This window comes from Polyangium sp. 6x1 (genome assembly GCF_029946515.1).
Lineage (GTDB): Bacteria > Myxococcota_A > Polyangia > Polyangiales > Polyangiaceae > Polyangium.
The window spans coordinates 1-41,460 of record NZ_JARZHH010000087.1 but is presented as its reverse complement, the minus strand read 5'-3'; the positions used below and the strand labels follow the sequence as shown (position 1 = coordinate 41,460).

The window sequence follows — 41,460 nt, the reverse complement described above, 5'->3', positions numbered from 1 at the left end:
GACTGCGCGAAGCGCAGTCGATGCGGGGAAAGTTTTGAAAGCTGTCCGCCCCCTCTTTAGCAGGGCCAGCCCTGGACCATTTGGGGACGAACTGCGCGATGCGCAGTTCGTCCCACAGGCCGGTAGGACCGCGTTGCCGGTTGAGCCGTCAGCGCTGCCGTCTTGGCTGGCAGCGTCGCTCGAGGTCTCGCCCCGGTCAACCCAGGATCGCGGCTCCCATTCCCACACCCCTCGCCTCATTGAGGGCGGATCGTGGGTTTTCCCGCGACGAACCAATCCATCTATTTATGAATTGCCTTTCGCCGCAATTCATGAGACAAAACAAGCGACGCCAGCCGGCGCAATCACCACCGACCGGCGTCTGACCCACAACCCCGCAGAACCGGAGTCATGAGCTAATGACAACGATACTCGTCCATCCTCCGCCGGCAAACTTTTCGGCGTCGCACGCCTTGCTCGGCCGTCTTTACCTGGAACACCGTGATTTCCTGCGGCGCGTCTTGCTCACGCAGGCCATCCCCTCTCGTGATGTGGAGGATCTTGTCCAGGAGGTCTTCCTCACGGCGTGGCGCCGGCTCGAATCTCTCGTCACGCCGGAGCAGGCCCGTCCGTGGCTCCTGGTGATCGGGCTCAACCGTGCGAGCAATTATCGGAAGCTCTTGCGTCACGAGCGAGAGGTCTTCGCGGGGCTCGCGGACGATTATGCCGAGCAGGAAGAATCCGCGTCGACGGATACGCTCCTCCACGCGACGTACGGCCTGTTCCGGCTCAAGCGGTTCCTGGCGAAGATCCGACCCCGCATCCGTGCCGCGGTGATTCCGTACCTGGAGGGGTGGTCGATTCCGGAGATTGCAGCCTCGCTCGGCATCCATGTGAAGGCCGTCTACAGCCGCCTGCATCTCGCCCGGAAGCATTTGAAAATGCTCCCGCTCGCGTAAGTGCCGCTCCCGCTCCCGCTGCGTCCAGCGCCCGCGCGAGCGCCGCCTCAACTGGATCCGCTCAAGGGTCCGGTGAGCGCTCGACGCAGCGGGGGGTTCCCTTGATCGTGTGGCAGGTGTTGCTCTTACAGTTGTCATGATCGCCGCAGACCCCGCCGATCTCCATCGAGCGCGGAGGCTGGCATCGGCCGCCGTAGAACCCCTCGTTGCAGATCTCTCCGTCGTCACAATCCCGGAGGTAACAGCGGCCCCGGCGCTCCTGCAAGTCGCTCCCGGGAGCGGGCTTCCCGCCACCGCACGCGGCGAGAATGACGGCGACGACGAAGAAAGAGAGGCCTAGCGCAAGATTCACAGTATGCGAGACTACATCCCAAAGCGGATCGATGCAACAGACGTTGCAGGAATGGGTAGAGATCCTTGGTGAGCTGCTTTCCCCGCGCGGAACCCTTCCTCGACAGCGGTACACAATCAGATCCCACTTGCCGCTCCCGCGAGCGGCGGGGCCAGGCGCTCACGCCCCGTCGCTCGTGCCCGCTGAACGGTGCCGCAGCGCGTCGGGCATTCCATCGTGAGGACCGAGCTCGCGCTGCGGTGCATCGCGCCAATGGCCTTCCCCGACCTCCGCGTTTCTTGCCGGATGGAGGGGGTACACGATGCGGTTCCAGCGCTTGTTGGCCTCGCCCACGACCAGAAGCCGCGCCGCCTCCTGGGTGTTGTTGATGAATGTGTGGGCGATTCCCGTGCCTGCGGGAAATCCTACGGCATCCCCGGGCTCGAGAGGGAACAGGTGCCCATCGAGCCAGACGTCGGGCCGACCCTCGATGACATAGACGAACTCCTCCTCGTCGCTCTCTGCGTGCGGCCACGACGTGCGTCGCCCCGGCGGCAGCTCCTCGTGATGGATGCCGATGCGCGAAAGCCCCACCGCGCGCCCCAGAGGGGATCCGATGCTGAGGAGCTCATCGCTGCCCCGGTAGTGCGCATCGTCGGGGCTGCGAATCTCGCGTTGGTGCTTGATGAAGGCGGGGCGCTGCCCGGGCTCGATCGAACGCTCCCCGGCGGAGGGGGCGCGGTCCCCGTCCTGATCGAGCGCCTTCTCCATCCACACCGAGCTGATGCGTCGCTCGCGCTTGATTGCATACTCGTCGAATACGCCGATGGTGCGGAAGCCCAGCCGATGGTGAAGGGCGATGGAGGCCGGGTTTGGCAGAGCGATCCCGGCGACCGCGCGGTGCAGCTCTTCGGTGCGCAGTGCTGCGAAGAGCGCCTCGTAGAGCGCGCGCCCCACGCCATGGCTACGCGCGTCGGGGGCGATGTACACGCTCGTCTCGACGGTCTCGCGGAAGGCCGGGTGCTCGCGGTAGCGGCTGCTGTAGGCGCAGCCGAGGACCCGGCCTGCGGCATCCTCGGCGACGAGGAGCCGATAAGGGCCCGTCTCGCGGAACGTCTCGAACCAGGCTCGCCGCTCCTCGACCTGGTACGGCCGTTCGTCGAACGTGGCGAAGGATTCGCGGATGTAGTGGTTGAAGATCTCCACGAGCGGCGGGAGATCCGCGGGGCGTGCGGGTCGGACTGGGGCCATCGACATGGCCTGCGTAGGTAACATGCAGCCCCGCGAGGGGCGAGGATGTAAGCGGTACACAATCGGTTTCCGCTTGCCGCTCCCGCACCCGGCCCAACCCGCCGCCTCCGCGCGTGCCCCTGACCTTGGCGCTACGGCGGATTCACGGCGTGCCGGCCTCGGGATTCGACGCGCCAGCGTCGGCCTGCGCGGGTTCGACGAAGAACGGTTCGAAGGCACAGTCGCAACGCGACGACGCGCTGCTCGGGCAGATGGCGAGAACGTACTTGCCGTCCGGCGTGGCGTCGAAGGGCGCGAGGGCGATGCTCATGAACCCCGAGTCCATCCACGACTTGTCGTGCGTTCCGGCGGAAGCGGGGGAGAAGACGGTGAAGACGCCCGGCTCGAATGCCGCAATGACGATCGTGCGATCGTCCACGGAATCGCCCTGTCCGAGATCGCCCGGAACACAGCTCGCCCTTCGATCGCTCAGGTTCCCTGGCGCGCCGTCCCGGAAGCCTCCGTCTTCGTACCCGGGAGCCACGACGGCGAAGAAGTACTCGCCCACGGACGCAAACGGAAAATTCCCATAGTCGAGGCCCACGTACGAAATGTCGTCGCGTGGGCATTCGCCCGCCCGGCAGAGCCACCAGTACTCCGCGGTACGTCCGACGATCCCTGCATCCTTCACCGAGCCAAGCGCTGGATCCTGGCACAGCCTCGAGACGCCGCGGGATATCGCACCGCATGCCGGCGCGTTCGCACGCCTCGGACGACCGATATGGACGGCCTCCGTGCCGTCCATCGACGCCGGCGGCGAGCGTCCCAGATCGCTCGAGCATCCCGCGACGAGCAGCGCGCTCGCCAGGATGGGATACGCAAAAACACGGAGCTCGGCGGCGATCGCGTCGGTGGCGTCGTTTCCGAAAAGCCTGCACGAAGACATGATGGCTCCCTCTGCTCACGACTTCAGATCACGAAGCGTCCATGTGCGTTCACGTGGCGTTCTCTGCTCCTCCGTATGAAAAAATGCGAATCAGCACCCAATGTGCCACGGATCGTCCTCCGCATTCCGCCCCCGCGGCAAGACCCGTCCCCAAGTACATTGGAAGGGGAAACCACCTTCTCTCTGTGCCTCCTGTCCCCGCCCTTCCCGTCAAAACACCTTCACACCTCCCCTTCCCTCCACCGTCCCTTTCTGGAAACCATCTTTGACCTCTGCCTCCCTCCACCGTCCTCTTTTGTAAACCATCTTTCACCTCTGCTTCCCTCCACCGTCCCCCTCTCAGATCCCAATCTGATCGAGCCTTCCCTTCCCCGACCCCTTGTGCCCCCAACGAACATCCATGTACAGTCCCCCACACTGCACCCCCACATCCAACCGGAGCCACCTCATGGCCGACCCTGATCTCCAGAAAGCCTTCGAAAAATACCTCCTTGCGGCGAAAGCCTTGCCCGCCGCCGACATCCTCCCGTATCGCCTCGACCCCGATCTCGCCCTCGTGAACGTCACGACCGGCATGAAGGTCGTTCACGACCACCAGGCCGTGATCGCCGCCCACTTGCCCAAGATCGACCTCGCGTCCCTGCTCGCCCTCCCCGAGCTCGCCCTGGCCACGAAATACGCCGCCCTCGCTGCCGAGCAGGAAGCGCCGAGCGAATCGCTCGTCCAGGCGAAGCTATCGATTGCGCGCGATCTGCGTGGAAAGCTCCTGTCCGTCGCCAAGGGCCTCGCCGAGAATGGGATCGTCCCCCAGGCCGAGGTCGACACCATCGCCGCCGGGCGCGGGCTCCGCGATCGCGCCGAGGATTGCGTGTCGCTCGCCTCCCTCTTCCGGAAGCACGCCGCGGCCGTCAGTGGCAAGCACCCCCTCACCACGGCGCAAATCGACGACGCCGCCGAGGTCGGCTCCTGGCTCGTCGCGAACCTTCGGCCGGCAGACGCCCCGCCCAAACCCTCGACGGGCCCGACGCACGCCGTGGAGATTCGAAACCGATTCGCGACCTTGCTCGCCCGGGCCCACGCACGCCTTCAGGTCGTCGCCCATTACTTCCACGAGGACGATTGGGAGGAGCGCGTGCCTGCCCTCGGCTCCAGGCGGGTCAAGCGACAAGGCGGCGACGAGCGAGAGGGCACCGCCACCTGAGCATGGGTCTCATCTCGAAGGCGCTGCGCTGGGGCGTTGCCCCAGGCCCCACCCGGGGCTGTCCGCCCCGGGACCCGGACCAGCGCCCGCGCTGGACCGAGGTTCGATGAACTGCGCTCCGCGCAGTTCATCGAACGGGCCGAGTGAAGACCCAAGACAGCAGCGCTGACGGTTCAGCGGGCAACGCGGTACCACCGGCCTGTGGGAAGAACTGCGCATCGCGCAGTTCTTCCCCAAAGGGTCCAGGGCTGGCCCTGGCGCGGGTCGAGGGGCGCGTAGCCCCCGCGGGGCCCGGGGCAGCGCCCCGGCGCGGCGGCTCCAAGAAGAGACCCATGCTCAGGCCACGGGTAGGTTCGGGCATGCGGGTGCGGACGGAATCAGGTTCGCGCCGATATGCGGTTCGCGCGTACGCCGTGCTCGCTTATCATGGGACGCGCCCCGTTCGCCGCGTCGCACTCTCCAGGACTGAACCCTCGCCAAGGAGCCCCATGGCACGCTTGAACCTCTTCGACCCCGAGTACCGCAAGAACCCGTATCCGTACTTCGCCGAGCTGCGCCGGTCTTCGCCGGTGACGCAGGTCGATCCCGGCGGGATGTGGGCGGTGAGCCGCTACGACGACATCGTGGAGGTCTTCAAGCAACCTACGCGCTTCTCGTCCTATGGCCAGCGCGCCGCGGCCATTCAGCCATGGATCGAGCGCAACCCGCTGGCCGACTCGATCGCCATGATGGACCCTCCGCAGCACGGCAAATACCGCGCGTTCGCCACCGACGCGTTCAAGGTACGCGTCCTCCCTCGCATCGAGCCGCTGGTCCGCGCCGTTGCCCGTGATTTCGTCGTCCGTGCCCGCGAGGGCGGCGAGATCGACGTGTGCGACGACATCGCCTCGGCGATGCCCATGGGCGTCATCGCCAACCTCCTCGGCCTCGAGAGCGCGCACCGAAAGCTCATCCGCGCATGGAATGACGATATCATCGCCATCAATCCGGGTACGCCACCCGAGGCCCAGCCGCGCATCCGCGCTTCCATCGCGGAGCAGGAGCGCTACCTGCTCGGGGTGATCGAGGAGCGGCGGCGCGCGCGGCGCGATGATCTGGTGAGCGACCTGCTCGACGCCCAGATCGAGGGGCACCGCCTCACCGACGACGAGATCATGAGCTTCCTCTTCGTCATCATGGTCGCGGGCTACGAGACCTCGTCCCACATGCTCACCTACGCGCTGCGCATCCTCGCCACGCACCCCTCGCTGCTCGACCGCCTGCGCGCCCATCCCACCGAGATCCCGAACTTCATCGAAGAGCTTTTGCGCTTCGAGTCGCCGGTGCAAATGGCGGTGCGCCTCTCGGTCGCGGAGGAGGAAATCGCCGGGGTACGCGTCCCCGCGGGCGCGATTTTGCTGCTCCTCGTGGCCTCGGCCTGCCGCGATGAGCGCTACTTCGAGGACCCGGACCGCTTCGACATGGACCGCAAGCAGCGCGCGAGCATCTCCTTCGGGCACGGCATCCACTTCTGCCTAGGAGCCGCGCTGGCGCGGGCCGAGGCGCGCTTCGCGCTCGAGGAGATCCTGCCGCACATCCGCGGCGCGCACATCACGCGCGAGCCCACCTGGAACATGTCGCTGACCGCGCGCGGACCGCTCACTTGCTGGATGAAGTTCGATCCGGCCCATGATGCACAATCGAGGTCGCTCGTTCCCGGGTACGCCGCACCGTAACCGGAGAGGGACACGTGCGCCGCGTCCAGGAAGATCGCGCTCGTCAGCTAGCGGTATACAAACAGATTCCGCTTGCTGCTCCCGCTCCCGCTCCCGCCCCCGCTTCCGCCTCCGCTTCCGCCTCCGCTTCCGCTCCCGCTTCCGCTTCCGCTCCCGCTTCCGCTCCCGCTCCCGCTCCCGCTCCCGCCCCCGCTCCCATCCCCTTTGCCCGGCCCCCTCGGTCCCCTGCCGGATCCCGAGTCTGACGGAACGCCCTGCCCGCATGCAACGGAGGACGCGGCAATGATCGTCGAGCGGAACGACGATGGAACGAAGCCCGCGACCCGATCACAAGCAAAGCGGAAACCATCTTCTCTCTTTGCTTCCGGTCCCCGTCCCTCCGGTCAAATCACCTTCCCACCTCCCCTTCCCTCCACTGTCCCCTTTTGTAAACCATCTTTCATCCATCCCTCCCTCCACCGTCCTCTTTTGTAAACCATCTTTCATCCATCCCTCCCTCCACCGTCCCCCTCCTCAGATCCCGTTCTGTTCGCACCTTCCCTCCCCCGAACCCTTGTGCCCCCAACGAACCTCCATGTACAGTCCCCCACACTTTCCCCCCACATCCAGCCGGTGCCCCCCTCATGGCCGACCCTGATCTCCAGAAAGCCTTCGAAAAATACCTCCTTGCGGCGAAAGCCTTGCCCGCCACCGACATCCTCCCGTATCGCCTCGACCCCGATCTCGCCCTCGTGAACGTCACGACCGGCATGAAGGTCGTTCACGACCATCAGGCCGTGATCGCTACCCACTTGCCCAAGATCGACCTCGCGTCCCTGCTCGCCCTCCCCGAGCTCGCCCTGGCCACGAAATACGCCGCCCTCGCTGCCGAGCAAGAAGCGCCGAGCGAATCGCTCGTCCAGGCGAAGCTATCGATTGCGCGCGATCTGCGTGGAAAGCTCCTGTCCGTCGCCAAGGGCCTCGCCGAGAATGGGATCGTCCCCCAGGCCGAGGTCGACACCATCGCCGCCGGGCGCGGGCTCCGCGATCGCGCCGAGGATTGCGTGTCGCTCGCCTCCCTCTTCCGGAAGCACGCCGCGGCCGTCAGTGGCAAGCACCCCCTCACCACGGCGCAAATCGACGACGCCGCCGAGGTCGGCTCCTGGCTCGTCGCGAACCTTCGGCCGGCAGACGCCCCGCCCAAACCCTCGACGGGCCCGACGCACGCCGTGGAGATTCGGAACCGATTCGCGACCTTGCTCGTCCGAGCCCACGCACGCCTTCAGGTCGTCGCCCATTACTTCCACGAGGACGATTGGGAGGAGCGCGTGCCTGCCCTCGGCTCCAGGCGGGTCAAGCGACAAGGCGGCGACGTGCGAGAGAGCACCCCCGCGCCGGAAGCGGGCTGACGCCGCCCGTAGGGGGATTCGCTCCTCGATGAGGAGCGTCCGTGCGCGAGGCCCAAGACCTCGGGCCGCGGCCCCGAGGTCGGCCGGGCGCGTCACGGAGCTTTTCGACCTTTTCCGCCGTGCACTTCCCCCGTTGCGAGCGCTTCCCAGCGCCGATCCGCCAGCACGTCTCTCTCGCGTGCAAGCTGTCGAAGAGCTTTTTCCAGTCGCTCCTCGCTCATGTCCGGCTCCCACCTGCAACCGGCCGGCGACCGCCGCCGGTCGGCCCTGCGTTGGCCGGAGGTGACGGAGGATGGAGATTTTTTTGCGACAGGTTGCCGAGGTCGGTGTCCATGAGCGCGAGAGGCATCGGCCGGCGAGCGCGGGCTACGCGCCGCCGCGTCAAAGGCATCTTTGAGCTCATCCCCGTAGCGTGACTCGAGACATTCCATCTCGGGGGACGCTCGCCGTTCGCCGCACACGGGAACTGCCCGCGGCGCGCGTTCGGCCACGAAAGCAACCGCTCGACTCACCGACAGAGGCAATCATCATGGGATTCAGCATCAGCAGACGCTTCACGGAGACCACGCCCGCAACCAACACGCGCGGGGCGGATCCGTCGAACGCCGCCATCATGGAGCTTTCGCTTTGGGCCGCGATCGCCGACGGCGAGCTATCCAACGACGACATCAACGACCTGCTCGTCGGGGCGCAGCAGATCCCCGGCTTCGAGCGCTTCACGGCGAACGATCTGGCTACCCTGATCGAGCGGAACTCGAAGGAGTGCGCGACCGGGGACGCCGTCGAGGCGCGCGTCAAGTCGCTCACGCATTCGATCACGAACCCGCAGGTTCAGCGTCTCACCTATCAGATCATGATCACCTTCGCGGCGAAGGACGGCGAGCTGAGCGAGCAGGAGGACGGCCTTCTCTCCTTCGTACAGCAGAGCTGGGGCATCTCCGACGACGAGGCTCAAAGGCTCGCGGACGCGGTCCTCGGGGCATAACCCCCGGCGAGATAACGCGCGACATGCTGTCCGCGGCAGTCGCGCGCTGCTCGCACGCTCGCCCTCTGCATCACCGCCTGGCGCGCCCGCGCGCGTCACGACGCCGAGGATGGTCGCGCCCACGCACGCAGCCCGTCGACGAACATCCCGACGAGCCGCCGAACGCGGCGCGTGTCGCCTTCGCCTTGCGCCGCTCGTGTGCAGCACGAGATCCTCCAGGAACGACGCGAACGCCTCCGCCGGGGAGGCCTCGGTACAGCGCTCGGTGCGCGCCGCGAGCTCGACGAGCCGCGCGTCGCACGCCGCCGCGAGCAGCGCCGTACGCGACGCGTCGAGCGCCTCTTCCAAACGTCCTGAGGACGAACGCGCGCAGGCAGGATCAGAATGCGCCTGCCACGCCGAACACCGTTTGGCCCGGACGAACATCGATCACCGGCACGAGCGAATCGAGCGTGCTCGTCGGCCTTCGGGCCGTGAGGGGCGCGGGGGGCTCGTACGTCGAGAGGACCGCGGCGTCGATCGTCACGCCGATCAGCGCGCCCAGGTAGCTCATGCCGATCGTGTATTCGAGGTAGAGCCCGTCGCATTTCTCGAACATGCACGCGACCGGCAGGGAGAGGCCGACGGCCGTCCCCGTGATCCCGACGTTCATCCCGAGCACGGCAAACCCCCGGCCGACCCGCCCGTGTTTCCAGTGCATGATGGGCCCGCCGAACACCATTCCGCTGAGCGAGAGCGGCCAGACATAGGGGTGCACGCCGAAGAACACCGCCGGAACGGTCCCCACGCCGAGGGATACGCCGGCGATGGTCAGCGTTTGCCACCCATACCAGACCTTGCGCGGCCCCTCGGGGGGCGGCAGCTCGGAGGCCTTCGGCGGATCCGGTTCTGCGGCGGAGGCCGACGCGGTCGCGGCGAGGGTCGTCAGAATGGATGCGAGGACAGGTCCCTGGATTCGCATGTCACCTCACGAACGAGCGTCTCCGCTTGGAGCGCGGGTGTCAACGTCGCTCGTGGTTGCGATGCGATCCGTGATCGGCCGGCGGGGGAGCGGGCGGCTTGATTCGGACCTTCCGGACGTGCCGCGGCGTGGCCTCGACGACCTCGATCTCCGTCCCGTCCGGCGCCGTGAGCCGCGCCCCAGGCACGGGAATGGCGCGCGCGAGATCGAGCACGAGCCCCGCGACGGTCGAAAACCTCTCGCCGATCGGCAAATCGAGCTCGAGCTCGCGGTTCACGTCGTGCACGGGGGCGCTGCCGAGCACGAGGAACGTCCCGTCGGGCTCGCGACGCACGAGCTCCGGCGCAGGCGCTTCATGTTCGCTGAACACGTCGCCCACGAGCTCCTCGACGAGATCCTCCAGCGTGACGATGCCGCTCGTCGTGCCGAGCTCGTCGACCACGATGGCGAGCTGCGTGCGGCGATTCTTCATCGCGTCGAGCAGCGAGACCGCGCGCATGCTCTCCCCGACGAAATACGGGGGCCGGAGGACGTCCTTCACGGTGAACGACGTCTCGCCCGAAGCGCGCGTGAAAACGTCTTTCACGTTCGCGTAGCCGATGACGTGGTCCAGATCCCCTTCGTAAACCGGCATTCGCGTGTGCCCATGCGCGGCGACGACGCGGCGCACGTCGTCGGTCGTCGCATCACGCGGCAGGGCCACGATGCGCGTGCGCGGGACCATGACCTGCGCCGCGGACAGCTCGGGCAAATCGAGCGCGCGTGCCGCAATCTCGCCCGCGCTCGGATCGAGCGACCCGGCCTTCGCCGCCTCCCCGACGAGCTGCTGCAATTCGTCCGGCGACAAGCGCGCCTCGGTGAACGTGGTCTTGTCCCCGAAAAGCCGAAGCACGACGTTGGAGCTCGCGGTCAAAAACCAGACGAGCGGGCGCGCGAGCCAGGAGAGGCCGAGGAGCGGCTTGCCGATGAGCAGCGCATACGTCTCCGCGTAGCGCAGCGCGATCGACTTGGGCACGAGCTCGCCGAGGACGAGCGAGAGATACGAAATCAATGCGACGACGAGGCCGAGCGCGATTGCGTCCGCATGGCCCGAGAGAATCGGGACGCGCCGGATCAGGGGCGCGAATTCCTCCGCGAACGTAGCGCCGCCGAACGCGCCGGCGAGCGCGCCGACGACGGTGATGCCGATCTGCACGGTGGCGAGGAACCGCTCGGGATCGTCCCGAAGAGCTTTTACAGCGCGAGCGCGCGTGCTCTTTTCCGCGACGAGCTGATCGAGCCGGGAGGCCCGCAGCGCCACGACGGAAATCTCGGCGCCGGCGAGGATGCCGTTCACCAGCACGAGCGCGAGGATGACGAGGAGCTCGGTGACGATGGTGGCTCCCTCCTACGAGGAAGCCGATCCATCCCACATCTGGGCGCCCGGCGCCCGAAGCGGAGCTCGCTCGCGCGTCGATTCGGCGCGTCGATCCTCCAGATGATGGTCGACCTCGATATCGATGTGCCTGGCCTCCGGGATCACGGCGCGGACGGCCACCTCGATATCGTCGATTTCATCACTGATGGCGCGGAGAGCGCCATCCGCCACCGTCCGAAGCGTCGCTTCGCGTTCCGCCCCCGAGAGCGCGCCGGGCTGCTCCGCAAGCGCCCGATCGAGCCGGGCCGCGAGGAAGGCCGGATCGAACGTGACCTCGGCCTTGAGCTTGTAGACCTCCGGCGTGATTCGCCGGCTCTTCACATCCCGCACCCCGCGGACGCTCGGCCGCTCGCGGAGCACGCGGACGAACGCCTCCTCCACGCCGTCGGGGACGGCCATCCCGATGAGCAAATCCCGATTCTGGGTGACGAGGTGGATCGCGACGTACCCGAGGAGCAAGCCGACGAGGATCGACGCAATCGAGTCCCAGACAGGGCTGCCCGTCGAATACGAGGCCAGGATGCCGATCGCGGCCAGGAGCAGGCCCAGCACAGCAGCGCCGTCCTCGAGCAGGATGGCCACCGAGGCCGGATCCGCTTTCTCGCGCACATACCGGAAAAAAGGCATGCTCCTGCGTTGCGCGGCGATGCTTCGAATGGCGAAGAGCAGCGCGCTCCCCTCGATGAGGAACGAGAGGCCGAGGACCACGAACGTGACCACGTTGACCGAGGTCGCGTGCGGATGACGGAGCCCCTCGATGCCATGGTACACGGTGACGCCGCAACCGATGAAGAAGATGCCGGCAGCCGAGAGCAAGCCGAACACGAATCGCTCGCCGCCATACCCATAGGGGAATTCTTCGTCGCCTTGCCGCGAGCCGCGCTTCAGCCCGACGAAGAGCAAGAGCTGGTTGCCCGTGTCCGCAGCGCTATGGATGGCCTCGGAGAGCATCGCGCCCGAGCCAGAGAGGAAAAAGGCCACGAACTTGAGGAGCGTCACCAGCGCGTTCGCGGCGAGCGCCGCGATCACGGCAGGCAGGGAGGAGGGTGTCGCCATCGGAGGTCCCCCACATCCCAGCGCGAGACGGTCTCCAGGTCAAGACGCGCGCAAGCCGACAGGAGGAAAATGCTGTACGCAGGGCGCCCCATTTGACATAGAAAGGCTCGATGAGCCCTCCTCTCGAATGGATGTGCGGGCAACAACGCTTATGGATGGAGGGGCCGGATCTCCTCTGCATGGAGCTCCACGGCACCTTCGACGCAGCGGGCGCCGAGGCGTACCTGCGCCTCGTCTTCGAGCTCGGCGACCGCCACGGCACGTTCGCGCTGCTCGCGGACATGCGCGACCTCCAAAGCATCCCTCCCCATGCGCGGTCGAGGCTCTCCCGCGTCGATCGTACGTACCCATACCGTGCCGTCGCACTCCACGGCGCGAGCTTCACGCTCGGGATCGTGGCAACGATGGTCGTCAAAGCAGGGCGCACGCTCGCCCCTTCCGCATTCCCATTCGAGCTCGCCTTTTTCCAGACCGAGGCGCAGGCGCGCGCGTTCCTCGCGCCGTTTCGCGATCGACCGCCCCAGGGGAGACGGGAATGATGCCTCCTCGAAGCGCCTCGCTGGGGCTTTGCCCCAGGCCCCACCGGGGCTGTCCGCCCCTGGACCAGGGGCCTGCGCAAGCGCTGGACTCGGGGTCGATGAACTGCGCAATGCGCAGTTCATCGAACGGGCCGAGGCAAGACCAGCGACGACCCCGCCAGCCCAGTCAGCAGCGCTGACGGTTCAACCGGCAACGCGCTCCCAACGGCCTGTTGGAAGAACTGCGCGCAGCGCAGTTCTTCCACGAAAGGTCCAGGGCTGGCCCTGCAAAGGGGGCGGACAGCCTAAAAATTTTCCCCGCATCGACTGCGCTTCGCGCAGTCGATGCCCTGAGGTCCAGGGCTGGCCCTGGTCCGGGTCGAGGGGCGGATAGCCCCCGCGGGGCCCGGGGCAGCGCCCCGGCGCAGCGCCCCCAAGCAATTCACTCGGGCGTGCCCATCGCTGGATCCGTGACCGACGGCTCGCCATTTTCGATGCGCCCTGCGACGCGACGGTGGAAGGGGGCCTCCTCCTCCACGGCCACGGCGAAATCGTACCAGCGGCCGCTTGCGGAGACGTCGAACCACGCCTCCGCTGTGCCTTCCGGACCCACGTCGAGCGTCTCGGGCTCCTTCGTGTACGCGCGCGGCGTCACGATGAAGCGGCGCATGGTTTCGCCTGCGTTCTTGCAGCGAATTCCGAGCCGTGAACCCTCGACGTCGTACATCGTCTCGATTTCGATTCCGCCTTGCGACCCGGCGTCCACGACGTCGCGATGGAAGCCGTTTGGCCCGAGCACGAAGAGCGAATACTGGTTTCCTGCTGCGGGCCACCGCCCCTCGAGGGATTTGCCCGCCTCCACGGCGTAGCGCCGCGGGATCTCCGTGAGCGCGAGACGGTCGTACACGTGGAAGACGGCCCCTGCTTTGCCGGTGTTCGTGAAGGTCAGCACGGCTTCGTCGGCCTCGATCACGCACCGGACGTCGAGCTCGTACGGCAGTGCGCGGGATGGCCGTGTGCCCGTCTCCTGCTGCGGGAGCGAGCCGCCCTCCCCCGTCGGCACTGTCACCTGCGCGAGTTGCTCCTGCTCCTCGCGGAGGGAATCGGCCTCTTCTTGCGTGAGGCTCGGCAATGCGGGTAGGTCCTCTTCGTTCGGGGTCACGAAATCGAATGCTGAGGTCAGGTCGCCGCACATTGCGCGCCGATACGCGCTGATGTTCGTCTCTTTCACGCCGAATCGGGCTTCGAGGAAGCGCAGGATCGACGTGTGGTCGAAGGTCTCGGAGCAGACGAATCCCCCGCGGCTCCACGGCGAGACCACCCACATGGGCACGCGCACGCCGGGCCCGTGTGGGTGACCTCCGAGCGGATCGGCGAGCGTCTCGTCATAACGTTCTCCTGTGTCGTCCACGGTGCTCGCGCCCATGAGCACGCCGTCGTCGCGCCGCGAGGGAGCGCAGGGCGGCGGCAGGTGATCGAAAAAGCCGTCATTCTCATCGAACGTGACGAAAAGAACCGTCCGCGCGAAGACCTCGGGATTCTCGATCAGCGCTTCGAGGACCTGCTGCACGTACCACGCGCCTTGCACGGGGCTCGATGGGCCCGGGTGCTCGGAGTAGTCCGCCGGCCCGATGATCCAGGAGACGCTCGGGAGGCGCCCGGCGAGCACGTCTTCCCGGAACCCGTCGAGGTTCTTGTTCGAAAGCCTCGACTCGATGCCCTTCTTGAAGAGCGGCGATTCCTGGTCCTCGAAAAATGCCTTTCGGAACGACCGGAAGCCGATGAGCGGGTTGTCGGAGAAGTTGTCGGTGTAGTCCTGATAGACGAGCCACGAGATCCCCGCTTCTTCGAGCCGCTCCGCGTACGTCTTCCAGGTGTATCCGCTCTCGATGGCGCCCAGGAAATCGTGCGAGTTGTCGAGGGCGGGGCCGCCGTTCTGGCCGAGGCTGTCGATCGTGCCGGTGAATGCGTAGAGGCGGTTCGGGTTCGTGCTCGTGTGGGCGCCGCTGAAGTACGCGTCGCAGACCGTGAACGCCTCGGCGAGCGCGAACTGGAACTCGAGCTCGGCCCGCTTGTAATAGCCCATCGATTGCGGCTGCTTCCACTCGGGCCATTTGCCGTACCGGCCGTGATCCCAGGCCTCGTGCGCGTCGACGAAGCTGTGCGGCGTGCCGTCCACGCGCTGGGCGTTGCCGGCCGTCGAATCGAGGTGATAAGGCAGGATCACGTCGGCGCCGCTGCGCTGCCGGAAGATGCTCGGCTCGTCCGCGAGGGGAATGGTGAACCGGTCCCCGAAGCCACGCACGCCGCGCATCGTGCCGAAATAATGGTCGAACGAGCGGTTCTCCTGGATGAGGATCACCACGTGCTCGACGTCCATGATCGAGCGCGTCTTCGTGTGGGCCGGGATCTCGACCGCCTTCTCGATGCAGCCCGGGAACACCCAACCGCCCGCGGCAATGCCGCTCATTCGAAGAAAAGAACGCCTGCTCAGCTTCGACACGGGAGACCTCCAGCCCAAGACATCCCGCGAGACTATCCCGGCCGGCGGCTCTGTCAAAGGCCGAAGCGGCCCAAGCGCCGCGCGTTCGCGAACATGTCACCGTCCGGCCCACGACGCGTCGCGGGCCGGACGTCGACGCTGCTTTTCGAGCTCAGGGGCACTCGCCCGCCGTCGCGGCGGCCGTGCCGGCCATGTTGGCCGTGCACGCGTTCGAATGCGTCTGGCCGTCGCATCCGCACACCGGGTCGTAGTTCTGGTCGCAGTTCTCGGGGATGGGCTTGCAGGTCCCGAGCGCATCGATGGTCGCCCCGCACATCGTGTCGATCGGGAAGTCGCAGAAGAAGCCCTCCGCGCACGGCATGCCGGCTTCCTCGCTGCACGGCTCGCCGCCGTCGACCCCACAATCGGCGTCGCCCGTCACGCAGAAGTCGTCACACACGCCGTCGTCGTACCAGCCTTCGAGGGCGCAGACGTCGGCGCCATCCTTCGTGACGCCCTGCATCGCGCGGGCCTCGTCCTTCGTGAAGCTCGTCTGCTCGCCGCCCCCCTCGCCGCCCCCCTCGACGGAGCTGCCGCAGGCGGGCAATGCGAGAAACGCGAGCGTGAGGAGCGCGAACGTATTCGATCGAATCATGGTGAATTCTCCTTTTTCCGTGGTGAATCGTTTCGTGTTCAGGGAATGACGAAGAGCGTGAGGGGGCGGCGATCTCGAACGGCGCCGGTCGTCTCGAGGAAGAGCACGTCGACACGCTCGTTGGCCTGGGCGGAGGCGTCGACCGTGACCGTCGTTTCGCCTCCCGGCGCGAGGAGGAACGGCTCCGTCGGCAGGAAGCCGAATGCGGCGGCACCGCGGCGCAGGCGAGGCGCGAGGAACGAGAGCTCGTCCGCGCATTCGTTGCGGACGACGATGTTTTTCGTGTCGCCCGCCCCGTCGAACGAGACCGAGAGCGCCGGATCGAGCAGGAGGCAATCAGCGAGGGGCCGCGGGCCCGGCTCGAATGCGGTGGCGGCGGCATTCAGGACGAGATCGACGGGCTTCGAGCGGCCTCCACCCGGACCCACGATCTCGACACGAAACTCGTGCGTCGCCGCGCCGGGGACGGTGATGTCGAAGCTTCCATCCGCGGCGACGGGCAGCACGGTGGGCAGCTCCGTCGTGTCGAGGTCCGTGACCACGACGTCACCTTCCGGCGGCGTGACCGCGCCGGGCTCGCCGACGAATCGCACGGTCTCGGACATGTCCATCGGCCCACCGGGCGAGATGAGATCCGCGAGCAGCGTGGGTTCTCCGGGGGGCGTCGGCTGGGGGCTCACGATGCACGCCCCGAGAGCGAGCGACGCGGCGAGCAAACGAAGAAGCACGCGACCGGACATCATGCGCCGGCCCTTAGCAGGGGGCGTACCAAGGGCACGCCGCCTCGAAGAACACGCGAATTTCCGAGGAGGAACGCGAAGTTCGCCGCCCGCGAGTGTCTCATTGATACAGTGAGTCACTTGTGAGACATTCTGCGGGCTTGGTCGTCCCCGGAGAGACCCTCGCCCACCGCTATCGGATCGTCGCGACGCTCGGCGAGGGCGGGCTCGCGCGCACGTTCCTCGCGAAAGATCTCGTCCTCGAGGCCGATGTCGCGCTGAAGGTGCTGCGGCGCGCGGAAGACGAATGGGCCCTCCGCGCCGAGCTCGGATACCTGGCCGGCCTCGTCCACCCGCACCTCGTCCGCGTGCTCGATTTCGGATCCCTGCCGCGCGACGGCGAGAGCGCGGCGCTGCATTACCTCGCGACCGAGGTCGTCGAAGGGCGCGAGCTCGATCGAGCGGCGCACGCGTTCGAGGCGCTGCGCGCGCCGCTCGTCGACGCTCTGTCCGCGCTCGCGTTCCTGCATCGCCTCGGGCTCCGGCACGGGGATTTCAAGCCCGCCAACGTGATCGTCGACGAGCGCGGCCGCGGCGTGCTGCTCGATCTGTCGTGCGCCGGACGGCTCGGGAGGGCCGCGGCGCCGAGCGGGACGCCGCGCTTCATCGCACCCGAGGTTCTTCGTGGAGATCGCGCTGATGCGCGCAGCGATCTCTATGCCGTCGGCGTCACGCTGCGGGATCTCGCGCGTGGGCACGCGTTGCCGCCGCAGGTGGAGCGGCTCGCGCGAAGGCTCGCCGATCCGGATCCCGCCGCGCGTCCCGCCTCCGCGGAGGAGGTCATCGAAGCGCTCGGCGGGCACGCGTCGTGGACGCGTGTTCCGCCGCGAGATGCGCCGCGGCTCGTGGGCCGCGAGGCCGAGCTCGGTCGGCTCGTCGCGATGCTCGACCGTCTCGAAGCGGGGATCGCCGGACCGCGGGTGGCCGTCCTCCACGGCCCGGAAGGCGCAGGGAGGAGCCGGCTCTTGCGCGAGCTCAAGTGGATCGCGCAGACGCGCGTCGCGACCGTGGAAGCCCTCGCCACGACGCGAAGGCCGTTCGGATCCCTCGTGGAGCGCGCCGTGGGCGAGCCTCTCGCCGAAGGAGGTTTCCGTGCTGCGCTCGAAGCGCGGGATCGGCTGGTTCGTCGTGGCACACCGGTGGCGCTGCTCGTGGACGACGTCCACCTCCTGCCCGACGACGACCGCGAGGCGCTCCGGGCCCTCGTTCGGTCGCTCGATCCAGCCGATCCAGTGCTCGTCGTCGTCACCACGATCGACCCCGCGAAGGGCGTGTTCCTCGACGGCGAGCCCGCCTTCACCGAGGCAATCGGGCTCGGGCCGCTCCCAGCGCACGCGGTGAAGCAATGGATGCTCGATGTCGGCCTCTCCGGCGCCGAGGCCGAGCTCTGCGCGGCCACGGGCGGGCACGCCGCGGCGATCGCCGACGTCGTCGCGGAGATGCAAGCCGGCAGCGCCGCGGAGGGCGAGCTCGATCGCGCCGTCACGAAGGGGCGATCCGCACGAAAGAAGCCCCGCGCCGCGGTTACGAGCGCGCTTCCCCCGGCCGAGGAGCGCGCGCTCGCCATGCTCGTCGCGCTCGCCGGCCGCGCGCGGCTCACGCTGCTCGGAAGCCTCGGAATCGGGGAAGCCGAGGTCTCCGCGCTCGTCGGCCGTGGCCTCGCGCGCCGCGATGCCGATGCCCTGCGGATCACGAGGCGGGAGGCCGCCGCGCTCGTGGGGAGCGAGGAGGCGATCTGCGAGGCCCACGCGGCGATCGCCGCGGCGTTCGACGCGCGTGGGGCCGATGTCGCGGCGTCCGCCGACGAACGCGTGGAGGCAGCTGGGCAGGCCGTGCGGCACTGGGCGCTCGCGGGACGCGCGACGGAGGCCGCGCATAGGCTCGCCGAATGCGGGGCCGATGCGGTGAGGCACCCGCGCGCATTCCGAAGCGCAGCCGAGGCGATGCTCGACGCCGAACACCCCGACGACGCGGCGTGGCTGCTCGCCGTGCGCGTCATCGAGCTCGCGGGCAATCCGGCGCGCGCGCGCGAGGCAATCGAACGAAGGCTCTCGCGCCTCGCGAGCGGCGCGCGACGCGGCGGCGCGCTCCTCACGCTCGCGAGCTGCCTCGCGCAGCAGGGAGAGGCGCAGCGAGCGCTCGGGGTGCTCGCCGAGGCCAGCCGCGAGCCGCTCGACGAGGTGGGCCGGGCGCGGCGCGCGGATCTCGAAGCGCGCGCGCTCACGCGGCTCGGGCGCCACGCGGAGGCGCGCGTGGTCGCGGAGGCCGCGCTCGAAGCTGCGCCCGCGCTCGCGGACGACGACGTGCGCGCCGACCTCATGGAGGATCTCGTCGTCGCCGCGACGCACCTCGGCGATCTGCGCGCGGCGCGCCATTTCCTGGAGCTCTCGGCCGTCGCGACCGAGCGCTCGCCGCGGCGCCTGCTCCGCGCGCGGAGCTACCGCGCCATTCACGACTACCGCGCGGGCGACGTCCGCGCGGCGCTCGCCGGCCACCGCGAGGCGCTCTGGGTCGCGGAGGAGCACGGCCTCAGCGACGCCATCGCGCGGACATGCTTGAACCTCGGCACCGCGTGCCACCAGCTCGGCAGGTTCGCCGAGGCCCTCGACGCCTACGAGCGCGGCGCGCGCGTCAGCCGCGCCCTCGGCCAGCGAGACGTCGGCCTCCTGTTCGCCTCGAACCTCGCGAAGCTCTGGGCCGACGTCGGCGCCTTCGAACGTGGCCTCCGCACCGCGACGCGCACCGAGGCGGACGCGACGGCCGCCGGGCTCGCGGCCATCGCCGCGTCGGCCGCATCGGCCGCGGGGGAAAACGCGTTTGGCCTCGGGGATCTCGTCTTCGCCCGCGACGCCGCCGAGCGGGCTCACGCCGCCTTCGTCCGGCTCGGCATGGCACGCGAAGCCGCCGAAGTCGCACTCGAACGCGCCGACATCGAGCTCGCGGCCGGCGACCTTGCGGCCGGCGCTCGCGCCCTCGATGCGGTGGCCGGCGAGGCGCGCGAGGCGCCCGACGTCGCGGCGCGCGAAGCGCTCGGGCGCGCGGAGCTCGACCGCCTGCGAGGTTTGTCCGCGGACGCGATGCGTCGGCTCGAAGAAGCGCTCTCCTTCGCCGAACGCGCGGGGCAGCCCGATCTCGTCGCGGTCTGCGCGAGCCGGCTCGCCGCAGCGCTCGAGCACGCGGGCGAGCGGGCGCGCGCCTTCCCGCTGCGCGCCCGCGCGGACGCGCTCTGCGAGCAAGCCGTCTCGGGCCTCGCCCCCGAGCTCCGGAGCGCGTTCTTCGCCCATCCACGACGCCGCGTGCGCGCGCCCGTCCCTCCGCGCGTCGCGGACGTATCCCAGGGGCGCGCGGACAAACTCGCGCGCTTGCTCGATCTCTACCGCAAGCTCAATGGCACCGACGAGGCGAGCGGCATCCTCGTGATGGCGCTCGACGCCGCGATCGAGCTCACGGGCGCCGAACGAGGGTTTCTCGTGCTCGAAGACCCGCGCTCGGGGGCTTTGCACGTGCCGGCCGCGCGGAACGTCGATCGCGAGCAGATCGGCAAGGTCCACCTCAAGTTCAGCCGCTCGATCGCCGAACAGGCGATGCGCACGGCCCAGCCCGTCTGCACTGCCGACGCGCGCGAGGACGAACGTTTCCGAGGCAATGCCTCCGTGCACGCGATGCGCCTCCGCTCCGTCATTGCCGTCCCGATTCGCTCCCCCGACGGCGTGATCGGCGCGCTTTACCTCGACAATCGATTCACCGAGGCGCGCTTTCGCGAGGCCGACATCGACCTGCTCCTCGGGTTCGCCGATCACGTCGCGCTGGTCCTCCGGCGCGCGCGCCTCATCGACGACCTCCGGCGCCGCACCGAGGAGCTCGAAGCCGAGCGCAGCAAGGTCGAGGAGCTCGCGCGGCTCCAGGCGGCCGAGATCGTGCGCCTCGGCGACGAGGTCCGCGCGAAGCAGGAGGCGCTCGATCATCGCCACGACGATCGGGGAATGGTCGGCAGGAGCCCTGCCCTCCGCCGTGTGCTCGCGACGCTCGACCGCGTCGTCGCGTCGCCGCTCCCGGTGCTCGTCCTCGGGGAGAGCGGCACGGGCAAGGAGCTCGTCGCGCGCGCCGTCCACGACGCGAGCGGGCGCCGGGCGGGCCCTTTCGTGGGGATCAACTGCGCTGCATTGCCGGCGAGTCTGCTCGAAGCGGAGCTCTTCGGCCACAAGCGAGGCGCCTTCACCGGCGCGGATCGCGACCGCGCGGGCCTCATGGTGGCGGCGTCGGGCGGGACGCTCTTCCTCGACGAGCTCGGCGAAATGCCGCTCGAAGTGCAGGCCAAATTGCTCCGCGTCCTGCAGGAGCGCGTCGTGCGCCCGCTCGGGAGCGACACCACGGTCCCCGTCGATTTCCGGCTGGTCTGCGCCACGAACCGGACCCTCCGTGCCGAGGTCCGCTTCGGCCGTTTCCGAGAAGATCTTTATTATCGCGTCGGCGTCGTGGAGGTCACGCTGCCGCCCCTCCGCGATCGGCTCGAAGATCTGCCCGAGCTCGCGGCGCACCTCATCACGCGCGCGGCCCGTGAGCTCGGCAGGAAGGCGCCGCGCATCACGCCGTCGGCCATGCGCGTGCTGCTCGCCCATTCCTGGCCCGGCAACGTGCGCGAGCTCGAAAACGTGCTCATGAAGGCGATCGTGCTCGCCGAGGGCGACGAGATCCGGGCTCAAGATCTCGGCCTCAGCGGCGCGCGGCCGCTGCCGTCGCGGCGTATCGAGCGGCCTCGCGGGGACGCCGAGCGCGAGGCCATCCTCCGCGCGCTCGCCGACAATGACTGGAACGCCGCGCAAGCCGCGCGCTCGCTCGCGATTCCACGAGCGACCTTCTATCGCAGGCTGGATCGTTATGGCATTGCGCGACCGAGGTGAAGCCATCGAGCGGCAGCCCGACGCGTCGGGGCAGCTCGTATTTCCCGTTGACAGGTTGCCTTACCTGGCTCCTCATGCGGGCGAGATCGGCGCGCGCCTCGGTTCGAAGGCCCGGGGCTCGGCAACATCCTGCGAGGAAACTGGCATGTTCACGGTTCGGCGAGCGTCCTCTCCCCTCGGGTCCCTGGTTCGATCGCGGCCGCGCGCGACGCGTACGGCCTTGGGCTTGGTCCTGATGAGCGCCTCGCTCGGGTGTACGAACGAGCGGGGGCCCGAGGACGGCGCGCAGGCGACGAACGCGTCTCCGAGCCACGCGCCGGCACCGGCGCCCGCGGCAGGGCAGCTCGGCCTCGGTGATGTCATGCGACGCGTCCACTTCGCGTTTCGCCGCGACGGTGATTCGTTCCACGGGGGCCACACGACGTACGCCGTGCGCGCGAATGCGCGGTCGTTCGAGGTCGCGCCCTACCAACCCGCCGGGGAGGCGCCCGGGCGCGATGCGGTGAAAGGGGCCGCCTTCGTCGCGACCCTGACGTCGATCGAGCGCGGCGGCGCCTCCGTGCAGGGCGCGCCCGGCGCGCGCGCGGACCTCGATCCAAACGCGCGCGTCGCCATCACGCACGGCGACGTCGTCGAGCACCTCGAAAACACCGAGCAGGGCGTCGAGCAGAGTTTTTCCTTTGCGTCGAAGCCCGAGGGCCGTGGGGATCTCGAAGTCCGGATCGCGGTCTCGGGAGAGACATTTTCGAAGGAAACCGAGACGGGGCTTCATTTCGTGGATCCGGCGACGGGCCTCGGCGTCCGTTACGGGGTCGCGACGTGGATCGACGCGCGTGGCCAGAAAACTTCGGTGCCCGTCGATTTCGAGGCGGGGCACATCGTACTGCGTGTCCCGGAACGCGCGCTCGACGAGAGCGTTTTCCCGGCCGTACTCGACCCGGTGATCGGACCCGAATTCGGGATCGACCAGGAAATCCAGTCCCCGGCGCCCGGGAATCAAACGGAGGCGGCCGTTGCGTTCGGAAATGGGAAATACCTCGTCGTCTGGCGGGACGGACGCACGGGCACGGATGACCTTTATGGCGTCCGTGTCACGAGCGCAGGGACGATCCTCGATACCTCCGGCATCCTGATCTCCGGCGCTGCGGGTGTGCAGCAAAAGCCCGACGTCGCGTACGACGGGACGAACTGGATGGTCACGTGGACCGACATGCGGCAAGACGCCCAGGGTGACATCTACGCCGCCCGCGTGAGCGACGGCGGCGCCGTGCTCGATTCCAGCGGGATCCCCGTTGCCACGGCGAGCGCAATGGGGGGAGAGGGACCGGCGGCCGTCGCGTTCGGCACGACGCACCATCTCGTCGCCTACAGGCGCAGTTACGGACTCTATGGCCGTTTGATCGCGCCCGATGGGACGATGAACCCGGAGTTCACGATCGCGACGAGCAACATCTACCTCGACGACATCAGCATCGCGTTCAACGGGGCGAACTATCTGGTGGTGTTCGACAACCTCGACGCGAGCTTCAACTACGTCCACGGCCGCCGCGTCTCGCCCGCGGGCGCGCTGCTCGACGCCTCGAACCTCACGATCTGCTCCTATTGCAACACGAGCGACCTCGACGTCGCCTCCGACGGCACGAACTGGTTCGCCGCATGGCGGGACAGCGGCATCTACGGCCAGCGCATCACGAATGCGGGCGCGGTGCTCGACACGAGCTCGGGCAAATACCTCGCGGCGAACGGCGCCGGCATCTCGGTGGTCTTCGCGGGCAGCGGGTACGGCGTCTTCTCGGAGACCACGAGCGAGATCTACGGCATGATGGTCGATTCGCTCGGCAACGTGACGATCCCGAAGACGGCTCTCGTCGCGGAGCCGGGGTCGAGCACGCTCGCGGCTGCGGCGCACGACGGGACGAATTTTTTCGTCGCGTTCCGGGACACGCGGAACACGAGCTCCACCAACCCGGCCGACGTCTTCGGGCTTCGGGTCTCGAACACGTTCGCCAAGGTCGACGCCACGAGCCAGATCCTCTCCCGCGCGGCGAACACGGAGCTGCGTCCCGCGGTGGCCTTCAATGGGACGGATTACCTCGCGGTCTGGGAGGATCGGCGCCCGGGCACGACGACGGACATTTACGGGGCCCGCTTGACGACGAGCGGGACGGTGCTCGATCCGAGCGGGCTCGCGATTTCGCAGGCCGTGGGGAGCGAATCCTATCCATCGGTCGCCGCGCTCGGCGCCGATTGGCTCGTCGCCTGGACCGATGGCCGCGCCGGTAGCGACGACGTCTACGCCGCGCGCGTCAGCGGCGCCGGCAGCGTGCAGGATCCGTCAGGGCTGCCGATCGCGAACGCCAGCGGAAGCCAAAGCACCCCCGCGGTGTCGTCCGACGGGACGAACTGGCTCGTGACCTGGCAAGACGCCACGAACGCCGAGATCTGGGCGCGCCGCGTCACCCCGGCCGCGACGCTGCTCGATGGCTCGGGAATTCAAGTTTCGACGGGCGGCGGCACCACGTCCGCGGTGGCCTACAATGGGACGAACTACCTCATCGCGTGGTCGAGGCCCGGGGCGATGGGGTACGACATCGCCGCGGCGCGCCTGACGAAAGCCGGCGCCGTGCTCGACACGGGCAACTTTGCCATCAACGTCGCGGCCACCTCCGCGAGCGAGAACAACGCCTCCGTCACGTCGAATGGTGTCGACTGGCTGGTCACGTGGGACAATAATGCCGACGTTCGTGGCGCGCGCGTCAATGACAGCGGCGCCGTACTCGACGCGATGGGGATCGGCATCTCGACGGCGACGAACACCCAGCGCGCGGCGCGAGCGGTCTGGGACGGCACGCAATACTGGGTCGTCTGGCAAGACGACCGCGCGGTGGGCGGCCGCCAGGATCTTTATGGCACGCGCCTCACGCCCGGCGGCGTCGTGACGGACACGACGGGCATCGTGCTCGCGAATGATCCGGCGCAAAATGAGCTCGCCCCTGCGATCGCCGCAGGTCCCTCCAAGGAGGCGCTCCTCGTCTACCAGCGCTTCGAGACCGCGCAGCCCTACGGCGGCGATCGGGTCTGGGCCCGCCTCGTCACGGATCCGACGCTCGGCGTGAATGGTGTGTCCTGCCAGACCGGCGCCCAGTGCGCGAGCGGCTCGTGCGTCGACGGCGTCTGCTGCAACACGGCGTGCAATGGCGCCTGCGTGGCTTGCACGGCGGCGAAGAAAGGCGCCGGCGTCGACGGCGAATGTGGTCCCATCGCGACGGGCGCGGATCCGGACGACGAGTGCGCGAATCAAGCAGCGAGCACCTGCGGCACGACGGGGAGCTGCAATGGCGCGGGCGCCTGCCAGCTTCACGCGCAGGGCACGGCGTGCGGAGCGGTCTGTGTGGGCGGCGCCGCGCAATCGAATGCGTGTGACGGCATGGGCACGTGCACCGCAGCCGGCGCCGCCACGGGCTGCGCGCCGTATGCCTGCGTGGCGGGGGCGTGCAACACGACCTGCGCGGCGGACGCCGATTGCGCGGCGGGCAACGTGTGCGTCGGCGGCGTCTGCGGCAAGCTCAGCGCCAATGGTGCAGCGTGCGCGAGCGACGTCTGGTGCCAATCGGGGGCCTGTGTCGACGGGGTCTGCTGCAACACGGCGTGCACCGGCCTCTGCGAGGCTTGCTCCGCGGCGAAAAAGGGCGCGGGCGCGGACGGCGTGTGCGGGCCCATCGCGAGCGGCACGGATCCCGAGAACGAATGCGCGCTCGAAGCCGCCGGGAGCTGCGGGCAGAACGGCCAGTGCAATGGCGCGGGCGCCTGCCAGCTCCATCCGCAGGGGACCTCCTGCGGGGCCTCGGCTTGTCAGGGCAACGTCGTCAAAGGGCAGATCTGCGATGGCATGGGCCAGTGCGTGAGCGATCCGGCGGGCAAGGATTGCGCGCCCTACGTTTGCTCGACGGGAGCGTGCAAGAATCCGTGCACGAACGACAACGAGTGCCTGTCCGGCAACCTTTGCCTCGGCGGGGCCTGCAAGCCGCCGGGGATGCCCGGTGTGCCCTGCGCGGCCGGCTCCGCGTGCGCCTCGGGCTTCTGTGTCGACGGCGTCTGCTGCGATGCGGCCTGCGCGGGATCCTGCGAGGCCTGCACGGCCGCCAAGAAAGGCCAGGGGGCCGACGGGCAATGCGGACCGATCAAGACCGGCTCGGATCCCGACGACGAGTGCGCGGCGCAGCCGCCTTCGACGTGCGGCTTCGACGGTCAATGCGATGGGTCCGGCGCTTGCTCGGTGTATGCGGCGGGCACGCCGTGCGCGGCCGGCGCCTGCGCCGGCACCACGCAGACGAACCCCTCACAATGCGACGGGAGCGGAACGTGCGCCCCGGGGACGCAAGTGAGCTGCGTGGAAGGATATGCGTGCGTCGGAGGCAAATGCGCCACGAGCTGCACGGACGATACGGCGTGCGCCCCGGACTACGTGTGCAATGTCGCGATGAAGTGGTGTGAGCCCGTGGGCCAGAGCGGCTCGGGCGGCGGATCCGGCTCCGGCGGCGGTGCGAGCAGCAGCTCCGGCTCCGGCGGGTCCCATCCCGGCGCGGGCGGCATGGGGGGCGACGGCGGGTCGAATCCCGGCGCCGGCGGCATGGGGGGCGACGGCGGCGCGGCATCCGGCTCCGGCGGGCGTGATTCCACGAGCGACGAGGGGTGCGGATGCAAGGTCGCGGGCGCCCCGCGCGCGGCGTCGCTCGCGCCGGGCGCGCTCATCGCATGGGCCCTCGGGATCGCCTTGCGCAGGCGCTCCCGCAAGCACGGAAACAGGAACACGAATGGCATCGGCTCCCGCGACGATCAACCGAGGTGACCTCTTCTGGATCGAGCCGGAGGAATCGCGCGGGTCGATCCCCGGCTATCCACACCCTCATGTGGTGGTCCAGGACGATGTCTTCAATCACGCACGCGTCCACACCGTGGTCGTGTGCGCATTGACGTCGAACCTGAACCGAGCCAGCGAGCCGGGGAACGTGCTGCTCGACGAGGGCGAAGGGGACCTGCCGAAGCGCAGCGTCGTGATCGTATCGCAGATCTCTTCGGTGGAGAAAACGCGGCTCGGCGCGCGCATCGGGGCGCTGTCCGACGCGCGCGTGGAGCAGATCCTGGACGGCCTACGATTTCAGCAGCGGTCGTTCTTCCGGTGACGCCGGGGCGCCGTCGTCAGCCGCCGTGGGCGCGGATGAAATCGCGCACCTGCGGATAGATGCTCTCCCGCCACTTCCGGCCCGAGAAAATGCCGTAATGACCGGCGCCCTTGGCCACGTGGTGCTTGTGCTTCTCGGCCGGGACGCCCGTGCAAAGCCCGTGCGCCGCCTCCGTCTGTCCGAGGCCGGAGATGTCGTCCTTTTCGCCCTCGATCGTGAAGATCGCCGTCTCCTTGATCGCCGCCGGCTGCACGCGCACGCCGCGCACGTCCCAGGTCCCTCGCGCGAGGGCGAACTCCTGGAACACGACCCGCACGGTCTCGAGGTAATACGCGGCGTCCATGTCGAGGACCGCGTTGTACTCGTCGTAGAAACGCTCGTGCATCTCGCGCGCGGCGGCGCCGGATTCACCCTTGTGCGCGTCGATCCAGTACCGGAAGCTCGCCTTCCAGTGGTTCTTCGGGTTCATCATGACGAACGCCGTGAGCTGGAGGAACCCGGGATAGACCCGCCGTCCCTTGCCCGCGTAGGGGCCGGGGACCTTGTGGATCATGTTCTTCTCGAACCACGAATACGGGTGCCTCGTCGAGAGCAGGTTCACCTCCGTCGGGCTCTTGCGCGCGTCGATGGGCCCGCCCATGAGCGTGAGCGAGCGCGGCGTCGCCTCGCCCGCCTGCGCGAGCAACGAAACGGCGCCGAGGACGGGAACCGTCGGCTGACAAACGGACACGACGTGCAGCGACCCGGCCCCGAGCAAACGCAAGAAGCGCATGACGGTGTGCACGTAATCGTCGAGGTGGAAAATTCCCTCCGTGAGGGGCACGTCGCGCGCGTCGAGCCAGTCGGTGACGTAGACGTCGTGGTCCTGGAGCAGCGTGCGAATCGTGTCGCGGAGCAGCGTCGAATGGTGCCCGGAGAGCGGCGCGCAGACGAAGACCTTGGGATCACTCGCGAGGCGCCGCGCGACCTCGGGATCCTCGGAGCGGCGCACGAAATGGATGAGCTTGCAGAAAGGCTCGGCGACGACGACCTCCTCGGCGACGGAGACGTTGACGCCGCGGACGTCGACCTCGTCAATCCCCCAGGGCTGCTTGGGGTACCGCTTGCCGAGGCGGTGGAAGAGGGCCTGGCTCGCGCCGAGCGCGCGCACGTGCGGCCACTTCGACAGGGGATTCCTCGGGTGCCGCAGCGCCTCGGCCGAGACCCCGGCCAGGTGCGCGAGCGGCTCGATCAGCGCCCGCTGCAGCTCGTAGAGGTGGTACATCTTCGGCGGCCTGAGGTACTGCGCGGCGGAGGAGAGGAGCGGAGGGCGCACGACTTGTTGCACCGCAACATAGCCAAACGGTCATGAAGATCAAGGACTTTTGGTCTTCGGCTTTGTTTGTGTTGCGGCGCAGCAGGACAGGGCGCCCGTGAGGACGGGGGCACGCGGCCGTGGGCCGCGTCGGCGAAAAAGTCCGCAAAAAACGCTCTCTGTTTTCGTCCGTGGGTCATGAGCAACGTTCGAGCATTCGTTCTTGGAAGTTTCGTGCTGGGGATGTCGCTTGGCGCGTGGGGCTGCGCGGCCGGGAACGGCGGCAGCGGCGGAGACGGAGGCGGGCAAGAACCGTCGAGCTCCGCGACGGGCGGCGGCGGAGGCAACGGAGGCGCTGGGGGCTCGGGCGAGGTCGCGGGCGGCGCAGGGGGCGATGGCGGTGGAGCGGGGGCAGGCGGCGGCGCCGTCTGCGGCGACGGCATCCTCGCCGGCAGTGAGGAGTGCGACGACGCGAACGCCGATCCGACCGACCGCTGCGATGGCTGCGCGGTGAAATGCCTGGAGGGCGAGCAGAAGTGGTCCGGGAACAACCACTGTTATGCCGAGTTCACTGCGCAGAAGACGAATTTCGCCAATGCACTCCAGGCCTGCGCCACGAGCGGAGGCTACATGGTCACGGTGACCAGCCAGGCCGAGCAAGATTTCCTGTTCGGCACGGTGATCGACAAGGCCATCCTCCTCCCCCGCTGGCTCGGGCTGACCGACATCGACACGGAAGGCACGTTCGTGTGGGGGAACGGCGAGCCCCTCGCGTACACCCATTGGCAGCAAAATCAACCGGACGACTACAACGCCTCCGAGGATTGCGTCGAGATGTACCACGTGACCGGCGAGTGGAACGACGACAACTGCACGTACGAATACCATTACGTGTGCGAATACGCGCCGCCCGGGCTGTAGCGCGCGGAGCCTCGTTCAGGCGCCGCTCCTCGAGGTTGCCCTCGATCGCATCCAGGAACCGCTCGCCGGCCTCCGTCCGCGTCGGCTCGCAGCGGCTTCGATGGCCGAAATGCCCCTTCCCGTCCCCGCTCCGCGGCGTCATGATGTCCCCATGATCCGCGTGACGCCGGCCCTCCTCCTGCTCGCCGTCGCCCTGGGCGCCTCCGGCTGCGCTTATCGTGTCCCGCCCACGCACATCCCCCCTTCCCTCGCGTTTTCGGCGGCCGATCTCGACGTCGACGAAATCAGGATCGTGGACCACGACCCGACCCGCGACGACACCGACACGCCCGCCGACATCTGGCAGGACACGGTGCAAATCCTCAGCAAGGCCGCCCGCGCTCGGCCTGGGGCCTCGGAGGGGGCGCGCGTGCGCGTGCGTATCGATCTGGAGCAGAGGTCCTCCATCTACGACGCCATGCGAGACGATGGAATCGCGGCCATGGGGATGCTCTTCGGGCTCTTCGGCCTGGTCATCGACAACGAAAAACTCTCGGTCGACGTGACCGTGGAGCGCGCCGGGCGCACCTTCACGGGCCACGGCTCGGCCCAGAAGCTCGGCAGCTTTTATGCGCCCGCGCGCAGGCGCGCCCTCGCCGTGGCCCTCGATCGCGCCCTCGCGGACGCGTCGACGAAAAGCCCTTGATCGCCCCCTGACATCTCTATTCCGGACGGGAAAATCCGTGTAGAGTCCCCGATGGGAGCGGGCCGACCGGCCTGGGGGAGCACATGGGCATTCTCGTCTTTCTGGTCTTCGTGTTTGGCGTGTACACGTTCGTCGCGCGCCTGAGACGCAAGGAAATCCCCGAGGAGACGCGGCAGATCGGGGCGCGGCTCGGGCGCTCGGCGCACGGGGCGATCCCGCTGCCGGGCTTGATGGGGCAGGCGCCCGCCGATTTCATGCCGGCCGAGCCCTGGCGCGAGACGGTCGGCCCGCCCGACGACCACACGCTCGTGCTCGACGCCGCGGGGCGCCCCGTGGCGAACGAGCCCCTGCCCGACCCGGGTGATCTCGGCCCGTACCGGGATCCTTCGGTGGCGCTGATTTCGACCGCCGAACCCAGGCCGAGGCGCCGAAAGAAAAAGCAAAAACGCCCCCCGACGGAGGCCTGAAGCGGAGAAACCCCATGACCATCCTCCTTTACGATCTCGTCGCCGAGGGCGATCGACGCCCGAGCCCCTTCTGCATTCGAACCAAGCTCGCCCTCGCGCACAAGCGCCTCGCGTTCGAGACGGTGCCCGTGGCGATGACCGACATCCCCGCCCTCCACGGTGGCGCGTTCAAGACCGTGCCGATCCTGAAGGACGGCGACCACGTCGTGGGGGATTCGTGGGCCATCGCCGATTACCTCGATCAGGCCTACCCCGATCGCCCGCCGCTCTTTCATTCGCCGGAGGAGCGCGGCCTCTGCCGATTCTTCGAGGCCTGGTTGTTCTCCAGCGTGCTCCAGCAGGTCGTGCGGTTCTACGTGAAGGACATTCACGACCTCGTCCTCGAAAAGGACCGCGGCCATTTCCGCGCGACCCGCGAGGCGAGGCTCGGGTGCACGCTGGAGGAAGCCGCGGCCGGCCGCGAGGCGCGGCTCGACGCGATGCGCGCGGGCTTCGACCCGGTCCGGCTGACGCTCACCCACCAGGGCCAGCCGTTCCTCTCGGGACCAGACCCGGGGTATGCCGATTTCATGCTGGTCGGCGTCCTCTCGTGGATCGAGGCGATCGGCACCGTGCCGCTCGTCGTGGACGGTGATCCCCTGGTCGCCTACCTCGAACGCGTCCGTGCGTCGTCGAAGTGTTGAAAATTCGTCAATCGGCCCCCTTCGGGCCGCGCCTGACCTGGTGTAAGGCGTCCCCCCGAAACCGTCAGAAACTTGCCTGCAAGCGTAAGAACGGACCTGCGTAACATCTGGACCTTTACAAATCTGGAACACCGGGATAAGGTGGACCTTCCTTTTTATTCACTCATCGCCTGCTCGCGATGAGCGACTCCATTTCGTGCACGGAGGTCCCATGCCGTTCATGCGCCCCCCGGCGGCGATCCGGCCATTTCGCCGCCCGATCCTCTCCATTCTCGCTGTCGCGCCGCTCCTCGCGGGCCTCTCGGCGAGCACAGAGGCGTCCGCGGATACGCCCTACACGCTCTTCGAGAGCGGGCAAGTCCGCCCCGTCGCCCTGTCGCCCAACAAGAAGTTCCTGTTCGCCGTCAATACCCCGGACAATCGCCTCGAGATCTTCCGCGTCGAGCCCTCTGGCCTGTCCCACCGCGGCTCCGTTCCGGTGGGGCTCGAGCCGGTCGCGGTCGCCGCGCGCTCGGATGACGAGGTCTGGGTCGTCAATCACCTCTCCGACAGCGTCAGCGTCGTGAAGATCGGACCGCTCGGCTACCAGGGCGCCGTGGTGCGCACGCTGCTCGTCGGCGACGAGCCGCGCGACATCGTGTTCGCCGGACCCGGCAAGAACCGCGCATTCATCACGACGGCCCATCGCGGCCAGAACGTGCCATACAATCCGCAGCTCACGACGCCCGGCGTCGGCCGCGCCGACGTGTGGGTGTTCGACGCCGGAAACCTCGGCGCGACGCTCGGCGGCGCGCCCCTCAACATCCTCACGCTCTTCAGCGATACGCCCCGCGCGCTCGCGGTGACGCCCGACGGCTCGCGCGTCTATGCGGCGGCCTTCCACTCCGGCAACCGCACCGCGGCCCTCAGCGAGCTGCAAGTCCCCGACGGCGGCGAGGCGGCCGGCGGCGTTCCGGGGCCGAACACGAATGCCCAGGGCGTGCCCGCGCCCGAGGTCGGCATCATCGTCAAGCACGACGGCGAGCACTGGAAGGACGTCGTCGGCCGCTCCTGGGACAGCGCGGTGCGCTTCTCGCTGCCGGACAAGGACGTGTTCGTGATCGACGCGAACGCAAATCCCCCGGCGCAGCTCTCGGGTTCGTCCGGCTATTACACAGGTGTCGGCACGATCCTCTACAACATGGCCGTGAACCCGGTGAACGGGAAGGTCTACGTCAGCAACACCGAGGCCCGCAACGACCTGCGCTTCGAGGGCCCGGGCACGTACGCGGGCGAGACGCTGCGCGGCCACCTGCACGAGAGCCGGATCACGGTGCTCGGCTCGGGCGCTCCGGCGCCGCGGCACCTCAACAAGCACATCGATTACGACGCGTATCCGGCGCCCGCCGCCGTGAACCAGAAGACGCTCTCGCAGCCGGTCGGGATGGCCGTGTCGAGCAACGGCGCGAAGCTCTACGTGGCGGCGTTCGCCTCGTCGAAGATCGGCGTGTACGACACGGCCGCGCTGGAGAACGACACGTTCGTGCCGAGCACCGCGAATCAGATCGAGCTCTCCGGCGGCGGGCCGACGGGCATGGTGCTCGACGAGGACTGCGGACGCCTGTACGTGCTCACCCGCTTCGACAATTCGATCGCGATCGTGAACACGACGACGAAGACGGAGATCGGGCACGTCTCGATGCACAGCCCGGAGCCCGAGAGCGTGATCGAGGGGCGTGCCTTCCTCTACGACGCGCGCCTTTCGTCGAGCAATGGCGAGGCGGCGTGCGGAAGCTGTCACGTCTTCGGCGATCTCGACAGCATGGCCTGGGATCTCGGCAATCCCGACGGGCTCGTCCTGAACAACCCCGGCCCGTTCGTCCCGGTCAAGCCCGAGCTCGTCCCCGTCTTCGGAACCGATGATCCGACCTTCGGCCAGAACCCCGATTTCCATCCGATGAAGGGGCCGATGACGACGCAGAGCCTGCGCGGCATGGCGAACCACGGGCCAATGCACTGGCGCGGCGACCGCACGGGCGGCAACGACGAGGCCTCGTCGCAGCCGGACGACGGGACCTTCGACGAGAACGCGGCCTTCAAGAAGTTCAACGGGGCCTTCGTGGATCTGCTCGGCCGCAATGCGACGCTCTCCGCCGAGCAGATGCAGAAGTTCACGGACTTCGTCCTGCAGGTCACGTATCCGCCGAACCCGGTCCGCAACCTCGACAACTCGCTCACGCCGTCGCAACAAGCCGGCCGCGATTTCTTCTTCACCCAGAACGTCGCGTCCCAGGGCGCCTGCGAGGCGTGTCACCGCGTCGATCCCGAGGCGAACCCGAGCGACGCCTTCCCCGGGTTCTTCGGGACCGCCGGCTTTGGTTCGTTCGACGCGACGACCCAGATCCTCAAGGTCCCGCACCTGCGCAATGCATACACGAAGGTCGGCATGTTCGGCGCCGGCTTCACGAGCGGCAATCGGGCGCCGGATCCGTTCCTCGGCGACCAGGTCCGCGGCTTCGGCCTCAATCACGACGGCACCGTGCCCGAGCTCTTCACGTTCGTCAGCGGCTTCGACCAGGGCCCGCTGAACCCGGCCGGCATCCCGAACACGCCGGCGGGCAACCAGGCGAAGCTCGACATGGTGGACTACCAGCTCGCGTTCGAATCGAACATGGCGCCGATCGTGGGGCAGCAAGTGACGCTCACCCAGGCCAACCAGACGGTCACGTCGGCGCGCATCAACCTGCTCGTCGCGCGGGCCGACGCGGGCGAGTGTGATCTCATCGTCAAGGGCCGGCTCGTGAACGAGATCGGCCTGGTGTACGTCGGCACCGGGCAATTCCTGGTCGATCGCGCTTCGGTCGCGCCCGTCACGAGGGCCCAGGTGGAGTCGGTCCTGACGGCGAACGGCAAGGCGCTCACGTATACGTGCGCGCCTCCGGGCTCCGGCGTTCGCATGGGCATCGACCGCGACCTCGACGGCTTCCTCGACGGCGACGAGCAAGTCGCGGGCAGCGATCCGGCCGATCCGACGAGCACGCCTTGAGCGCGTGTTGACAATCCCGCGGGGGCCTGGAAAAACCATCCGGGCCCCCGCGATGCCGCGCCTGCAAAAGCGTCTCCTCCCTGCCCTCCCGCTGCTCGCGCTCCTCGCGGCCTGCAGCCCCGCGCCGCCACCTCCCGAAGCGCCGCCGCCTCCCGAAGCGCCGCCGCCCGCGCCGCCGCCGCCGCACACGCTCCCGCTCGCGTCGTCGCCGCCGCCCGCGCCTCCGCCCGCGCCTCCGCCGCCGCCTCCGCCGTTCCGCTCGGACGAGGTCTTCCGCCTCGCGATCCGCGGAGGCCACGTCATCGACGGCTCGGGCGCCCCGCGTCGCCGCGCGGACGTCCTCGTCCGTGGCGATCGCATTGCCTTCGTGGGCGACGTCGATCCCTCCGTGCGCGCCGAGCGGACCCTCGACGCCGCGGGCGCCGTCGTCACGCCCGGCTTCATCGACGCCCATTCCCACGGCAATCCGCTCGGCGACGTCGAATATGCCCTCGCGATGGGCGTCACCACGCTCGTCGTCGGCCAGGACGGCCGCAGCCCCGCCACGCGCATCGGCCCCTGGCTTGCGAAAATCGACGCCGGCAGGCCCCGCGTCCACGTCGCCACCCTCGTCGGGCACGGCACCGTCCGCGGCCTCGTCGGCGCCGCTCTCCTGACGAAGCCGAGGCCTGCCGAGCTCCAGCGAATGCGTGATCTCGTCGCCCAGGCCCTCCACGACGGCGCCTTCGGCCTCAGCACCGGCCTCGAATACGACCCGGGGCGCGGCGCCTCGATGGATGAGCTCGTCGCCCTCGCCGAGCCCGTCGGCGCGCGCGACGGCGTCGTGATGAGCCACCTCCGCAGCGAGGACGACGATCGGATCGAATCCTCGCTCGACGAGCTCTTCGAGATGTGCCGCAAGGCCAAGGCCCGCGCGCACGTCGCGCACCTGAAGATCGTCCTCGGCCACGGCGCCGCCCGCGCCGAGCGCCTGCTCGCCCGTATCGAAAAAACCCGCGCCGCGGGGCTCTCCGTCACGGCGGACCTTTATCCGTACACGGCGAGTTACACCTCGCTCGCCGTCCTTTTCCCCGACTTCGCGCGCCCGCCGTCCTCGTATGCCGACGCGCTCCGGAGCCGGCGGCCCGAGCTCGCCGCCTTTTTGCGCGCCCGCGTGGAGAAACGCAATGGCCCGAAAGCGATGCTCTTCGGGACGGGCGCATTCGCCGGCAGGACGCTCGAAGAGGTCGCCACTTCGCGCCGTGTCCCGTTCGAGGACATCCTCATCGACGTCGGCCCCAACGGGGCGGAGGCCGCATACTTCGTGATGGACGAGGCTGTCGTGGCGCGGCTGTTCGCCGATCCGTTCGTCATGGTCGGCACGGACGGCGGCGGCGGCGGGCGGCATCCGCGCGGCTTTGGCGCATTCGCGCGGGTGATCGAGGATCTCGTCGAAAAGCAGCGCCTCGTTTCCCTGGAAGAAGCCGTACGCAAGATGAGCGATTTGCCCGCCAGGACGCTCGGGCTCGAAGGGGATCGAGGCTGCGTGCGCGAGGGGTGCGGGGCCGATCTGCTCGTGTTCTTGCCGGGCGAGATCCACGAGCGCGCGAGCTTCACCGCGCCGCATCGGCTCGCGGAGGGAATGCGTTTCGTGGTCGTCGGGGGCGTGGTCGAGCGCGAGGGAGGCAAACCTACGGCGGGTCGTGGGGGGCGCGCGCTTCGATTTTCGGGGGCGAATCGGCGGTGAGCGGAATCTGGATAGGCCGTGTCAGGGGCTCTCGCAGAGCTCGTTCGAATCCGCGCTCGTGATCCCGCCCGCCTTGCATTGTACGCGATAGCAGTAGACGGTCGCGGCCGAGTATGCCCCGTCGTCGTGCTGCTCGGTCGTGCTGCCTCCGAGCGTGTAGACGAGCGAGAACGCACCGCCGTTCTCGCTCCGGAAAAGGAGGACCTTGTCGCAGCCCGCCGCGGTCCACACGACGTGGACCGCGTCTCCCATCGGGATGAGGTCGACCAGCACGGGAGGCGTCGGCGCGGGTGGCGCGTCGTAGTCGCGGGGCCAAACCAATCGCCCCGGCGCTCCCTCGGCGCCCTGCTCGGTATGGCATTTGTTGCAATCCCCGTCGGTCTGGAGCGCATTCATGGAACGCGTGACCCCATTCGCGACGAGCCGCGCCGTATAGGGGACGGGCACGCCCGCGGCGACGGCGCTCGACATGAAATTGCCGGCGGCGTTCGGCGTGAGCGTCATCGTCACCTTGCCCATCGCGTCGAGGATCTCGACCTTCGCGCCGGGGGGCGGCGGGCTCATGCAGAGGTCTTTCTCGTGGAACGCAGGAAAGACCGTGCCCATGAAGAAGTAATTGAAGGTCGACGCCTGGGTCTTGTGACACGCGCGACACGCGGTACCCGGGTTCATCTGCGCGGTCGGGGTCGCGTTCGGATCCCAGGTCTTGCCGCTCGCGCACGTGGTCTCCGCAGGTTTGGCGGGGATGGCCCCGCAGGTCCCCGGCGGCATCCCCGCCGCCACCCATTGCTCGAACACCGCCACCTGCCCCGCCGATGCAGGAGGTTCGGAAAGCGGTGGCATGGGCAAAACCGCCGACTTCATCCGTTCGAGGCTTTTCTCACCGACCGTTTTGCCGGAGCTCGCATGCGGCGCGAGGAAATCGTGCCGGGAGAGCAGGGGCGCGGGCGCTCCCGCCGCGACCGGGGAAGAATGGCAGCTCGAACAGACCTCTTCGACGACCTCTCGCACATCGCAGGGCAGCTCGTTGGGTCCGAGGTCGATGACGCCGCCATCGCCTCCGGTCCCCCCAGAACCCCCGCCACCGTCGGGCTTGTCGGGAACGACGGCGGGGAAAGGTTCGAGGGTGCACCCCCAAAAGGGCGCGGCGACCAGCAGAAGCAGGTGAATGGAAATATCCCGGATGCGCATGGGCCGACGGAGTATCGCCGAGCGCAGGGCGATCGACCATGCGACGTTCTGTCGCATCCGGCGTCGCCGTGGCCGGCTTTACTGCGGGAGGCTGAGGCCGGGCGGGACGTACTCGCAGGGAAGCTTTCCGCTCGGCGGCCTCAAAAGTGCGTCCCGCTCGTCGAGGCACGGGACGAGCGCGGTGGGCTGTCCGCCGCCGGCCCCCCCGCCCCCGCCGGAGGAGCTCGAGCTCGACGAGCCATCGCCGCCGCTGCCGCTCGACGACGCCGAGCTACCGGTGCTCGTGTTCTGCGAGGGCTCGTCGGAGCACCCCCAGAGACAGGCCAGCGCGGTCACCACAAAGAGCCAACGTTTCATGACGGCTCCCTTCGTGGCTAGTAACGGACCCAGATTTCGTCGTTCGCCTTCACGCCGTCCGCCGAGAGCAACGTGACGCCGGACGTGCCTTTGATGAGGTCGACGGTGTTGTCATTGAAGCTGTAGGCGTCCGTGCCCCGCCAGACGATGTGAGCGTCGCTGAAGAAAACGCTCAGGTCCGCGATATCAGCGGGCACGGTGTACTTATTCCAGCCCGGCAGATGATCGGGGACGATCGCCTGCGCGGCGGCGGGCTCGCCCATCTCGCCCGGCAACGCGACCCACTCGGCATACGAGAGCGTCGCGTCGGCGGCGCGGCAGACCTGATGGACCTTGTAATAGATCGACGTGAAAGGCGCGCTGGGCGCCTTCGCGCGGAACGCGAGCCTGTAATAATTCGTATCCCCGGGCAGGGCGTCCGCGTCGTCCTTCTGCCACGTCACGGTCGTCACGAGCGCGGGATCCGCCGCGTCGTACGTGAGCGAGGTCTTGCCGAAATCGCTCGACATCGGGCGCACCGAGATCATTCCCTTGGGGATCTCGACCGTGATGGCATACGTGTCCGAGCCTTCGCAGCCGTGGCCGACGCTGAGCTCGACGACGGTGGTCTTGCCGGCAATGAGCGTCGGGCTCACCGCGCTGATGTGCGCCTCTGCGGCGGCGCTCGTCGCGAGCGCGCCCGCGAGGATCGAGAATGTAAGCGGCGTGTGTTTCATTTCCATGTTCTCCTTCGAAGCTCGGGCGAAGGACTAACATGCCGGGCGAGGCCGTCCGTGCGTCATGATGTCGCACGGGAAGCGAGCCGCAGAGGCGCGTGGTAGTGCCGAAGCAAATGTCTCGAACGTCTCGCAACACGGTGCTCGATCGACATCATCGAACCAGGGCGGAGCGCCTGCTTTCAGCGGCGAGCGCGCTTTTCGTCCTCGCCACGGCGAGCTGCGCTCGGCGCGACGACGAATCCTCGAAGCCGACGCCGCATCCATCCGCCTCCGGCGCGCCGCAAGCGACGGCGCCGCAAGAGAGAGGCGCGGCGGTCGACGCCGAGCCGCAGCCCGATTTCATCAAGCATCCTCCGGTCCACATGAAGCCCGCGTGCGCGAGCTCGAGCGAGAGCGCCGCGAGCGACGGGGGTCATCGCTGCGTCGCGCTGACCCTGCGTTGTCCCGAGCTCGACCGGGGCGAGTCGGTATGGCTCGCGACGACGCCGCCCATCACGAAGGTCAAGCTGCCCGAAGGATCGCGGGGCCTACGCGTCACCGGCGAGGACGAGGTCTCGGCCACGGTCTGCTGCAAGACCACGAGCGCCGATCCGCAGCCCGTCAAAGCGCAGATCAGGCTCTTCACGAATGAAGTGGCCGGCGCGGTTCATACGCTCGACTGTCCTTGAATGAATGCCACGAACGATCGAAAGCCGTACGGCTCGATACGTCACACAAACGCCACTTGACGTGCTCTTCGAGCGGCCGTTATACGTGCGCGCATGTCTCGATTTGCCGTGTTGACACCTATTTGGCCCCGGCACATGGTCGCCGGTGCCTTCCTGGCGGTAGCCGCTTCGTGTGGCTCCGATTCCGTTCCAGATTCCCCGTTCGAGCCTTCGGCGTCGTCGTCGCCTGCAACGTCGACCGAAATGCCGAAGGATCTCCGCGTGGCCTACATTCATGCCGTCCAGTCGGGCGCCTCGGAGGCTTATGGCGCGAGGTGGGTCGGGCCGGAGCTCGTCGAGGCGGACAACGATGCTGCGGGCTTCGTGACGACGCTCTCCAGCGCGGGCGTGGTGCTCGCGTCGACCGAGGAGCCCTGGTCGCTCGAAATGCGCACGGCGGCGCTCGGCTGCGAGGGGGCGACGATGCCGGTCTCCGCGGCCCCGCCGAAGGCCACGGGCAATCGCATTGCGTACGAGCATCCCGAAATCTCCGCGTGGTACCTCAATGGCCCGCTCGGGCTCGAACAAGGGTTCGTCCTCGAGCGCGCGCCCCATTGCGCGGGGACGAAGGTCGTCGAGCTCGCGCTCGGCGGCGAGCTCCACGCAGAGCTCGACGACGCCGACGGCGACGGGCGCGGGGAGGTCATCCGGCTCGTGGACGACGCAGGCCGGGTGGCGCTCTCGTATACCGATCTCTTCGTGAAGGACGCGGAGGGCAAAACGCTGCCGGCGTGGATGTCGGTGGAGGCGGGGCGGATTGCGCTGCATGTCGACGACGAGGGGGCGGCGTATCCGGTGGAGATCGATCCGCTGATCGGAATCCAGCAGGCGAAGCTTTTGGCGAGTGATGGGGCGACGTCGGATCGTTTTGGCCATCGTGTCGCGGTGTCGGCGAACACCGCGCTCGTGGGCGCCCCGCTCGACGATGACAAGGGGCAAGGCTCCGGCTCCGCCTACGTCTTCGTGCGCAGCGGCAGCACGTGGACCCAGCAGGCGAAGCTCGTGCCGGCCGATGGGGCGGCGGGCGACCAATTCGGCGGCTCGATCGCGCTGTCGGGGGACACGGCGCTCGTCGGGGCCGGCCTCGACGACGACAAGGGGAGCGACGCCGGCTCTGCCTACGTCTACGTGCGCAGCGGCAGCACCTGGACCCAGCAGGCGAAGCTTTTGGCGAGTGATGGAGCGCCGGACGACTGGTTCGCGTATTCGGTCGCGCTCTCGGCGGACACGGCGCTCGTGGGGGCCGTGCAGGACGACGATAAGGGCTTCAGCTCCGGTTCCGCCTACGTCTTCGTGCGCAGCGGCAGCACGTGGACCCAGCAGGCGAAGCTCGTGCCGATGGATGGCGCGACGAGCGACGGTTTCGGCAACGCGGTCGCGCTGTCGGCGGACACGGCGCTCGTGGGGGCGTACGGGGACGACGACAATGGAAGCAGCTCCGGCTCTGCTTATGTTTTCGTGCGCAGCGGCAGCGCCTGGACCCAGGAGGCGAAGCTCTTGGCGAGCGACGGCGCGGCGAATGACCAGCTCGCCTGGTCGCTCGCGCTGTCGGGGGACACGGCGCTCGTGGCGGCCCCGTGGGACGACGACAAGGGGACCGAATCCGGCTCTGCCTATGTGTTCGTGCGCAGCGGCGCCGCCTGGACCCAGGAGGCGAAGCTCGTGGCGAGCGACGGGGCGGCGTCCGATTATCTTGGTTATTCGGTCGCGCTGTCGGGGGACACGGCGCTCCTGGGCGCGTACCGGGATGACGACAAGGGGAACGACTCCGGCTCGGCCTACCTGTTCCTGCGCAGCGGCAGCGCCTGGACCCAGCAGGGGAAGCTCCTGGCGAATGATGGAGCGTCGGATGACCAGTTCGGTTATTGGGTCGCGCTGTCGGGCGACACGGCGCTCGCGGGGGCCCTGTTCGACAGCGACAAGGTATCCCTCGCCGGCGCTGCCTACGTGTTCGTCCTGGCGGTGGGCAATGGCTCGCCCTGCGCCTCGGGCGCCACGTGCGCGAGCGGCTTCTGCGTCGACGGGGTGTGCTGCGACAGCGCGTGCGGCGGCGGCGTCGGAAACGATTGCCAGGCTTGCAGCGCTGCGGCGGGCGCAGCCTTGGACGGGACGTGCAGCGCGCTCGCCATGGGCACCGTATGCCGCGCGTCGGGCGGAGCGTGCGACGTGGCAGAGAGCTGCGACGGCGTCGCGACGGTGTGCCCCGCGGACGGGAAGGCTGCGCAAGGGACCGAATGCCGCGGGTCTGCGGGTGCTTGCGACGCCGCGGAGAGCTGCGACGGGACGTCGAATGCTTGTCCGGTGGACACCAAGGTCGCGGCCGGCACCGAATGCAGGGCGTCTGCGGGCGCTTGCGACGTGGCCGAGACTTGCAACGGCACGTCGAATGCTTGCCCCGTGGACACCAAGGTCGCGGCCGGCACCGAATGCAGGGCGTCTGCGGGCGCTTGCGACGTGGCGGAGACGTGCAACGGCACGTCGAATGCTTGCCCCGTGGACACCAAGGTCGCGGCCGGCACCGAATGCAGGGCGTCTGCGGGCGCTTGCGACGTCGCCGAGAGTTGCGACGGCGCGTCGAATGCTTGCCCCGTGGACACCAAGGTCGCAGCAGGCACCGAATGCAGGGCATCTGCGGGTGCGTGCGACGTCGCCGAGAGTTGCGACGGTGCGTCGATTGCTTGTCCGGTGGACACGAAGATCGCGGCGGGTACCCCATGCAGGGCATCTGCGGGCGCTTGCGACGCTGCCGAGAGTTGCGACGGTGCGGCGGTGAATTGTCCTCCCGATGCCGCTTTCCCGGACGGGACGGTATGCGACGATGGCGATGCGTGCACGGAGGGCGATTCGTGCGAGCTTGGCGCTTGTAAGTCCGGCGCCACCCAGCCGAACTGCGGCAGCGGCGGCGCCGGCGGAAGCGGCGGCGCTGGCGGAACCGGCGGAAGCGGTGGCGCCGGCGGAAGCGGCGGCGCTGGCGGCAGCGGTGGCGCCGGCGGAAGCGG

Annotated in this window: 30 protein-coding genes and 1 pseudogene; 17 read left to right on the top strand and 14 right to left on the bottom strand. The window is 68.6% G+C overall.

From position 1 onward, the window contains the following. The first annotated feature begins 398 nt into the window (after window positions 1-398). Window positions 399-938 (top strand): RNA polymerase sigma factor, encoded by a 540-nt coding sequence (locus QHF85_RS43930; RefSeq protein WP_281333466.1) that lies wholly within the window; start codon window positions 399-401, stop codon window positions 936-938. 61 nt (window positions 939-999) lie between these two features. Here QHF85_RS43930 and QHF85_RS43925 read toward each other — a convergent pair whose 3' ends face one another. The 4 genes and pseudogenes from QHF85_RS43925 to QHF85_RS43915 form a co-directional block, all read right to left on the bottom strand. Beyond that, on the bottom strand, window positions 1,000-1,290 hold the full coding sequence (locus QHF85_RS43925) for a hypothetical protein (RefSeq protein ID WP_281333465.1): 291 nt from the start codon (window positions 1,288-1,290) through the stop codon (window positions 1,000-1,002). 159 nt (window positions 1,291-1,449) lie between these two features. Further along, complete coding sequence (locus QHF85_RS49865) at window positions 1,450-1,983, bottom strand: cupin domain-containing protein (protein WP_348652811.1); 534 nt, start codon at window positions 1,981-1,983, stop codon at window positions 1,450-1,452. Between the two features lie 69 nt (window positions 1,984-2,052). After that, window positions 2,053-2,520, bottom strand: a pseudogene (locus QHF85_RS49860) (N-acetyltransferase family protein); the annotation flags it as partial. A gap of 142 nt (window positions 2,521-2,662) precedes the next feature. After that, entirely contained in the window at window positions 2,663-3,445 is a 783-nt protein-coding gene (locus tag QHF85_RS43915) for a hypothetical protein (RefSeq protein ID WP_281333463.1), read from the bottom strand. A gap of 448 nt (window positions 3,446-3,893) precedes the next feature. Here QHF85_RS43915 and QHF85_RS43910 point away from each other — a divergent pair, with 448 nt between their 5' ends. From QHF85_RS43910 to QHF85_RS43895, 4 genes are all read left to right on the top strand, one after another. After that, complete coding sequence (locus QHF85_RS43910) at window positions 3,894-4,646, top strand: hypothetical protein (RefSeq protein ID WP_281333462.1); 753 nt, start codon at window positions 3,894-3,896, stop codon at window positions 4,644-4,646. Window positions 4,647-5,134: 488 nt separating this feature from the next. Continuing rightward, window positions 5,135-6,361, top strand: a complete 1,227-nt coding sequence (locus QHF85_RS43905; RefSeq protein ID WP_281333461.1) for a cytochrome P450 — start codon at window positions 5,135-5,137, stop codon at window positions 6,359-6,361. A gap of 623 nt (window positions 6,362-6,984) precedes the next feature. After that, a complete protein-coding gene (locus QHF85_RS43900) occupies window positions 6,985-7,749 on the top strand; it encodes a hypothetical protein (protein ID WP_281333460.1) in 765 nt (254 codons plus the stop codon). A 529-nt stretch (window positions 7,750-8,278) separates the two neighbouring features. Continuing rightward, a complete protein-coding gene (locus QHF85_RS43895) occupies window positions 8,279-8,734 on the top strand; it encodes a TerB family tellurite resistance protein (RefSeq protein WP_281333459.1) in 456 nt (151 codons plus the stop codon). A gap of 379 nt (window positions 8,735-9,113) precedes the next feature. On the opposite strand, the gene QHF85_RS43890 is transcribed toward QHF85_RS43895, so the two are convergent. The 3 genes from QHF85_RS43890 to QHF85_RS43880 are packed head-to-tail and all read right to left on the bottom strand — an operon-like array spanning window position 9,114 to window position 12,168. After that, a complete protein-coding gene (locus tag QHF85_RS43890) occupies window positions 9,114-9,695 on the bottom strand; it encodes a hypothetical protein (RefSeq protein WP_281333458.1) in 582 nt (193 codons plus the stop codon). A 40-nt stretch (window positions 9,696-9,735) separates the two neighbouring features. Continuing rightward, on the bottom strand, window positions 9,736-11,049 hold the full coding sequence (locus tag QHF85_RS43885; protein WP_281333468.1) for a hemolysin family protein: 1,314 nt from the start codon (window positions 11,047-11,049) through the stop codon (window positions 9,736-9,738). A gap of 33 nt (window positions 11,050-11,082) precedes the next feature. After that, the gene (locus QHF85_RS43880) at window positions 11,083-12,168 is read right to left on the bottom strand and encodes a cation diffusion facilitator family transporter (RefSeq protein WP_281333457.1); all 1,086 of its coding nucleotides are present in this window, start codon (window positions 12,166-12,168) and stop codon (window positions 11,083-11,085) included. Window positions 12,169-12,278: 110 nt separating this feature from the next. Here QHF85_RS43880 and QHF85_RS43875 point away from each other — a divergent pair, with 110 nt between their 5' ends. Next, a complete protein-coding gene (locus tag QHF85_RS43875) occupies window positions 12,279-12,707 on the top strand; it encodes an STAS/SEC14 domain-containing protein (protein WP_281333456.1) in 429 nt (142 codons plus the stop codon). A gap of 421 nt (window positions 12,708-13,128) precedes the next feature. Here the strand turns inward: QHF85_RS43875 and QHF85_RS43870 are convergent, their stop codons facing one another. The 3 genes from QHF85_RS43870 to QHF85_RS43860 all read right to left on the bottom strand — a co-directional run bounded on the left by QHF85_RS43870 (window position 13,129) and on the right by QHF85_RS43860 (window position 16,566). Next, window positions 13,129-15,189 carry a phospholipase C, phosphocholine-specific gene (locus QHF85_RS43870; protein WP_281333455.1) on the bottom strand — a complete coding sequence of 687 codons (2,061 nt, stop codon included), beginning with the start codon at window positions 15,187-15,189 and terminating at the stop codon, window positions 13,129-13,131. Between the two features lie 151 nt (window positions 15,190-15,340). After that, window positions 15,341-15,823 carry a Kazal-type serine protease inhibitor domain-containing protein gene (locus QHF85_RS43865; RefSeq protein ID WP_281333454.1) on the bottom strand — a complete coding sequence of 161 codons (483 nt, stop codon included), beginning with the start codon at window positions 15,821-15,823 and terminating at the stop codon, window positions 15,341-15,343. 38 nt (window positions 15,824-15,861) lie between these two features. Then, on the bottom strand, window positions 15,862-16,566 hold the full coding sequence (locus tag QHF85_RS43860; RefSeq protein ID WP_281333453.1) for a hypothetical protein: 705 nt from the start codon (window positions 16,564-16,566) through the stop codon (window positions 15,862-15,864). 137 nt (window positions 16,567-16,703) lie between these two features. Here QHF85_RS43860 and QHF85_RS43855 point away from each other — a divergent pair, with 137 nt between their 5' ends. The 3 genes from QHF85_RS43855 (at window position 16,704) to QHF85_RS43845 (ending at window position 26,686) form a co-directional block, all read left to right on the top strand. After that, on the top strand, window positions 16,704-21,503 hold the full coding sequence (locus tag QHF85_RS43855) for a sigma 54-interacting transcriptional regulator (protein WP_281333452.1): 4,800 nt from the start codon (window positions 16,704-16,706) through the stop codon (window positions 21,501-21,503). A gap of 235 nt (window positions 21,504-21,738) precedes the next feature. Further along, window positions 21,739-26,352, top strand: coding sequence for a hypothetical protein (locus QHF85_RS43850; RefSeq protein ID WP_281333451.1), 4,614 nt, complete (start codon window positions 21,739-21,741; stop codon window positions 26,350-26,352). Continuing rightward, window positions 26,318-26,686: a type II toxin-antitoxin system PemK/MazF family toxin gene (locus tag QHF85_RS43845; protein ID WP_281333450.1), complete on the top strand. Its 369-nt coding sequence runs from the start codon at window positions 26,318-26,320 to the stop codon at window positions 26,684-26,686. Before QHF85_RS43850 ends, QHF85_RS43845 begins: the two co-directional genes overlap by 35 nt. Window positions 26,687-26,702: 16 nt before the next feature. Here the strand turns inward: QHF85_RS43845 and phaZ are convergent, their stop codons facing one another. Then, complete coding sequence (gene phaZ, locus QHF85_RS43840) at window positions 26,703-27,950, bottom strand: polyhydroxyalkanoate depolymerase (RefSeq protein ID WP_348652810.1); 1,248 nt, start codon at window positions 27,948-27,950, stop codon at window positions 26,703-26,705. Window positions 27,951-28,178: 228 nt separating this feature from the next. Here phaZ and QHF85_RS43835 point away from each other — a divergent pair, with 228 nt between their 5' ends. From QHF85_RS43835 to QHF85_RS43810, 6 genes are all read left to right on the top strand, one after another. Beyond that, window positions 28,179-28,901 carry a lectin-like protein gene (locus QHF85_RS43835; RefSeq protein WP_281333448.1) on the top strand — a complete coding sequence of 241 codons (723 nt, stop codon included), beginning with the start codon at window positions 28,179-28,181 and terminating at the stop codon, window positions 28,899-28,901. Between the two features lie 151 nt (window positions 28,902-29,052). Continuing rightward, window positions 29,053-29,586 (top strand): hypothetical protein, encoded by a 534-nt coding sequence (locus QHF85_RS43830; protein WP_281333447.1) that lies wholly within the window; start codon window positions 29,053-29,055, stop codon window positions 29,584-29,586. A gap of 83 nt (window positions 29,587-29,669) precedes the next feature. Beyond that, window positions 29,670-30,053: a hypothetical protein gene (locus tag QHF85_RS43825; RefSeq protein ID WP_281333446.1), complete on the top strand. Its 384-nt coding sequence runs from the start codon at window positions 29,670-29,672 to the stop codon at window positions 30,051-30,053. A gap of 14 nt (window positions 30,054-30,067) precedes the next feature. Next, window positions 30,068-30,736, top strand: a complete 669-nt coding sequence (locus tag QHF85_RS43820) for a glutathione S-transferase N-terminal domain-containing protein (RefSeq protein WP_281333445.1) — start codon at window positions 30,068-30,070, stop codon at window positions 30,734-30,736. Between the two features lie 220 nt (window positions 30,737-30,956). Further along, complete coding sequence (locus tag QHF85_RS43815; protein WP_281333467.1) at window positions 30,957-33,761, top strand: beta-propeller fold lactonase family protein; 2,805 nt, start codon at window positions 30,957-30,959, stop codon at window positions 33,759-33,761. A gap of 52 nt (window positions 33,762-33,813) precedes the next feature. Then, window positions 33,814-35,487, top strand: coding sequence for an amidohydrolase family protein (locus tag QHF85_RS43810; protein ID WP_281333444.1), 1,674 nt, complete (start codon window positions 33,814-33,816; stop codon window positions 35,485-35,487). Between the two features lie 21 nt (window positions 35,488-35,508). Here QHF85_RS43810 and QHF85_RS43805 read toward each other — a convergent pair whose 3' ends face one another. The 3 genes from QHF85_RS43805 to QHF85_RS43795 all read right to left on the bottom strand — a co-directional run bounded on the left by QHF85_RS43805 (window position 35,509) and on the right by QHF85_RS43795 (window position 37,751). Continuing rightward, window positions 35,509-36,330, bottom strand: a complete 822-nt coding sequence (locus tag QHF85_RS43805; protein ID WP_281333443.1) for a hypothetical protein — start codon at window positions 36,328-36,330, stop codon at window positions 35,509-35,511. 426 nt (window positions 36,331-36,756) lie between these two features. Further along, a complete protein-coding gene (locus tag QHF85_RS43800; protein ID WP_281333442.1) occupies window positions 36,757-37,035 on the bottom strand; it encodes a hypothetical protein in 279 nt (92 codons plus the stop codon). Window positions 37,036-37,052: 17 nt separating this feature from the next. Further along, window positions 37,053-37,751 (bottom strand): DUF1775 domain-containing protein, encoded by a 699-nt coding sequence (locus QHF85_RS43795; RefSeq protein WP_281333441.1) that lies wholly within the window; start codon window positions 37,749-37,751, stop codon window positions 37,053-37,055. Window positions 37,752-37,867: 116 nt separating this feature from the next. Here QHF85_RS43795 and QHF85_RS43790 point away from each other — a divergent pair, with 116 nt between their 5' ends. Both QHF85_RS43790 and QHF85_RS43785 read left to right on the top strand, forming a co-directional pair. Continuing rightward, window positions 37,868-38,422 carry a hypothetical protein gene (locus QHF85_RS43790; RefSeq protein ID WP_281333440.1) on the top strand — a complete coding sequence of 185 codons (555 nt, stop codon included), beginning with the start codon at window positions 37,868-37,870 and terminating at the stop codon, window positions 38,420-38,422. A gap of 261 nt (window positions 38,423-38,683) precedes the next feature. Further along, window positions 38,684-41,460 (top strand): hypothetical protein (locus tag QHF85_RS43785; RefSeq protein WP_348652809.1); only part of this gene is annotated, 2,777 nt, incomplete at its 3' end.

Excerpts from the sequence above, each read along its gene's own strand:
- QHF85_RS43825 (WP_281333446.1), top strand. The coding sequence starts at position 29,670 with ATGGGCATTCTCGTCTTTCTGGTCTTCGTGTTTGGCGTGTACACGTTC.
- QHF85_RS43835 (WP_281333448.1), top strand. The coding sequence starts at position 28,179 with ATGAGCAACGTTCGAGCATTCGTTCTTGGAAGTTTCGTGCTGGGGATG.
- QHF85_RS43875 (WP_281333456.1), top strand. The coding sequence starts at position 12,279 with ATGAGCCCTCCTCTCGAATGGATGTGCGGGCAACAACGCTTATGGATG.
- QHF85_RS43850 (WP_281333451.1), top strand. The coding sequence starts at position 21,739 with ATGAGCGCCTCGCTCGGGTGTACGAACGAGCGGGGGCCCGAGGACGGC.
- QHF85_RS43830 (WP_281333447.1), top strand. The coding sequence starts at position 29,053 with ATGATCCGCGTGACGCCGGCCCTCCTCCTGCTCGCCGTCGCCCTGGGC.
- QHF85_RS43805 (WP_281333443.1), bottom strand. The coding sequence starts at position 36,330 with ATGCCACCGCTTTCCGAACCTCCTGCATCGGCGGGGCAGGTGGCGGTG.
- QHF85_RS43905 (WP_281333461.1), top strand. The coding sequence starts at position 5,135 with ATGGCACGCTTGAACCTCTTCGACCCCGAGTACCGCAAGAACCCGTAT.
- QHF85_RS43810 (WP_281333444.1), top strand. The coding sequence starts at position 33,814 with ATGCCGCGCCTGCAAAAGCGTCTCCTCCCTGCCCTCCCGCTGCTCGCG.
- QHF85_RS43915 (WP_281333463.1), bottom strand. The coding sequence starts at position 3,445 with ATGTCTTCGTGCAGGCTTTTCGGAAACGACGCCACCGACGCGATCGCC.
- QHF85_RS43860 (WP_281333453.1), bottom strand. The coding sequence starts at position 16,566 with ATGATGTCCGGTCGCGTGCTTCTTCGTTTGCTCGCCGCGTCGCTCGCT.
- QHF85_RS43790 (WP_281333440.1), top strand. The coding sequence starts at position 37,868 with ATGTCTCGAACGTCTCGCAACACGGTGCTCGATCGACATCATCGAACC.
- QHF85_RS43930 (WP_281333466.1), top strand. The coding sequence starts at position 399 with ATGACAACGATACTCGTCCATCCTCCGCCGGCAAACTTTTCGGCGTCG.
- QHF85_RS43865 (WP_281333454.1), bottom strand. The coding sequence starts at position 15,823 with ATGATTCGATCGAATACGTTCGCGCTCCTCACGCTCGCGTTTCTCGCA.
- QHF85_RS43845 (WP_281333450.1), top strand. The coding sequence starts at position 26,318 with ATGGCATCGGCTCCCGCGACGATCAACCGAGGTGACCTCTTCTGGATC.
- QHF85_RS43900 (WP_281333460.1), top strand. The coding sequence starts at position 6,985 with ATGGCCGACCCTGATCTCCAGAAAGCCTTCGAAAAATACCTCCTTGCG.
- QHF85_RS43890 (WP_281333458.1), bottom strand. The coding sequence starts at position 9,695 with ATGCGAATCCAGGGACCTGTCCTCGCATCCATTCTGACGACCCTCGCC.
- QHF85_RS43800 (WP_281333442.1), bottom strand. The coding sequence starts at position 37,035 with ATGAAACGTTGGCTCTTTGTGGTGACCGCGCTGGCCTGTCTCTGGGGG.
- QHF85_RS43895 (WP_281333459.1), top strand. The coding sequence starts at position 8,279 with ATGGGATTCAGCATCAGCAGACGCTTCACGGAGACCACGCCCGCAACC.
- QHF85_RS43795 (WP_281333441.1), bottom strand. The coding sequence starts at position 37,751 with ATGAAACACACGCCGCTTACATTCTCGATCCTCGCGGGCGCGCTCGCG.
- QHF85_RS43820 (WP_281333445.1), top strand. The coding sequence starts at position 30,068 with ATGACCATCCTCCTTTACGATCTCGTCGCCGAGGGCGATCGACGCCCG.
- phaZ (WP_348652810.1), bottom strand. The coding sequence starts at position 27,950 with ATGTACCACCTCTACGAGCTGCAGCGGGCGCTGATCGAGCCGCTCGCG.
- QHF85_RS43880 (WP_281333457.1), bottom strand. The coding sequence starts at position 12,168 with ATGGCGACACCCTCCTCCCTGCCTGCCGTGATCGCGGCGCTCGCCGCG.
- QHF85_RS43910 (WP_281333462.1), top strand. The coding sequence starts at position 3,894 with ATGGCCGACCCTGATCTCCAGAAAGCCTTCGAAAAATACCTCCTTGCG.
- QHF85_RS43815 (WP_281333467.1), top strand. The coding sequence starts at position 30,957 with ATGCGCCCCCCGGCGGCGATCCGGCCATTTCGCCGCCCGATCCTCTCC.